This is a genomic window from Candidatus Jettenia sp. AMX1, from assembly GCF_030263775.1.
Taxonomy (GTDB): domain Bacteria; phylum Planctomycetota; class Brocadiia; order Brocadiales; family Brocadiaceae; genus Jettenia; species Jettenia caeni.
Window position 1 is genome coordinate 1 of record NZ_SZPP01000026.1, and the last position, 57,671, is coordinate 57,671.

Below are 57,671 nucleotides of genomic sequence, written 5' to 3' on the forward strand. Positions count from 1 at the left end.
TCATACTGATATACTTATCCTACAAAATAATTTATGGTACTCTTTCCCTTATTCTCTTAGTATATCAGATATTTATCCGGCTTTGTGCAACAAAGCCATCATCAATTACAAAAATTACAAATATTATATTTAGGCTAACTATAAAAAAGCAAATTAATTGTAAGGAAAAGTACTATAGGATACTCTTTATATTCTGCTTAAAGAAAGAAATCGTTATAATTCATCGAATAGGCCCCTTCTTTTAATCTCTGGTTTAAAATGTGTGTAAGTATTTATTCGTTCAATATGAGTAAATACAAACAAGGATTAAATTCCCTTGAAAGCCTTGTGATTACTGATAGAATAAGAGGACTTCAATAAACATCAAAATACTTAAAAAGAGATAAAAGAGGCTATTATGTTACGTGGAATAATATTTGATATGGATGGAACACTTACGAAACCGAATGTAGACTTTGCAGCTATCGAAAGAGAGATTGGCGCAAAAGTCGGGTTTATTATTGATTACGCAGAAAGGTCGAGTCCCGAAGAACGTGCAAGAGCATTAGAAATCCTCGAGCGTTATGAGGCACAATCAGCAAGTGAATCAGAACTGAACGAAGGGGTACTAGAAATGCTTGAGTATATCTCTAAGAAGCGGTTAAAAAAGGCGCTTTTAACCCGTAATTCACGTAAATCGGTAGAAACCGTTCTTCACAAACATAAATTGCATTTTGAATTTATCGTCAGCCGTGAGGATACGAGGCCAAAACCCGCCCCTGATCCCATTTTTTTACTGAGTAAGAGGATGAATATCCATACCGACCATTTGTTAATGGTTGGTGACTATAAATACGATATTATGTGTGGCAAATCTGCAGGAACGAAGACAGTCCTGCTCCGTTATAAAGAGTATGAGTATAGAGAAACAGAGGTAGTCCCTGACTTTGAAATAGGCGCCATTCGTGAAATTATCCATGTTATTGAGCATTTTGAAAAAATGGAGTTAGGCCTCCGTGGAGAGCATCATGTATAAAAACAAATTGATTGTGTTTGTCTTCCTCATGATAAGCCTTTATCTTTTTCATACAGAGGTCTTGTCCAAAGAAATTCCTGCAGGAAAAAATATAACAGAAGTCCTTGACGAGATGGAGAAGGCCAATTCGGCATTTAAGACTCTTAAGGCAGATATAGTATATACCCGTGCCATTGTCCTGCTTGAATCCACAGAAACCTCTCAAGGTAAAATGAGTTACAAGAAACCTAAAAAACTGTATCTGAAATTTTATCCACCCCGTAATGAAGTAAATATTGTAGATGGAAGACATATATGGGTATATCATCCATCAGAAAAACAGGTCGAAAAATATGAGATTGGAAGCAAACAATCTTCACAAGGTATGGGTTTTTTTGAATTTGGTTACGGAGAATCGGTGGAGGCTGCAAAAAAGAATTATAAGATCACCTTATCAGATACAAAAGAAGAGGGTAAAAAACGAATCTACATACTCGACCTGTTGCCAAAAGATCCAAAGTCCCAATACACTACCATTCGATTATGGGTAGAAGAGGGATTCTGGTTGCCAGGCAAGATAGAACTTCGCGAAAGTGAAGGTGAGGTAGTTAATACTATCGAATTTAAAAATATAAGGCTTAATAAGAACCTATCCGATAAGCTCTTCACCTTTAATGTTCCCAGAGGGGTCGAAGTCATTGAACCTTTTAAGTAAGGTCAACAAAAGCAGTGGAAACGGTGAAGAATAACAAACCGCCCGTAATCCCCCTTGATCTCCCTTGATCCCCCTTTAAAAAAGGGGGAAATATATGGGTGTTTTAGAAAAGGGGGAAATCTCTCGTTCCCCCTTTTCTAAACTTATCCTTACCCACGTCTTTCTCTTTCGTACACCCTATATTCCATAAAAAGTAAGTGATAGTGGGCAGATATTCTCGTTCCAACCCTCTGCGTCATATTTCACGAATCGGTCTATTTTCCAGATGGTATAATGGCTGTAATCATGAGAAGTCTTTATAGTTAAACATCCGGGACAAGACGCGGAGCGTCCCTGGCGCGTTCCAACGCAGACAGACTGGGTCAAAAGGTAGTAGAAAAAGTAAAAAAAGATTGATTATTAAAGGCGATTAATGTTTAATATCGAAAATTTTTTTCCGTAAATTGCCTTTAAAATCAAGGAGAGAGAATGAGAAGCAGGATTTTTACTATTTCCTTTTTTATTTTCATGATAATAATGTGGATACATGATCCACTCTTAGCTCAGGTTAAAAACTCACAATTACCACGCATTCCATCGTCACTGAGAATGCTCGATGAAAAAAGATATTTAACGAACTCACAAGCAGTAAGCCCGTTAGCACCTGGCGCCACACAGGCGCTACCCCCTTCTTCCAGTCTTCCTTCTACCGGAAGCCCAAATGCTTATCAAAGTGGTTCGTCTCTTACACAATCATCTATATTATCCCAACAAGGAGTAGTAAACACGCAGGGATCTGATGTTTCCCAACCTACTATAGATTCGGCACAACAACAAGAGTCTCAAAGTACAACTTCTACTCTAAACTCTGAAACCATTCAAATTCCGGATGCTGGTTTACAACCTGAGGTATTATCTTCTATTGAATCTGCGTTTCAGGATATATCGCTCGCACATTCACCAGCAGATGAGGGCGCTCCACTTATGGCTCTCCATCAGTTTGGATACTCTATCTTCAATCGCAATATTTCAACGTTTGCTCCGATAGATAACGTCCCTGTAGGGTCAGATTATGTTTTAGGGCCTGGAGACGAATTACGAATCACCATATGGGGATCTTTGGAAAATACGTATATCCAAACTGTTGATCATTATGGCCGGATATATTTACCTACTATAGGACCCGTGAGGGTATGGGGCCTCAACTTTTCTCAGGCAGAAAAATTGATTCTTGCGCATCTTTCACGGTATTATAAGGATTTTCAATCGAGTGTAACTATGGGACACCTTAGGACCATCAGGATCTATATTGTAGGAGAGGTCGCCCAGCCCGGCGCTTACAACATCAGCGCACTCTCTACAATAACGAATGCGCTCTTTGCTGCAGGAGGTCCGAATAAAACAGGGTCGCTCAGGAATATCCAGCTAAAACGAAACCAGCACATGGTTGAGTATTTTGATTTCTATGATTTTCTTCTTCATGGTGATAAGAGCAGAGACCTGCGTTTAGAAGCAGGAGATGTAATTTTTGTCCCACCCATAGGTTCAATCGCAGGAATAATGGGTAAAATAAAACGGCCCGCTATCTATGAGCTAAAAGAACCAATCCGTATAAACGATCTTATTACTATGGCCGGTGGTTTGACGCCACAAAGTTATCTTAAGCGTGTACAGATTATCCGAACAAAACCAAATGCAGAACGAGAGGTCATTGATCTTGATCTTACTCATGCGGAAAAAGATGGAACTACACCGAAAGGCATTGAACTACAAAACGGTGATCTGGTTATAATTTATCCAACGGATCCACGTATCTATAACACTTTTAGCCTTAATGGAAGTATCAAACACCCTGGCGAATACGAGGTTAAGCCGGGAATAACAATAAGGCAAGTACTTCCACCAGAATCTCTCCTACCTGAGGCTTATCTGGATAACGTGGAAATTATTCGCTTTAAAGATGATTTGACGACCGAAGTTATTCATATAAATCTAAAGAAACTTTGGGAAGATGAACATGCACAAGACATATTCATTCAGCCTCATGATCTCATTACGGTAAGAAGTGAGTTTAAGGCTCCCGAGTCTATAACTCTCACAGGAGAATTTAAACGCCCGGGAACTTATACGATACAGCCTGGGGAACGCCTAAGTTCTGTAATCCGGCGCGCCGGAAATTTTACCAATGTGGCTTATTTAAAGGGGGCTGTATTTACCCGAAAAGCAGTACAGGTAAGAGAAAAAGAAATGCTAGATCAATTTGTAAAGCAATATGAGGAGGGTCTCTTAGCTGAGGGACAAGCGCTTCTCAGCTACAGCGCAGAAAATAGGAGTATCCGAGAACTTGAAATAGCACAGAGACGTCAGCAACTAAAGCTAATAGCTTCAAGAGTTACTTTAGGTAGAATTGTTATCCATCTGGATACTATAGAGAAATTTGAGGGATCACAAAATGACTTGATCCTGCAAGATGGAGACATCTTAACAGTACCCCGGGAACCAGTAGAGGTTATGGTTTTAGGCAGTGTGCGAAACCCAACTTCTTTTGTTTACAAAAACGGCAAGAATATTCAATATTACCTGAATCGTGGAGGTGGTTTTTCAAAGGCTGCCGATAAAAAAGAAATATATCTGCTCAAGGCTGATGGTTCCGCCCTTATAGGGTTTTTAAAGTTAAGGAATATTGACCCTGGCGATGCGATTGTTGTACCTCCAAAGATTGAAATAAAGGATTGGACATGGATAAAGGATGTTGCTACCATAGCTGGTCAAACTGCTCTTACTTTTGCTGCATTGTCAATTTTGCTTTAAGGAGAATTTTTCATGGTAGAGCAACAATACCAGCAACAACAAGCTGAAGATGAAATTAACCTGCTTGAATACTGGTATGTAATTTGGAAACATAAAATATTACTGGGAATCATCTTCTTAACTTCAGTTGCAGGCGCATTGATATTTTGTTTACTCTCTTCAAAGATCTATCAATCTACTGCATCAATCCTTACTCCGGCTGAAACATCGGATGATCTTATGAGCAATCTTGGAGGCGCGGCTAACCTTGCTCAAGCCGCTGGAATTTCAATACCTTCTTTAACGCAAAACCGGGATATCTATTTAAGTATTTTGAAAAGCCGGACCATGAAAGATTATATTATCACTCAGTTTAAACTCAAGGAATATTACGATAAATTATATATTGAAGACGTGCTCGAATGTTTGGATGATGTTACCAACATTTCCGAAACAGAAGAAGAAGGCGCAATCTCCATTACTGTAGAAGATAAGAACCCTCAAATGGCAGCGGATATTGCTAATACATACGTAGATTATCTGGATCGTCTTGTAGCACAGTTTGGAACCGGCGCCGCGAGCCGGCAACGCCATTTTATTGCAGAGCAATTATTAAAAACAGAAAGTAATCTGCAGGCGGCGGAAGAAGCTTTAAAACAATTCAAGGAAAAACATCGTACCATCGCCCTTGAAGAACAGGCAAAGGGAGCTATCGAGGCAGGAGCTACTCTCAAGGGAGAAATAATGGCTGCTGAAGTGCAATTACAAGTAATGCAGGATTTTGCTAAAGCAAACCATCCGGAGGTCATTAAACTGAAGCGCAGAATTGAAGAATTAAAACACCAACTTGCCAAATCGCAATACAGTAGTGGCTTAGACCTGCCTTCAAGCACGAACAATCCTAACCATTACCAAAAAGAAATTTATCTTCCGGTAGCCAATGTCCCTCAGGTAACCTTAGAGCTTGTCAGATTAATGCGTAATGTAAAGATAGAGGAAACGCTCTATACCTTTCTGAAACAGGAATTAGAGGAAGCCAAGATCGCTGAGGTAAAAGATACGCCATCAGTCCAAATCTTAGACCGAGCTGTTCCTGCAGAAAAAAAATCGAAACCCAAGACGAAGATTTTTATCGCTGTTGCAGGATTCATGAGCCTCATATTGGGTATCTTTGGTATCTTCTCAAAAGAATATATTGAAAAGCAGAGGTTAAGGATAGCTGAATCTGCAGAAATTAGTCGAAGAAAATCCACGACCAATGTTTAATAACCAAACCACAATGTTTCTCTGGCAACGATGGAAAGTATGCTACCTGGTAATCTTACCGTACCTTTTATTTGCTGTTTATTCTGTCGTACTCATTCCGCCACTTCAAGCAGGTGATAGAACTAACGTTCCGTTAAAAAACTGGGGTGGATTCTCTTTATTCCGCTCATGGGTTTATGACGCACTGGAAAAGATTGTTCTTGCAGGATTAGCAGACCAGGCGCTCCTCAATACCAAGCCGCTGAGCCGAATGGAAGCAGCCAGGATTGTTGCACAGGCAATACACAAACTGGAACAAGACTATGGTGATTATAATGACCGCAATTATTTAGAAGATTTGCTTTACAAGCTTATAGAAGAATTTGGCAGTGAATTGGCAGAAATGGGGGTAAAGACACCACTCAATTATGAGGCACAACCAAAATTTTTGAATCTCAAACCTGTGGATAATATTCAATTCGGAAATGCTTTAGCCAATAATTCACAGAAGCCCGTTAACAATTTTGGACGAAGCTTTAGTGAAGGAATAAATACAGACTTTACTTTCGACGGAAGGAACCAATTAGGGGACTTCCTGTCACTGTATTATCAGCCAGAGTTTTTTTTGAATAAAGATGGCTCTCAGGGTCGATTACAAATCGGTTATGCAAAACTCACACTCTGGAATACAGAACTTGAAGTGGGACGTGACAGTCTCTGGTGGGGACCTGGATATCATGGCTCAATGCTCTTTTCTAACAACGCTCCCCCGCTTGACCAGATACGGCTTGGCTCAGCAGAGCCTTTCAGACTTCCCTGGATTTTTCGTCATATCGGCCCAATCAAGGCGACAACATTTGTAGGAAAACTCGATGGTAATCAAATACCTTCTCATCCTCTTGTAGGTGGCTATCGCATTAGCTTAGCTCCTTCCCGCTTTGTGGAGATAGGTCATGGTCGTGCTTACCAATTTGCTGGTGACGGACGTGGCTATACGATAAAAGACTTTCCTGGAACCATCTTTCAAACCACTACATCAGAAGATGTTGATGATCCGGATAGTAACAGAAATGTTAACAATCTGTTATCTCTTGATATCACAGTAAGAATACCCAATGTAGATCGCTATATTTTTATTGCCCGGGATGTATCTCTCTATGGTGAGATGGGATGGGATGACACCCGAAAGGGTTGGATTTACCCTAAGCAACCAGGTGGAATTGTGGGTACTTATCTCACGGGCTTTTTAGGAGATCCAAAACTCGATTTTCGGCTCGAATATGCCAAGAGTACTTCTATCATGTTTACCCATAATAATATTTATGAAAACGGATTTATATACAGAGATTCTGTCCTTTCTCATTTTATTGGAACTGATGGAAGTGAGCTTTATGCGCGCCTTAGCCGGTGGATTAATGAGGACATCCTCCTGGGATTTCAGGCAAGCCGGGCTGAGATTGGCACCACACAACATGATCTTGTTGGAAAATTACCGCATGAGAAGCGCTATTCGTTTGGATTAGACGTCTCTTACCAGGTCTCAGACCGTTCCTCTATTTTTCTGCAATACGACTTTTCCCGCATTACCAATCACGACTTTGTCAGTGGGGAAAGACAGAACGATCACCTCTTTAGATTCGAATTTACCTACTCATTATAAAAAACATTCATTTCTCCCACTCCCCTCCTCTATACTTGTGAGTAAAGATGAGTTTTAAAGGGAGAATAAGGGGATTATCAAGAAATTAACAACCCCTGCGTCTCCTTTATAATGAGGATTAAGTGTTCAGTCACTCCTCCTTCGCAATGATATAATATTGCCTTTTTAAACAGCTCTTATCCGTAATACCCTTACGATCCAACAGTATTTTGAGTAACTATAGATAACTTAAGGAGAAATGCTCCGTTGCTATTCTTTTCCTATCTACGTTTCATTAAGCATTCGGCGACTTTTATCTCTTAATAAGAACGTAGGACAAGGCTTCAGCCTTGCCTCCCCGCTAGAATGTATACACCGGGATAGCAACCCGAAAGGGACCCTACGGAATTGAAGTTCCTATACATTTAATGAGGCCTTCGGCGACTTTTAAATCGTAAAGACGTGCAGTGGCAAGGCGCGCCTTGCCACTACGTAGTTTGTTTGAATTTCCTATACATTAAAACAAACCTTCGGCCGCCTTTTTCTTACTAAGGCGTAGGGCAAGGCTTTAGCCTTGCTTCCCCGCCTGAATGTGCACGGGGATAGCAACTCTAAAGGGTTACCCTACAGAATTGAAATTCTTATACATTACACGAGATTGTAAACCAGGATATACCATAATTCTGATGAATATATCTATACCTTTAATTATCCGTAAAAATGCACATTATATATCGTAGTACATTCGATACCACGTTACAAATTCTTCGATTCCCTTCTCAATCGGAGTTGATGGTTTAAAGCCTACATCCGCTACCAAATCGTCAATATCAGCATATGTAGCATGCACATCCCCTTTTTGCATGGGTAAGAAATTTTTTTCTGCCCTTTTACCAAGACATGCCTCCACTACTTCAATAAACCTCATCAGCTCGACAGGATTATTATTGCCGATATTATAAAGCCTATAGGGCGCGTAGCTTGATGCTGAATCGGGATTATCTCCACTCCACTGGGCATTAGATTCAGGGGTCTTGTCTGTTACCCTGACTACGCCCTCTACAATATCATCGATGTAGGTAAAATCCCTTTTCATTTTTCCATGGTTAAATACGTCTATCGGTTTCCCTTCTATGATGGCCTTTGTGAATAAAAAGTATGCCATGTCAGGTCTGCCCCACGGGCCATAGACCGTGAAGAATCTGAGTCCTGTACAGGGGATGTTGTAGAGACTTGCATAGGTATGCGCCATAAGTTCATTTGCTTTTTTGGTCGCTGCATACAGAGAAACAGGATGGTCTACATTATGATGCACGGAAAATGGCATCTTTGTGTTGGCGCCGTACACTGAACTCGATGAGGCGAAAACAAGGTGTTTAATATGGTTATGTCTGCAGCCTTCGAGGATATTCAGGAATCCACAAATATTACTGTCGATATACGCATAAGGATTTTTTAATGAATATCTCACACCAGCCTGTGCCGCGAGGTTTACCACCACATGAAATCCTTTTTCAGAGAAGAGCTTTATAATCCTATCCTTGTCTGAGAGATCCATTCTGATAAACTCGAAGTTCTTTTTTCCTTCGAGTTGTTTTAATCTGTTGAGTTTCAAAGTAACATCGTAGTAATTATTAATATTATCAATACCGATAACATCATCACCACGCTCAATAAGTTTTTTACAGAGATGGAAACCGATAAAACCGGCTGCACCGGTCACTAAAATCCGCGTTGGATGTCGGGTAGTCAATGAATAATTCTCCCTATTTAATCAGTTTTTGTTCTGTCATATACATCATCCATTCTCACAATATCATCTTCTTCGACATATTCTCCATTTTGAACTTCTATTATCTCGAGTTGTATTTTACCGGGGTTTTCAAGCCTATGTGGCATCGATTTTGGTATGTAGATACTCTCATTCTCATGCATGAACGTTTCTTCGCCACCAACAATTACTTTTGCTGCGCCTTTGATAACTACCCAGTGTTCAGACCTGTGATGGTGCATCTGCATGCTCAGTTTTTCATTTGGATTTACCACTATCCGTTTGATTTTATACCTTAGCCCTTCTTCAAGAACCGTATAGCTTCCCCACGGCCTGTAAGTTGTAACATGTTCTTCTCCTTCACTTCTTGCATTTTCTTTTAGTTTATTTACAATATCCTTTACCTTCTGAGCTTCGCCTTTTTTTGCAACGAGTATGGCATCGTCAGTCTCAATAATTAAACAATCTTCCAATCCTATAGTTGATATCAATCTCTTATTGCCAAGAATAAGTGTGCCTCTTGTATTAATAGATATAACATTGCCTATTTTAACATTTCCGCTCTCATCTTTATCCAGGACATCAAATAATGAATCCCATGAGCCTATATCATTCCAGTATAAGTCGAGAGGCAGGGTTATTACCTTATCTGACTTTTCCATTATCGCATAATCGATCGATATATCAGGCATTTGGATAAAGGTTGATAATATTTCATCAAAGCCCTTATCAAGTTCCTTATGTATCCGGGGCGCATATTTTTTGAATTCTTCCATTATAGTCCCTATGGTAAAGGCAAACATACCGGAATTCCAGTAATAATTGCCTTCGTTAAGATAACATTGTGCCGTTTCTCTATCGGGCTTCTCGGTAAATTTCTCCGCGTTACAATATCTTTGTTTATCATGAAGACCCTGTCTGTTGCATTTGATGTATCCGTATCCGGTTTCAGGTTTTGTAGGCTGAATTCCAAAGGTAACGATAAAACCATCCTTTGCAATCTCCTCTGCTTCCTTCAGATATTCCCTGAACTTCTCAACCGGTCTGATTATATGGTCAGAGGGTGATACGAAAATTACTTCATCTTTATCGCACCCCAATTTATCTATACAGTACTTAATTCCAAGAGCTATTGCAGGCGCTGTATTCCTGCTTCCCGGTTCAAGTATTGAATGAGTGACAGATAAAGCACTTAATTCAGATATAACATAAAATTTATAATCGCTTTTTGTCATGATAATAATATCGCCTGGTGGAATACTGGTCATTAGCCTTTCCACAGTTTGCTTCAAAAGGGATTTGTCTTCATTCAATTTGAGAAATTGCTTTGGAAAATTTTGTCTACTTAGTGGCCAAAGCCTTGTACCAGAGCCCCCTGCAAGGATTAACGCCTTCATTGTACCTCCGGAGTTTATCGAGAAAATAGGAATTACTGTTATCAATACCTTTATGAGAATTATGGTAACACTTTCGTTTTTTGAAAAAATACCGTGAGAAGCTCCGATGGAAGCAACGTGAAAAGCTCCATGAGGAGCGAAATGTTTATAGATAAATCTCTGTCACAATCAAGCTCCATCGGAGCGGCATGGTGTCTCTGTGCTAAGGTTACATACCGCTCCGATGGAGCTAAGGTTTTGTATATACATTTTCTATAAATATTTCACCCCTATGGGGTTGTTTTTCAAAAAACTACGGTGTTAAATATCTGACCATAAATTCTTGCACAATTTTCCAGAGTGTTTTACATGAGATTTTGTAACGTACAAAAACTTGTGGTCTGGTACTTAAAATCCTGAATCAGGCGAAGTATATCATAATTGAACGGATACGCAAACAGATTTTTGTTCTTTTGACCTCTAAAGAAAAAACCCTTTTATCATATTTTTTCAAAAATATTAAATTTTGTATTTGTTTCGTTACATTAAAAATTTATCTCAAATAGCGAGCTTAAAATAATTTGAGTATTTTCGGCAAAAATATTTTTTTATTTTACTTGACAGAGAAACCAATCAATGTTATATAGAGTGCCAAATTTTAGCAGCAAGTAGGAATACAATGATGATCTGTCTGAAGAGATTATGCAATTTGAAGTGAAGAGTTTTGAAAGTTCTTTGAAGTGTTGTTAAAAAGTATCATCTTACCATCGAACTGTTTACTGTTTGAGGAATTGTGTCTTGAGAGTGAAGGTTTTTATCTTTCAGTATCTTTGCGAGATGCTTGCGCATAGTTATTTTGCCTCAAAATAATCAAGCAGTCTACTTCTGTAGCTTACTTATGAAACATTTATCATGTATCCGGGAAGAGAGGTTGATCATGGTGTGAATATCTATGAAGAAAGTGTTGATGTGCAGTACATTGAGCTTACCTTTTATTATACCTTAAAACATTTTCTATGATATTTTAACAAACTATGATATTTTTAATTTCTTTGACTTCGCTCGTTATAACTCTCGTTATCCTGCCAGGCCTTTCCAATGTCGCTTCTAAAATAGGGTTAATGGATTTACCTCATAAGAGAAAAATCCACATGAGTCCTAAGCCTCTTGTCGGCGGGCTTGGAATCTTCATAGCCTTTTTTATTTGTTCCCTCTTATTTATCTCTCTTTCAAACCTGAGAGGATTTTATGTAGGCCTTATAGTCCTTGTTATTACCGGATTTATCGATGATTTCAAAGGATTGAATCATCGATGGAAGTTTGCAGCACAAACATTTTCAGCAATTCTTATGATGTATTTTAGTAAAACGGTTCTTGTTTCTTGCGGGAACCTCTTTTCTCTCGGACCAATCCATCTCGGCATTCTCGCAATTCCTATTACCATATTTTGTGTAGTCGGTGTTATAAACGCAATGAACATGATCGATGGTATCGATGGCCTTGCAGGTGGCATTTCCTTTATAACCCTTATATCATTTGCCATTCTCTCTTACATAAACCACCAGAAAGAGTTGATGTTGCTAAGTATAGCCTTGAGTGGCGCTGTTGTTGGTTTCCTGAAATACAATTGGCATCCTTCTAAACTGTTTATGGGAGATATAGGAAGCGGTTCTCTTGGTTTTACTACCGCTTTTCTCGCAATAGCCATAACACAGAAGCACCACACCCATGTTTCACCTATGGTTCCCATACTTATATTGGCCGTACCGATCGTTGATACCTTAACGGTTATGATTAAACGAAAGTTAAAAAACAAAAGTCCATTTCATGCAGGCAAAGACCATATCCATCATATCTTGTTAAGGATGGGTTTTCAGAAAAGGACAACCGTTAAGATAATCCTTTTCGCATCATCTCTCTTTGCTATCCTGGGGATTTTGTGTGCAATCATGAGAGTCCCAGATCATTATTTATTTTTCATATTCTTCACCTACTTCATCCTCTATTTCTCATCTTCGTTCTTTGTAAAAGAACTTTATATATACAAAATGAAATTCACAAAGAGAATTGGCTTAGCTCATGGCTCAAAATAATAACTAAATCAGAGTATACTTTCCTAAAATTTGTTACGTGTTTGGTATCCCGTATGTCTATTGAATTGGAGTGATATGATCAGCAGGGTTGCCTATGCTGTAAGTTTGGTATCCCGTACGTTTATTGAATTGCCGTTGATACTTTGCATTCCAAAAGGCATTGGCTGATGTTTGTATTATTTTTTTTAAAGCATTAATATTTCCCCCTAACGCAGCGAACCATGTAGTGGCAATCATTCCTTCTGCATGTATAGGTATGTTTGCAATATAATGACTAAAATTTTCTATTGTCACTTCACTCTTCCAAGTAGCGCCAAGTACTTTGTGACCAGCTTCTATAAACGATAAAGCCGAAGGGAAATTCGGTTGTTCATCAAAATAATGCCAATCACAAATAACGATCTCCTTAGGAATTTTATTTCTTAAAGAAGCATAATTTAGTTGAGCGCCGTGTAAACAATTGGCTAACATTGTTGGAAATTCATCAGGAGCAATAAGCATATCCCCCCACATCCATGTCCTAATGCCACGCTCTTTTAGATACGTATGTATACGTTCTACATCCTTCAAAAAAAGTTCTGGAGGCAGCATTTCTTTTCCCTCTTGAATCAATTTTTCCCTCGTTTTTTTACTATAGCCTGCCACCTCATCATGTCCTATATGGAATGCTTTTGGGTTAATTAGATCTATAACTTCATCAATCATAGGCAAGATGGTAGTATAAGTAGCCTCATTTTGAGGATCATAAGTAGCTTTATTATACATAAGTTGAGGGTAAAATTCTTTAAGTAATTTTTCCTGATGTGTCAGTAAACTCATATCTGGTATGATATCAAGTCCGTTTTCTTTGGCAAATCTTACTATATTTAAAAACTCTTCCTTTGACCATGTACCCTCACTTGCTAACTGCTCCATTGTATTGAAGGCAACATTGTTTCTTATCATAATTATCAAAGTATTATAATGGCCAAAGCGTGCTAATTTTATCAGTTCTTTCATACCTTCTAGTCCTAACCTTTTTACAATCCCTAAATGAAGAGCACGGATTCTCATATCAGGCCAATTAGCAATCTTCCCTTTTTTAATTTTCCCATTATTTTCCCTTACCAGTGCTTCAAAAAAAGTTAAGCCATACAATGCACCTAAATAGTCCTTTCCTGTGATTAATATCTTATCAGAAGATATCACTATCGTGTAACCCTCATACTGTCTTAACGCCTTTATCATTCGGTTTGGTAATACTTTAACTACTATATCTATGGTACTTTCTTGTGAATCTAAACTTTGTATGTAATTTTCTAACTCAAGTACCATGGATTCAAAACGATTTCTAAAGTAAGGAGGAGTAATTAATTTACTATTTGAACCTACTATAATATATCTGCTCACAAGATTCTTTTGTTTTGGAGATGGAACAATGATTTGCTCAGCTAACACAATACTACTCCACAATAGTAAGAAGAATAGTAAAGAGGAAAAAAAACTTGTTCTTTTATAATTCATATATCACCTCGTAATTATAATCTCAAACTAAGTCAGGGCATTTATATTTGACTCTGAAATAGATTTTATGTTTAGAAATCATCCCAATAAACACTGGATTTTAAATGCTTATAGATGATAAATTAGATTTTTAGGATGACTTCAATCTTTAACTTTATTTTAAAATCAAAAAACATACCATGAGATTAAATTGCACTTTACGTAGGTAGAATATTATTTTATTAAAACCCACATTCCGTATCTATTTATAAGTCTTTATATATAATAAGTTACAAAACTGTAAATTTGGCAGTTAAAAAATTAAGTTTAGTAATTTCAAGAACTTATGACTGTTAGGTGTGGAATATGGGTTAAAAAAATTTAAATTTAATTTAAGTTGTATATTTATAAACACTTAAATCTACACAACTTAATATTTTAATCTTTTCTACGAGAAAATCATGGTATTTGTTGGTTAAGTGTTTATAACTGCTATACTTAAATTAAATTTTTCTATATTTTCAATAAGGCATGAATTACCATAACAAGAAGAGAATAAAAGACTATTAATAAAATGATAAAGTGTGAAATATCACATAAGTGTGCCGTTACAAAAATGTGACATGCCACATTGCATTATGTAAGAAGGAAAATAAGGCATACCCCATTGTTACGTTCAAGTTTTTATTAGGAAGGATAAGAGAAGAATCTTGAATGTCAAATGAATTGATGGAGTCTCTCAAAATACTTCATCTGCCTCTAGCTAGGATTTCTCACCGAAGAGATAGACATACCCCATTGATTATGTTATAAGATACGAAAGGGTAACAGATTATACCAAAAGGAGGAGGGAGAGAAGGTGAAAACAGGGTGTAAAGACGTAATAGAGAGTATCAGGAGTTACATGGAAGAAAGGTCATAAGCCAATGTAATGGTGGGAGAATAACAACGGATGCAAGAGGACTTTTACTGAGAGAAGGAGAACAAGCAAGAGGTTTTATACAAGAGTTTTCAAAGTGTTTTACCGATTATCGGGATCAAGACGCACTAGCTCGACATTCACAATTCGAGGGTTAGGTAAGCCGTTGAGCCAATAAATTCAATGGGTCATGGAAAAAGGTCGGCACTACAGATCGACTTATCCTGATGCATAAACCTTAGGCGGCGGTTGTTCAGGAAGCATCAATCCCAATTGTGCTAAAAGAAGAGAAACATCCTTATCCGGCTGGGTATAGCGGCTCATGACAATGTGACGACCTGTCATATCATGAAGATTTAGAGTTTTGCATAGAGGCACTAACGTGACTTTACTAAAGTAAAGTCACGTTAGACAGTGGGATACACCTTAAACTTAAACGCTCTATAACAAATATTACGATATCTATTAAAAATTTAAAGTAACGTGATTAAACTCCTTTTAGAATATCAATCTCCATTGAGAAAAATCACAATCTCTTGAGTAAAAACTTTCAAATCGCCGTCATTCAACTTTCGGTAGAATTCAGGTCTTCTTTATTAGCCAACTTGGAAAATTCGAATAACCTCTCAACAAAAGTTTATTCAGTAATCTATTATTATGTTCCTCATACAACGAATCAAGATATGAACGCGTGTAATCTGAAATAGTCTCGTCCTTAGAATCATGGTTTACAAAGTAATACATATCCCTAATAATTTTCTTACTATCAGGATATCTTCTAAAGAATTTTTCAAACCTTTTATTAATATTTATAGCTAACTTATGAATCAACTTATTTTTATAAAGAGTACTTTTATTCTCAATAGAAAATTTATAATAAGAATAAATCTCTTTATCGATATCAAGCCAAGAACATAGTTCAGACATAAAAGAGTATGGATTTGCATTCATATTCTCAAAAAAAACAATTTTAATAGAACCATTAAAAATAGCATACCAATCATCCAAATAATCATCATAAAAACCGCTCTGGATTGCTTTAAAAGAATAATATTTTTCTTTAGACAACCCATTACAAAGTCTAACATATTCATCAAAAGATATACTCTTTGGTATCCATGCTGTTCCTTTAAGATGTTTGTAAAATGAAAATAGGCGATTTACAGGATCGCGAAAAACAAGAATAATCTTTATAGGACCTAGCCTTTCATATATTGCACGTGCAACTTTCACCCCTCCATAAAAATATCTTGGTGTGGCTTCTAAAATATACCGATGATCATCACAATGGCAAAAATATTTCTTATAATCATCTATTGGTTGCAGTTCTTTATCATCTATTAATGGTGAAAAGTAGTGTGTTTCCTTTATGTTTGAAGTACAAATATCAGGATGTTTTGACAGATACGAAAAAAGTGATGTAGTACCTGCCTTGCCAACACCGGCAATTATGAGGTTTGGTAAATAATTCTTCATAATATTCCTACACTAAATATTCCCTAAAAGATTTGAATAATGAACTAAAAACGCCGTCGTTTAAATTTCTTCCAATAACATTTGAAAGAAGAGAAAAGGCAATGGGAAATAAAAAAAATATGAGAAGTACTGCAAAGCAACATAATGGTACCTAAATCTTACAATAAGGCTTAGCCTTGGGGTTTATTTTTTAAAGTATATACCACGAGAGCTACCAGATAAACAAATCCCAGAGCAACGTTTTTTTGTATCTTTCAATAATAATATAGGCACCGATTGAATGTCAGTTTGACTATTATCAAGGCAGGCATATTCAGAAAATTGAGCGTTATTGAAATTTGCGTTTTATTGCAAGGACTCCTGTCTGCCTTAATAAAACAAAATACCTATCCCTGCTTTTATGCGGACAAGTATCAATAATGTCCTTGAAACTCCTCCTATTTACCTTTAATGAAGTCAAGCTCGCTATGAATTCCTCGTTTGAATTTTGATTCCACCGAAGAAAAAATTAGTCTCTTAAAATTTAACAAAGTACTGATTGAGTTCACAATGGTATTAGTATAACCACTTAGATGTCAATAATCCGGAATTTAGATATATTATTCATTGATGCGAAAACATTTTTTTTAATGTCTCCCAGCGAACAGATTTTTCTCCTACATAATGGCTTTGCCAGTCTTTGGGTTTATCAATTGAAAAAACAGAATCATAATCTGGATTCCAACCATGATATCCTTTGTAGCTATGATACGCCCATCCCCATCCATAGCGATTAAATATACTTACTAAGTCAAGGAGATACTGTTCTCCTCCAGGCGCCCACCTAATAACACTAAAAATCTGAAAGGCTTTTCTCCAACGTCTTTTTATCCCAGTATTTATTTAATACAAATCCAGGATAAACTAATCCTCTTTTCCTATCTTTTATTCCCTGATGGGTGTAATTATGCGGTGTATACATATGCGCGCCATAAATTATTTTCTTATCATCTAATGGTTTGAACTCCTTATATCCCTTTGCCAATCCGCCGGGACCTGGAGTTACAATTATCCATCGTTTAAAGTCATATTTCCTAACCTCTTTAATGATATCTTGTAAAAGTTTAGGCCATGCAGGAGGAACAATAATTTTATTTCCGTCACGCAAAAGAGGTTCACTTAACACCTCATATGCACCTAATTCAGTTCCTCTCTTCTCAAAATGCTTTACAATATTTCCAACTAAGCTAATTACTTCAGTAAGATACTCAGGATTATTCCAAAAACCAGGGGATTCCTGATTTAATAATAAATTAGGGTTTATAGGGAATTGATGGATACTAATGATTCCAGCAACACCTTCTCTACGACACGCATCCAACATTTTATCAGCATATTCAATACCTTTTGACCATACAACATTGGAACTTAAGTTTTGTCGCTGAGCCATCTGCCGTACATTTAATGTTATTCGCACTGAATTAATATCAAGGCGTTTCTTGAGAATTATAATATCCTCTGGTACAGAATTTGAGATATCTAAAGTAACTCCTCTCCAAGGCCAATTTTTCGGAATTTCAGTTGATAGCGCATCTTGCACACCAAACAACCATGTTGCAATTATTATACTTATTAGATTGTAAATAAAATACACTTATGAATCCTCCTCTTTTTTAGCTAAAAGGATAATTATAAGGATTTGATATTAAAAAGCTTTTTTTAACGATTAATCGCTTATCTGAGAATAACTTTAACTTTTCTCCGGCAAATAATGATTGCAGCCAAGAGAAGAAGTACTTCATAGGTCTCATTAAACTTTTCACAGTATACTACCTGAATTTTGTAATTGAATACAGACAAAAGTTGATAAGCATAAGTAAAGTAACAACTTGATTTATTTGGTTAACTCACCTATTTGGTGTAAGGTATTAAAAGAATTAAGCCATTATTTTACTACAACTTCTTTTGCCAACGATGCCTTTAACCACCATTGCTCTCTATCAATACTTTGTCACTGCTAGGCAATACCTTCCGGTTCATCATATTCTGCCAGACTGGCATGCCATAAGGATAGGTTTTCTTGGTATAAATGGATTCTTTATATTCCCGATATAAGCAATTAAAGAACCTAAAATAATAATTATAGGGAGAAAACTGCCCTTGTTGAAAAATCCAGAGATTACCAATGTAGTTACTAAAATAACTAAACTGATTGCAACAATTAACTTCCCAGCAAGATGAATATATGAATTCATTGATAAGGCATGCATTTTTCCATATCGAATCAATTTATAAAAATAAAAAATATATATACATATCCCAATAATTCCAGTTTTTACTAAAATATACATATATCCATTATGTAAATATGGAATGTATCTCTGGGTTACACCACCCAACTCAATATAAAATCCCAAATCTATCAAAGTACCAAACCCGCTCCCAATGATATATTGTATTACTCCACCGGCAAGATATGTTTGTAGCGCCTTAAAGGCTTCAAATCCTCGCCAATTGCTGTTTATATCTTTTTTCTCTTTATAATTTTTAACAATAGTCTCTTGAAAGGAACGTGCTGTTTTTCCCATGAAGGTTTTCTTAGAACCAACTTGTTCTGATTCTGGCATCATCGTGACCAGAAGAGCAAAAAATATAATTATTCCTATAAGCAACATGATATTCTTTAATTTTTTTAAATTTAGTAAATCATAGATAACCAAACCCATAATTAATAGAGATACCCAAAGAGTTCTCGAAAAAGAGAGTATTAGTGAGAACATACAAAGTACAAAAGTAATCCTCACAAACCACCTGTTTTTTGTGATGTTAATTTTAGAGCGATGGGCTGCTGCAATAATTACAATTGCCAATACTGAAAGAAAATAACCTTTTCCAGCATCACCTCTAATTTCATTAATTGATTGATTCAACAATGATGGGTCAATAATTATCTTTGAAATATGATAAAATGAACAGATAGCCGCTGATATTAAAATGATTCTAAATAGACTCTTTAAATCGCGAATATGTAACATCAGCACATATCCGACTATCAATGCTAATACGGATGTACCAACATACCATATATCTTTAACTACATTAAAAGGGATATTACCATAAGACCCTAAAATTCCTATAATCATAAATACCGCCATTGGTATGAAAAGATAAAACAAACCTCGTTGAATCCTAAAGCCAGATAAAATAAACCAACACATGAAATAAAAAAACATTAATACGGAAACGATTTCAGTAGGTAAGATCATAGATATGCAAGTAAACAAGAACAATATCCAAATAGTTAAGTTTTTTTTTGCAATAGTAAAGATATTTATATTACGGTTATCTATAACATTCACATTATTCATTTTAAATTATTTTCATAAGTAACTTGTATATCGACTCAATAGAAAAAATATAATTACTCAGAGAAAATTTCTCGTTTAATCGGTTAAAACCATTATTTCCCAGCCGATGTCTTTTTTCTTTATTATTAATCAAATCTTCTATAGCATCTGCAAGTGCATAAGAATTTCTGGGCTCGAATAATACACCAGTTTCCTGATCTATTACAATCTCTTTTAATCCACCGCAGTTTGCTGCTATAACTGGCTTTTTTGCAGCCATCGCTTCTAAAGCAACCAACCCGAATGGTTCAGGCTCAGTTGAAGGTACAACCGCAATATCACATGTATCCCATACAACCCAAATATCATTCCTGAAATCCATCACTGTTGTTTGCTCCTGGATCTGTGAAGCCGCAATTTGTAAAAACAAGTTGTCCACAAAGCATTCCTGTTTGTAAGGTGAGCTCCCAACAATAAGATAATGGATATTTCTCAATCCCTTCTTCCACAATAAGTCAGCAGCTTCGACTAATAATCCCTGCCCCTTCCAACGATTAATTCTCCCTACCAATGCCACTAAAACATCGTTATTAACAAGACCCAATTGTTGACGTAATTCAGCTACAGATTGCTTGTCAACTTTCTCTGAACGTTCTAAACCATTCCAGACAACAATAGACTTTACAGCCAAAACTGGTTGTGATTCTATCAACAGTTTCATTGTAGCGTTAGAATTGCAAATTACCTTTGTAGCAAATATTTTCAACAGGTACGGTAAAAAATGACGCACCAACTTCGGATGAACAATCATCTCGTGAACATGCCAAACATGCGGAATCCTTTTCCACCTTGCCCACAATGCACCTGACAGTACTGCGAGGGTATTTGAATGAACAACATCCACGGTAATATCAGCCAAGACTTTATTTATGGCACGCATGGAACAGAACAACTTAAAAGGTAATTTCAATAACCCTATTGGATTAAAGGTCAACCGACCTATTATTGTTAAAGGTACTACATAAGTTTTTATGCCTGACAGCTTTAATTTCTGAGCCAGCGGTCCTTCAAAAGGCAAGAGTACGACCGGACGAAATTTTTTTTTATTCAAACCCAAAACAAGAGAAAGCAATGCTTTGTCTGAACCGTACATATCAGCAGAAGGATGAACATATAGAATTGTTTTCATTTCAATTTACTAATCCGAATTGTTTATAATTCTGATTATGAATTAGGACTTAACCTTACGATTTACAAGCATAGCCATCATCGAACAACCTACAACCTAGATCAGCGAAGTTCAAAATAACATTGTCATTGAGGTAAAAAGTAAATTGATAACGCCATATTTAGCATAAGTAATGCTTGCCTTCAATTTGTATTTTTAAGATAAAAAAATTTAGAAGCTATCCCCAAAACCTTACTTTCGCATTGAAAACTCCTTATAAATACTGAAATTTTGAATACTTATAGATGATAAATTGGGGTTTTGGGATAGCTTCTAGTCTAAGTAAATGAAGAACAAACACTTTTATCTGGTAATAAAATATTTGTTTCGGAAATTTATTTATTTATCAAAAGTTGAAAAGATACCTTCATAAAAGCTTTCGCCTTCTCTTTTGCTACAATTGATTTGGAGAATAACGATAAGAAATAAAATGCAATAGCTCGTAGAAACATAACAATACATAAACCTGTTCGTAAGAAAACAACTGAATATTTACCATAAAATTTTTTTGTATATAAGAGATAAGATCTTTTCGTATTCAGTAATGCATTTTCACCAATCCAGGCACTACCAGCCCCTTGATAATGAATTATTTTTACATACGGAGTATAGCATACCCGATATCCTGTCTCTCTAACTCTTTTACAATAATCCACATCTTCAACATACATAAAATATCTCTCATCCAATCCACCCAACTTTTCCCATAAATCTCTGCGTGTCATCATAAAGGCACCAGATACCCATGCCACATCATATTGATAAAACGAGTAACGCCTTTCATCAACATCTACACGTTTAAAAATATTCGGTAGGAGTAAATAGCTACCAAGCCCCAACCATGATAAGACTTGTCTTAAAGGATCATGTTCAAAGCCAAAAGAAGGTTGAAAGCTACCATCGCCATAATACATTCTGCATCCTAATACCCCTAGTTGTTTATGTGTATCAAATTTATTTATTGCCGGGGACAATGATGATATTAAACGAGTATCATTATTTAAAAGAAGAAGAATTTCACCTTTGGCATGTGCAGCACCCAGATTATTCCCACCAGAAAATCCCAGGTTCCTCTTGCTAGCAATTAAATTTACATCTGGGAAATTTTCACGTACAAATTCACAGCTATCGTCTGAAGATGCATTATCAACAACAATCACCTCATGCTGAATACAGACATGCCGATTAATAGATTCCAGGCATTCAGAAAGATAATCTTTTTTATTATAATTAATAATCAAAATAGAGAGTTTCATATTATTATATTTTTACATCAAATTCATATTGTATACACTTAAACAGATCATCTAAATCAACTACTTTTACTTTATTATAATTCCTTTGATCTAATCCACATCTTTGGATTAAAAATCAATCTATTTTCCTGATCCAGAATGAGCCAGTACCTCTTTTCAACTTTTTAGCATATACAGGGCATTTTAAAGAAAACTCCTCCGAATAATAAGAAGCTAAATAATTAACTGCTAACAGGACTTCAAACTTTGAATTGAATGCAAGAAATGCTTGTAAAAGATATTGTTCTGTCCAGAACCTTCTCTTATTCATAATCCAGAATCTTGGATACTCATTAGGTAAAAAAATATCATGGATATGTACCAGGACCCCTTTACGCAAATTTGGAATAATTTGTAAATACTCAACAAAAACATCTCCGCCTATTCTCAAAACATGCGATGAATCAATAAAAAGAATATCATTTTCTCTTAATTCATTAAACAAAATTGGATCAACGTCTTCTACTTTCGATCTTATAACCTTATCGATTCCTAAAGATTCGAGCCAATGCATTTCGTAGGGTTCAATGCATATATGGGATGACAAGAACCCTTCTTCCCTGTTTTTATCAAGTGCTTTTTTCATCATACGAGTTGAGAAACCAGAACCAATTTCAATTACTTTTTTAGTTTTAAAATGCCTTACCATATTATACAGTATTTCAGCATCACCTACCCCAAACGAATTATTGTGGAAAAACCCTAAGGGTTCTTTGTGAACGATCTAAGCAAAGAGAGTTGACCTTCAATATTAAAATCTATTCCAGGAAGCTGATTTTCTCTATTCCAAATCCTCTCAGGGAGATTTCTAACATTAAACACCGGTTGATAATAATGATGCCGAATAGGCGAAACATGAAAGATATCCCATATCATATAAGTCAAAGGAAATCTTTCAGGACCTACCCTTGTTTGAACTGAAGAAACGAAGGCAATAAAAGGAGTAATCAAACAACTTATTATATCAAATATCTTTATAATAATTTTTACAATATAGCACATGAGTATACTTTGCTTAATTTCACAACTAAAATTAGCTTAACCAGTTTAGTTGCCTGCCAGTTAATTTTTCCAGTTGTATTACATCATTCCTAAAATATTCTACTAGATATTTTTTGGACATAGAATCCATTAAAGGCTTCTTTCCAGTATTTATATTCATCATGGTTAATCGAATAGGGATACGAATCTTCTCAGGAATAATTTTTTTAGCAATTGTTTTTAAAAAATTTGGCTTTGAAAAATAATTTGAAATTAAACTAGATTTAGGTTTGCCTGTTTTATTATATACTTTCGAAGTATCACAACAGAAGTTTGTATCAACTCTCAAAAATTCAAACAGCTCACGCATAACTTTTTCGGGATCGTCAACAAGGTCTTCAAATAGCAAAATCTTAATATTGTCCCTGCCAAAAACAGAAATATATTTTTTGACCCTTTCCGTATAAAGAGAGCTTTCGGCATACCTCCAAATATCAGACCAGCCTAATTCCATCCTCTCACGCTCGGCCATAAGAGCATCATAGAATGACAGTATCTCATGATTATCTCGAACCAAATGCATGTATTGAGAATACGCTTTTTCTACTGGATTTCTAAGGATTGTCACTATCTTTATCTGCCCTAACTCAGAAAAAATCTTCTCACTAATGTTTGAAAAATAAAGATAAGATGGCGATACGTCACCAATCATTCGTTCGTTTTTAACCGCTTCATAATGTGATTTGTATTCCTTCTTTGTTGCGCAGAGTGAAGAAAGAGTGACCTTATCACCGGGACCATTTATGTTTTTCTCTAAACATTCGTATGAGAAGTAATGTAATTCTTTCCGAACCGGAAGATAAATATCGGAATGCTGCTTTAGATAATAAAACAAAGAAGTTGTGCCAGACTTTGGGGCACCAATAATTATAAAGTTTGGTAGTCTCATCGTTTAATACTTACCTTATTATGCATCCAATCATGTAAATTTAATCCCGTTAAAGATTCGACTTTTAAAATCTCATCATTAGCCACGTCCCAGAACTTATCTGGCACAGATTCACGCCAATTTTCAGATTTTATTTTTATCGGAGACTTATTTATCCGATCGAGAAAAATTGCAAATTTTAACTTTAAACTCTCTGAAGGTATTAAAGAACCGATAGCTTTTTTAAATGGAGAATGCCCGTAAATAAAATTTCTCAAAGTAATTGACCTTGGTTTACTTGCCTGATTTTGTCTTTTTTTAAAATTTACCATTCGAGAAAACGAATTAATTCCAATGAATTTACATATCTTATCATAAGTATCTATACATGAATTTTCACCAAAAAGATCATCAAACTTAATAAATAAAAAAGCAGATGTTGGAAAAAACTTGCGATAGCGGTTCACTTGTGTACAATACATACCTCTTGCTATATAACTATGATGAGGCATGTACAATTTATTTGCCTGTTCACATCTGCTCGCCTCGACTATGAGAGCTTCCTTGAAAGAAAGAGTTTCATAGCCACGACTAAAAGACATAAGATAATGTGAGTACGCACGGTCAATTGGATTCCTAAAAATAAAAATAAACTTTGGCGATTCAACAAGCTCACGAATCCGCAATGGTGCCTCTTCATAAAATATATAATCAGGATCAACCTCACCCACAATAACATTGTCTTTGTATTTTGGAAATTGATTCAAATACCAGTTAAGACCACGATTGTATATATCCTTTCTGCTGAAAAAATGTGTTTCCTTCAAGCGAGGTAAACATACTTCGGACTGTTGAATTAGCCAATCATGCAATGTAGTTGTACCTGCTTTTTGCACCCCAACGACAAAAAAAGTAGGAAGCTTAATTTTACTAGTCATTTGATATATCCATCTTACTTGCAATAATTATTATGCGATAATTGCTCTTGCTTTTTATTCTCATAAGAAATGGGTAAAGCAATTGAAGGATAGGTCTTTGAAAGTGCCGTAATCCTAACATCCAACGTTCTACACCAAACCACATTAAATTCCATTCCCATAAGGAGACAGGAGTATTTTCGAATACGGTCATACTCCAGCCTAAATTACTTGCTTCTATTTCGACTAGGTTGATAATTTCTTTGGCACACGGAAGCCCGTATTTAATATGATCACGCAGCATTGGATGTGCTACGCCGTGCTTTCTTTTATAAGCCTTATTTACTCTGCAATCAGCATTCTCTGACTCCTGACCAACCGGAACAGTAATATAAATCACACCACTGACTTTTACTATTCGGAACATCTCTTTTATAACAGAAGGTCTCATCGCAGCATTTACATGTTCTAACATATCGGTTGAAATTACAAAGTCTATACTTCTATTATGAAAAGGTAACTTTGTACCAAGAGCCTTAATCCGCCTCTGTAATGCAGTGCTGATTACTCTATCGAAAGCAATATCAATTCCGAAACTGGGATATTTTAAATAAGCAGATATGCCCCTGCTTCCGCTTCCTATTTCAACAATAGTAATAGGTTTTATTTTCTTGATTATCGAAATAGCTTTTTTATAACGAAGAGCAGAATCGAGATTCCAATTCCAATTCCAATTTACGTATCGATGTATAAGCGATTTCATAAATAATTGCGTATAATTCATATGAGATTCCGATATAATTTAACTATTTATGTTTCCCTTTATATGCATCTGCATAAATATATGCCGTTATGTATAAAATACGGAGTTTAAATTAAATTTTAGGGTCATGCATTAATTAAAGTAACCACAATACTCGTATATGTGAATATGGATGAATAGCATTTACTTCAAGTCCAACTAGTCCTGCTTCTATTTAATTTTTTAACATATGGTATTTGCTTTTAAGCTTTTCACGAACAGTATCTTTCGTAAATTTCCAGTTTACCGTTGTGCATTTTCTATTACGATTTTCAGCCCATGCAAGAACCTCTTTTTCTAAGGCCTCCCTATCGGCAATACGTCGGTCGAGGCATTGCCGGGAAAGAGCAGAAAACTCTATTTCGGCCATATTCAGCCAACTCCCCTTTTTGGGCGTATAGTGTACCTGAAACTTTTCAGCAAGATCAAAAGATTCTTCAGGTGGAAATACTTCATAAAAAGAACCAGGTGTATGGGTATTCAAATTGTCTTGAACAAGACGAATACATTCTACCCCAGGATAATATACCTGAACGAATTGTTTCATAAATTCGGCATAGTCAACCGCAGTACGCCTTTCTCTTACTTGCACATAACGAAAGCCAGTATGGGGTTCAAATGCGAGTAAAACACAACAACTACCATTGCGCTCGTACTCATAATCTTCACGTTTGAGTTGTCCCAGCTTCATGGGTATTGGAACAATACTATCACCAAGAAGCTGACACGGCCGTTCATCAAAACAGATCAGAGGTCGCAAAGGATTATAGGGTTGGGCATACCGATGGAGAACATCTTCCATATGCCAAATATAATCGCCCGTTATTTTCCCTCTACACCATCGCTTCTTCAGCCAGGGCTTTAGTTCGTTTTTTTTAAAGCCTTTCTTACACTTTCTAAACAAAGGGATTCTACTACTTTTAACTCTACCAGTTTCTCCCCTAGTAACTCCAGTGTCCATCGTGCAGCCCCCTGGGGGGCTCTGAACAGGCTATCATGGAAACAGCAGACTCCACCCTCTTATCTACTTTGAGAGGCTGACCGCTTCGAGGCTTCTCTTGCAGCAATTCCACGATAGTATCAAACTTGCTTTGCGTGAACTTCTTCCGCATTTTATATATGGCTGTTCTACAAACCCCTAATGCACTGATTATTTCGTCATCAATCTTACCCTCATTTGACAGCAATAAAATACGTGCTCGATTTATTGCTCGGGCTGATTTTCTCCCTTGTTTTACATACGTCTCTAACTCTTCTCGTTCTCTTTCGCTTAATTGAACAGTATATATTTTTTTTGGCATAATCGCTTCCTTCCTTGGAGGAAGTATACCAAAATATATTTATAGGTACAATTTAAATAGAAGCAGAACTAGGTTTCTTGAGCTTCTTTAACAAAGTAATGCTTTCTATCCAAAATTATAGGAATATAAAATGTATTTATGTTATACTTTAATTTAATATTGATAGCACCTGCAATATTCCAAAAAGACATACTTACCATTGTCGCTATTGCGGCACCGTTTATGCCATATTTTGGAATTAATATATAGTTTAAAACTATATTAATCACAACCGCAATTAACATAATATTTCTAAAAAGATTTTGATCTCCTGTCATATTAAAAAAAATCCCAACGGAACCAGACGTAGCATTTATAAATTGTCCAATAACTAAAAAAATTAAAGCATATTTTCCTATTTTAAATTCTTCTCCAAATAATCCCAAAGAAAACTGCGGTAAAATAAGTAAAATACATAGTACTGGTATCGAAAATAAAAATATCAATTTCGAAGAAAATTGAACAACTTTTCTTAAATCTTCAACCTTGTTTGACCAGTAAAGTTCAGAAAATTTTGGAGCCGATACCGTATTAATGGCCATAAGAATAAAACTTGTTAAACTTGCAAGTTTTAATGCTGCATTATATATTCCGACATTTTCCATCGTTGAAAACATACCTATCATTATAGTATCTGTTTTCCCCATGATAAAAAAAGAGAATGCTGTTACAACCATAGGTAAAGATACTTTTAATATCTCTTTTTTCAGTATGTTATCATGCTGATATTTTTTAAAACCTAAAATAATTTTTATTATATAACAAGTCGATAATAGAAAGGATATCGCTATAGCAATAGTATAACTTATAACTGCTACATAGTAACCTGTCATAAAAAGAGCAAATAAAACCAAAAATACTGTGTTAAATAAAGGAACAGTTAAGTTTCTAAGAAATTCAGAAAATTTTATATTTTTTAAGCCTCTAATAAATTCAATATTAATACTATACAAAACCATAAAAGGAATTATTAATCCTATTATTTTAAAGCCAAGGACAAGAGACTCGTCTTTGAAAACATACATTGACAATTCTTTGGCAAAAATAAACAATAATACTGATAACAAAATAGAGATAGGAATGGTTAACTGCACGATATTTTTATATAAATCAAAAATTTTTCGGTATTTACCTTCTGTATAAAATTGAGATACGAATCTTAAACTATACGTCTTTAAACCTAAAGTTCCAATTAAAACAAAAATCGTTAAAACCGAAGTTAATAGATTATATATCCCTAAACCTTTAGATCCATAATATCTCGAAACAACTAACAAAAGAATATATCCCCCTATCATGCCGAAAATTCTATAAATAAGCGCAAGCGAACTACCTAATAATATTTCTTTTATGTCCTTATCTCTTAATTTATTTTTTAGTTTAGAAATAAATTTATTTATCATAATCGTTTTTAACTCTTCTCGATTTTTTTAAAGGATAAAGATAATGGAATTAAACTATTAAAAGAAATACAAATATTATTATAGATACATTAAGAATTTATCCGTAAATAATATCAATTTTTCTCCAGCAAATGATGGCTGCGGCCAAGTGGAGAAGTGCTTCATAGGTCTCGTGAAACTTTTCATAGCGTACTAGCAGTTTCCTGAATCGGTTAAACCAGGAATGAGCCACTTCCACTATCCAGCGACGGGGCTTGTATCCCGACAGAGTCCTTTTTGCTTCAATTTCTTCTCCTCGTTGCCTTATATTGAGGAATGTAGCCTCAAGTTTCTATCGTTTCTCGTGCCGGATTACCCTGGTATCCCCCTTGTCAGCACACAGATGGTGCTCTCCTTCCTGTGGCCTCTGGATAACCATGGCGTCTAAAACAACTCCCAGTTGGGATACATCATGCCAGTTTGCTCCGGTCACGACTGTCGATAACGGGATGCCACGCTTGTCTACCAACACATGCTTCTTGCTCCCCTTTTTCCCCCTTATCCGTAGGATTTGGTCCCACTGCCTCTTGTGCTAGAGGCGCCTTTACCATTGCTTCATCAATACTCTGCCACTTCCAGGCTATACCTTCGAGTTTATCATATTCCGCTAGACCGGCACACCATAGCCGCAGAAAGAAGCCTTCTCTGAGCTATTGAAGGAAGTACGCATGGATCGAACTTGCACTGCCAAACCGTTCTTTCGGTAATGCCTTCCACTGACAACCGGTTCGTAATACATACACGATTCCTTCAAATACCTTTCGTGCTTCCATTGGCTTCCGCCCACCACCAACCTTTCTTTTATACCCTTTCTCCGGATTTCTCTTCGGCACAACCGGAATAAGTGGTTTCACTCTCTCCCACAATGCATCTGATACCTCCCATGATCTTATCTTTGTCATATTCACCTCCCTATATTCTAAAGTTATATATGGAGTGAAATATACCATGCTTCCTGAAATATAGCTAGTTATTTACGGATATATTCTAAGTTACAAATTATACACAGTACAATTTCTGTGGCAATCTAGCAAAAAGAACGCTCTTATAATTGGCATTTAATTGATATTCGAGAGATTTTTATATATCTTGTAATTTCAAGGACTTAAAAAACTGGATGTATGTTATGGATTGTTGTGAAATAAAGTAAGCCCTTTCATACACTTTTATGCTCCATATTCAACTTGACCCTATCCATATCCCTTTTTCCTTGCTCATATAAACCTTTCCATCTATTCATCAATAATACCCACATTACTTATTATCCATTTAAGTTAATAAGTCTTTGTTCCCTAAAAAGGTAACAAACCATGGATTTACAAGATTCTCTTTATTATATTTTAAAGGGCCGCCTACTCCAAACTCTATAACTTTACCTTTCAACTCTTCTATTATTGCCTGTCCTGCTGCAGTATCCCACTCCATCGTTGGAGCAAATCTCGGATAAATATCTGCTTTTCCCTCAGCAATTAAACAAAACTTTAACGAGCTTCCAACGGAAATAAGCTCAATCTCTCTATACTTCTGTTTTAAACCATATATGTAGTCTTCTGTTTCTTTGGAAAGATGGGAACGACTGGCTACAATAGTAATTGTTGAGGAGGGATTAGATGCAGTGGTTGGTCTTTCATCAAGAGGAAGTCTTTGCGACATTTTTTTTAAAACTTCTACACTCTCTTCGTTTTTAATATCCAACTTAGTCTCGCTCATTACATCATTCTTGTTTAGTAATTTATATGCTCCTATACCTTCTGCAGCAAAATAAAATACCTTTAAAACCGGGGCATAAATAATACCAAGAACTGGTTTCCCATCGTGTATGAGCGCAATATTTACCGTAAATTCACCATTTCTTTTGATAAATTCTTTCGTTCCATCAAGTGGGTCAATGAGCCAGAAATATTCCCAGTTCTTTCTTTCCTCATAAGGGATGTCTTTACCTTCTTCGCTGAGTATACGACCAGTAATATATGCCTTCTGATTGGTAAGTTGTGATACATGCTTCGCAATAATCTCATGAGAGCGCTTATCTGCTATCGTTAAAGGAGAATTGTCCTCTTTTTTCTCAACAGAAAAGTTTGAATTATAGACCTCTAAGATAGCATCGCCTGCTTCTTTTGCAGCTAACAAGGCAGCAATAAGGTTTTGTGCATATTTATCATTATTCATGGTATTTGCGGTTTCTCTTGAAAGTTTATCCTGGATTCAAAAACAAAATTTTTATCAGCATCTTTTAACAGAGGAAGTTTTCGGTCTTTCTCTGAAATGACCGGATTTTCAACAGGCCACTTAATGTTAATATCCGGGTCGTTCCAGATAATTCCTCTCTCATTCTCAGGGGAATACTCTTTTGTACACTTGTAGATAACATCTGCAGTATCACTCAACACTACAAACCCATGAGCAAATGCAGGTGGAATGTAAAGCATACGATTATTTTCTTCAGAAAGCTCCACTCCAATCCATTGTCCAAAAGTAGAAGACCCTTTTCTTATGTCTACTGCTACATCAAAGATATTTCCTCTTAAGCATCGCACTAATTTGCCCTGCGCGCCTGGATTTTTCTGGTAATGAAGTCCCCGGAGGACATTCTTTTTTGATTTTGTATGGTTGTCCTGAACAAAAGATTCTTCTATACCAAACTGAGCAAAATCTGAATACTTGTAAACTTCTATGAAGCATCCCCTTTCATCGTGAAACACTTTTGGCTCAATGAGTATAATCTCAGGTATTGATAATCGCTTAAAATGAAAAGGCATTGATTATTCCTCTATAAAACACCACAAAGCACACGAAGAACACGAAGTAAAAATTTATAAAACAAATCTTTTAATTCCATTTTTTAATATTTTTTCATTAAAGTTCATGAGCAGACCTATCCTTATTTTTGCAAGTTTCATATAAGTTAATAGTTGTGCTTCATGAATGGGGTGTACTTCATCAACACTTTTTAACTCCACTATCAATTTATTCTCTATTAATAAATCTATACGATATCCACAGGAAACGCTTATCTCTTTATACTGTACTGGTAATTCTACCTCTAATAGGAATTTAATTTGTATCTGGCTTAATTCATAAGCAAGGCACTGTTTATAAGTATTTTCTAACAGACCGGGCCCTAATTCTTTATGAACTTCGATTGCTAAACCAATTACCCTGTTAGACAGATTATCAAATTCCATAAATAAGAGTTTTCTTCGTGAACTTCGTGTTCTTCGTGGTTTTAATTAAAATTCAATAGTATGATTTACTTCGCTATATTTAAAAGATACTGTCCATAACTATTTTTCTTTAAAGGTTCAGCAAGTCTCAATAACTGTTCTTTATCTATGTAGTTCAGTCTATATGCAATCTCCTCTATACACGCTATCTTCATTCCCTGCCTCTTTTCTATGGTTGCTATAAACTCTCCGGCCTCCAGAAGACTTTCAGGTGTCCCGGTATCAAGCCATGCATAACCCCTTCCAAGAAGCTCAACCCTGAGACTGCCCCTTCGGAGGTACTCTTTATTTACATCTGTTATTTCGAGCTCCCCTCTCCATGAAGGCGCAATATTCCTGGCTATTTCAATAACTGTATTATCGTAAAAATACAGCCCTGTAATTGCGTATCTTGATTTTGGGGACGTGGGTTTTTCCTCTAAGGATATAGCCACCCCATTTTTATCAAACTCAACTACCCCATACCGTTCCGGATCATTTACATAATATCCGAATATCGTTGCTCCTTCTTTCATAGATACATCCTGAACAGTTTTTTTTAGCAAGTCAGTCAGGCCGTGACCATAAAATATATTATCTCCCAGTATGAGGCACACGTCATCACTGTCAATAAATTCCCTGCCAAGTAAGAAGGCTTCAGCAAGTCCATTCGGGTGAGGTTGTTCTTTGTATGAGAAACGTAAGCCTAAATGAGAGCCATCGTGGAGTATTTCACGAAATTTGTGGAGATCATGAGGTGTGGAGATGATTAAGATTTCCTTTATACCCGCAATCATCAGGACAGATAAAGAATAATATATCATTGGCTTGTCATAAATCGGTAAAAGCTGCTTACACACAGCCAACGTTACCGGATATAACCGTGTACCACTACCACCCGCTAAGATAATGCCCTTCATAAGTATTGTTTATAATCTTTTTCTTTACATGTAATATTTAGGAATTTCTCCAGCACAGGCTCGCGTCTGTATGATACCGACACTAATCACTGACACTGAAAAGTTATCAAAGGCCTGATGTAAAATTTAAAGGTAGTTGATATACCATAAAAATTTTTGAAAATCAAGAATAAACAAAAACGAGGTGATGCATATCTTATCATGGGATATATGATAATTGATTAGTTTTACTGTTGCGAAGCTGATAAAACATCTTATAATCAGGAATACATAACTCTTATTTTATAATGAATGTTCAGGAATTTCAAGCGTGTTGCCTCCCCCCGAATCCTCCTTACTGAGGGGTACAGGCACTGTCTCCCTCTGGCGGGGGCGAAGGGGCGTATGCATCAAGCTAAGAATAGTGTTCCATGAAAAAAGAGGCTATCCTCCTGGAAAAAGAGCAAGGTGTGTCCTTATTCCCCTCTAATCCCCCCTACCCCCCTTTAAAAAAGGGGGAACAAGGGATTTCCCCCTTTTCTAAATGGGGATCAAGGGGGATTATAGGTGGCTTATTATTCTTCACCATTTACCTAATTTTAGCTTGTGCATATGCCTCTAACCTCCCTTTAGAAAAGGGAGGAAAGCAAGGAAGGGTTTTTTCTTGAGAAAAGTTTGTCTGATCAAACATATCAAACTTTTCTCCATTTCTAAAGGGAAACGAAGGGGATTATGCATTTCCCCCTTTTTTAAAGGGGGACTAAGGGGGATTAGGGCGGTTTGTTATTCTCCACCGTTTACCTATTTTTGCTTGATGCATATGGGATTTAGGGTTGGGTAAATCGGGAGAGAACCAACCTCTTCGTCCCATCCAAGGGGAACTGAAGGTTGGGTAAAAAAAAATTCGCTGGGTTTTGCCTTTTAAAACCCGACCTGGTTTAAACGTTTAGGGAATTCCAACGTTCTGTTGTATGTTGTAGGGGCAAGTTTAAAACCTGCCCCTACTTGTGTTCACTCTTGCCTTGTAGATTTAAAACGTTTGTGTTTATTTTCCGTTTGCCCGAACACAAGGTTCGCCCCTACGCCGGTGTTATAAATTTGAAAAAAATTAACTTCTATGAGACAACTTGAACTTACAGAAAAAAATCTCAACAACAATATCCTTACATTAAGTGTTCCTGTAGCCATTGAAAACATTCTCCATATGGGTGTTTTTCTATCAGACACGATCATGGTAAGCCGGTTGGGAACTGACGCTATTGCTGCAGTGGGTTTGGCAGGTACTCTTTTCTTCATTATCTCTATGGTCTTCTCTTCCTTCAATGTTGGCACAACAAGTATCGTAGCAAGACATGTAGGCGCAAAAGAACATGAGCAAGCCCGGATGGTCGGAGGTCAATCCATACTTATGTCACTCATTACCGGTATAATAGTCACGCCATTCCTGCTGCTTTTTGCAAAAAAAATATTAATTCTCATGAGCGCAGAACCAAACATCGCAGCCCTTGGCAGCGACTTTCTTCAAATTATCACGGCATTCCTTGTATTTCGTCTGATTACTCTTACCGGTAGCGGGATTCTGCGGGGAGCGGGTGATACAAAAACTCCCATGAAGATAACCCTTATTGTTAATTGTATAAACATTCTGCTCAATTGGCTATTAATCTTTGGTATAGGACCTTTTCCGGAACTCGGTGTTACCGGAGTCGGATGGGCCACAGCCACCGCTTATACTATAGGCGCCATATTACTCTGTATAAGGCTCTTTGCAGGAAGGTATACTCCGCATATCTCTCTTCGTCATGTAGCACAAATCAATTACCACGCGCTTCAAAGAATTATCCGTATTTCTGTTCCTGCTGCTATTGATGCCGTTCTGACACAGACAGGATTCCTGTTCTTTACAAAGATTGTCGCTCTCCTTGGCACGGCGCCTCTGGCTGCGCATCAAATTGCCGTTCGGATTGAAGCGATGTCCTTTATGCCTGGATTCGCCCTGGCAGTCTCTACAGCCACGCTCGTTGGTCAGAGTCTCGGAAGAAAGAATGTAAATCTTGCACTGCTCAGCATGAGACGCAGTTGCTATTTTGCCCTAATTTTAATGGGGTCATTTGCCTTCATTTTTCTTATATTTCCTCAGCAGATAGCTATGATATTCAAACCTGAAGCCAGGGTGCTCTCATTGTCAGTAGCTTGTATCATGGTAGCCGCCATTGAGCAACCTGCCCTCGCTATCTATATGGTATACGCCGGCGGGCTTCGCGGAGCGGGTGATACGATAAGTCCCATGATCATAACTATCGTAGGCACTTTATGTTTCCTCGCCCCTCTTGCCTATTTTTTTGGCATCACACTTGGCTGGGGATTAGCTGGTATATGGTTTGGTTCTGCCCTGGACTGGATTGGCCGTGCTGTCGCTATTTATATTCTCTATAGAAGGGGCAGATGGAAGAGGATTTATGGGTAAATAAAAGAAAGAACAACAAGCATATGAATCGATAATAAGTTTCTCCGGGACTGTGTGTTTTCGCTTGACTTGTAATGAAAAAGGTATTAGCATAATTTCATAAGTTAATGAGAACTTCGGCAACCAGGTAACATGCAGGGCAAGACTTTAGCCTTTCATCCCCGCCTGAGTGCGCATGGGGATAGCAAACCTAAAGGTTTGCCCTACAGAATTGGAATCCCTATAACAGGAAAATATAACATCTTTCATTTGTGAGCGTTGGATATGCCTTTGAAGTATTTCAGGAAAAATAAAACTTTAGCGAACAACGTGTTTATTTCTGTCCTGCTTCCCTATCTCCTCCTGTGTCTAACGATAGGAGGCTTCCATGATAGCATCTTTACCACCCCACATTGTACCCATACCCAACAATCAGCAACTAACGATACAGATACTACACAAATTGGGATCTGTGAGGATGCGTCAGGACACAACTCCGAGACATGTCAAATTTGTCAGTGGTTAAAGACTCCCTCAACACTTATACGGTTTCTATTACCAGATACTCAATTCCAGTGTATCTGTATCAAATTTGTATGCCGTTCCAATCCATTACTTCCGTCTCTATCCATCCATAAATTTACCATCCGGCCACCTCCGTCTCTCGCCTGATTTTCAGCATAAAAAACGATAAGAGCTTTAAACAGGAATAGTATCTGTTTATTTCAGGGTTTACTAGCTATTTGTACCTATACACTACCTGAGACTGCGGGGAATTCTGCAGATTTATGCTCGTTCATAATGATTTCCTGCATGATTATTTATATAAGAATCGTTTTCACAGGAGAGTTTGTATGAGACGGCCAAGTTATATTTTACTCATATGCATACTTATTATAGAAAGTAATGTGCCGTATGCATATAGCGAGGTGATAAAGAAAGATTCACAATTGATGAGCACAGAAGAAGATACAAATAGTATCTGTATAAAAAAGGACGAATTTAATGAGATCATTGGACAACTGCAGGGTATGAGAGACCTTCTGGAAGAGATGAAACAGGATTATGATTCACGCTTGAAAGAAATGCAAGAAAAGATCGCTACCCTTGAGAAAGAGAAAACGGAACCCGAAAAAGAAAAAATACCATGGGAAGAGAATACATCCATCCCTCCGGAGACAGATTCAAAACTCTTAGAAACTTCTGTAATAAGCGAAGAAGAAGCATCTATGCTATCACGCACAGATACTATTACAAATACCCCTCCGCCTTCTCAAACAGTATCGCCTTCTCCAGAAAGTGAGACAACAGAATCTGCTATGCCATTAATGAATACCACCACACCCGATCAATCGGCAGGCGCAGGAACAGGACACTGGTCTCCTGCACAACCTATCACGTTATGGAGTAGCGGACAGAGTTATATGAATATCTCTTTTAATGGATTGTTTGCGGCAGCAGGTTCTACAGCGAAAGATTTAGAAAAAATTGAAACAGGAGCACATGACCCTGTTCAGCGAGGATTTACTGTGCAAAATTTAGAAACTACCTTTGAGGGCGCAATAGATCCTTATTTCAAGGGACAAGCAAATATCATTTTTCAAATCGATAAAGATGGTGAATCGTCTCTCGAAGTGGAAGAAGCTTATCTGACTTCTTTATCGTTACCTTTGAATTTACAGGTAAAGGCCGGAACATTTTTTACCGAATTTGGCAGACAGAATCAACTTCATCCTCACGCATGGAATTTTGCAGACCAACCGTTAGTTAACGGCCGGTTTTTAGGACCGGACGGGATGAGAAACCCCGGTGCACGCCTTTCATGGTTAGCTCCTACAAACAACTACACGGAGTTATTCTTTACGGTACAAAATAGTCAGGGAGAAACTGTTCACAGCTTCAGATTTGAGGAAGATGGTACAGGGCTGTTTGGACGTGAGGCAGTGGAAACACGCGTACACAGCATGGAAGATCTCCTCTATGTTCCACGGATTGCCACCTCCTTTGATATAACAGATGAGCAAACCGTTTTATTGGGCGCATCAGCAGCCTTTGGGCCAAATTCCACAGGAAGGGATAAAAATACCCTGATCTACGGGATAGATATGTTTTGGAAGTGGAAGTCTAAATACGCCGCCGGTGGATTTCCCTTCGTCTCCTGGCAGACAGAAGTTATGGGCAGACGTTTCGAAGCCGGAGAAGATGTTAATTCCAATTTGCCGGATGAAGTAATGAATAACTGGGGCGCTTACTCTCAGATTATGTGGGGATTTAAAAAGCGCTGGATAGCCGGGCTCCGTGGTGATTATGTTGATGGAGAGAAGGAAGCAACAGATCCTTTAGGATTTGAACGATGGAGGCTTTCCCCCAATATTACCTTTTATCCATCAGAATTTTCAAAAATACGGTTGCAATACAACTACGATACTATCTTAGGCAACGACAGCACGGAACATTCCGTATTTTTACAATTTGAATTTTTGCTGGGCTCACATGGCGCACACAAGTTCTAGCCGTTACATGAGGCCTTCGGCTACTTTTCAGTATCAGTGATTAGTTATCGGTGTCAGATTGACACAAATCACTCACACTGACACTTCATGCCCTTGTTGCATGATTTTTTATAAAGGACGTACGATATGAAGATAAAATACCAAATATGCCTTTGTCTGTTATTTGTTTCCGGCTGGATGTCTGTTGCCTATGCAAAACTAAATATCGTCGCATCAACATCTGATTTGGGCGCCTTAGCTGCTGAAATTGGAAAAGATAAGGTTACTGTTACTAGCATTGCAAAACCCACAGAAGACCCCCACTTTGTGGATGCAAAACCTAGTTTTATTGTTAAACTGAATAAAGCAGATATGCTTATTGAGGGAGGATTGCAGTTAGAAATCGGCTGGTTACCACCCTTGGTTATGGGAGCAAGGAATAAAAAAATACTTCCAGGGCAAGCCGGATATTTGACTGCCTCCACGGGAGTTGAAATAGTAGATGTACCCAAAACCCCTGGCGATCGTTCTATGGGTGATATTCATTCTTTTGGAAATCCACATTTTATATTGGACCCATCCAATGGCAAGATAGTTGCGACACATATTTGTGAACGCCTCTGTCAAATCGATACCGTAAATTGTAACTATTATAAGAATAATCTACAGGATTTTGTGAGAAGGCTAGACCAGAAATTATCTGAATGGCAAAAAATATTACAACCCTTTCAAGGGACAAAAATCGTTACGTATCATAAGACCTTTCCTTATCTTGCACGGCGATTTAATTTGAATGTATTGGGAACGCTTGAGCCAAAACCTGGCGTTCCACCTTCTCCCTCACATCTAAACAGCCTTATTCCCATGATGAAAAATGAAGGAGTAAAATTGATCATTATTGAAGAGTTCCGGGAACGCAAAATACCTGAATTTGCTGCATCCCAGACAGGAGCAAAGATCGTTATTTTGCCCATCATGGTCGGAGGTCAAAAAGAAACCAAAGATTATTTAGCCCTTTTTGATTATATTATTAAGCAAATTGCATCAGCCCTTAAAACGTAAATTATATCCACAGATTTCTCTGAATAATACAGATATGGATACCGACAACTGCATCACACTAAAAGACCTGGCTATTGGGTATAAGGGAAAAATCATCCTCAGTGATATTAATTTCTCATTAAAAAAAGGGGAATTTGCAGTCCTGTTTGGATCAAACGGTTCAGGCAAAACCACATTGTTCAAGACCATTTTACGGATTATTCCCCCTATTCAGGGTACCATTCTTTATGGTAATAGCCAGTATCCGAAATTTGGTTATGTACCGCAACGCAAGTATTTAGATGAAATATATCCATTTACCGCAGAAGAAGTAGTATTAATGGGCACTTTCGGATCGATAAAACCATTTAGTCCAAGTCCTGCATCAAATCACATTTTAGTGAACCAATGTTTAAAGGATGTTGGAATGTTTGAGTTAAGAAAACAGTTGTTCTCTGAGCTGTCCGGAGGACAAAAACAGCGTATACTGATAGCCCGGTCACTCGTGACAAAACCTGATGTTTTACTGCTTGATGAACCCATTACAGGAGTTGATATCCATGCACAAAGGAAGATTACAGAGCTTATTTCTGAATTGCATAAAAAGCGCAAATTAACGATTATGATGGTTACTCACGAGGTTCATCATATTCCAAGATGGGTAAATAAAATAATCCATATTCATCACTATAAAGTGGTACTTGGCTCATTGGAAGAGATAATTTCTTTATCAAGAATTGATGAAATACCAAATTAGGGATATTTATACATGGAACAATTAGGAGAAATATTGAATCCGCATTTTCTTTTGCGAAATGCCCTGTATGCAGGATTATTGGTAGGTCTCGTATGCCCACAAGTGGGTATATTTTTTGTATTACGCCGTATGATTTTACTAGGCATAGCCTTACCTCAGGTATCAAATGCCGGAATTGCCTTTGCATTTTTAATGCATACCTTAGGATGGCATCTTTTCTATCATATGGAATCTGAAAAAGTTATGGCCCTTTCAGGTTCGATTGTTTTTACGTTCATTGCTATATTTACCCTGGCAATTCTCGAACGCAAGCAAAAAGGGTTTGCTGAAAACCGTATAGGTTTTACTTATGCCCTTGCAGGAGCGGCCTCCATACTGTTTGTTGCCTGGAACCCGTATGGACAAACAGAAGTACTTTCTATGCTTAAAGGAGAGATTATATCTATTCCGGATATTTATGTGTTATCAATGCTTATTATTTATGGCACTATTTTCATTTTTTTAATCGGTTTTCATCGCAATTTTATCCTGGTATCATATGATATCGATATGGCTACCACCCTTGGTAAAAATGTTATCCTGTGGGACACCCTCCTCTATCTGATCATCGGTATCATTATATCATTCGGTGTAATGACCGTTGGACCGTTGGTTATATTTGGCTTCCTCCTGATACCACCAATGGCTGCGAAAATGGTCACCCGGGGTATATTCCTTTTCTGTATTGTTTCTTCTGTCATCGGAATTTTCACATCTTTTATTGGTTTTTACATCTCATACCGTTTCGATCTTCCAACAGGCCCCACAGATGTAGCATTGCTTTGCGTCATATTTATGCTGCTCTCTTTAGGAAAAATATTTTTCCGGCTCAAGAGATAAGTTGCATGTCTACCCCTGTATCGATATAATTACTACAATAACTTTTTCTGCAATAAAGCCATAAAGGCGTTAAAATTGAAAATAATTTATTAATAACGGATTCAGCGTGCGCGTAGATTGCCTTTTGGATAAAATAGGCCTTCGGCAACTTTTATCCTTATTAATAATATTATGTAGGGCGAGGCTTTAGCTTCATATGCACCAAGCTAAGAATAGTGTTCCATAAAAAGGGGTATCCCCTTGGAAAAAGAGCAATGGGTGTTCATCTTTCCCTCTAATCCCCCCTAACCCCCCTTTAAAAAGGGGGGAAAGAAGGAAGGAAGGATTTTCTCCTGAGAAAAGTTTATCTGATCAAACATATCAAACTTTTCCCTCTTTTCTAAAACATTCACCATTTCCCCCTTTTCTAAAGGGGGATCAAGGGGGATTATGGGCGGTTTGTTATTCTTCACCGTTTCCACATGTTAGCTTGATGCATATATGGGCTTTAGCCTTGCCCTAAAGAGTTGAAATCCTATACGTTAAACTATGAGGAGAGGTATATTGAATAAGAGAAATATTGTAAGTGTTGCAACTGTTTGCAGTCTTGTGATGGTAACATTATGTAATCCAGCCCGTTGCTTTTCTCAGGAAGGAAAAGAAACCGGCATAAACGATACTGCTCGTAAGGTCAAAAAAGACAGTCCATCCAACCATATTGATATGCCTCATGAACAGTATAAGCAAGGCTTACACTACGCACAGTATGGTCTTTTTGACGAAGCAATAGAGATGTTTAAAAAATCGTTAGCTAAAAATCCCAATAACACCGATGCGTATAACAATATAGGCCTTGCATATGCCCAAAAGGGCATGTTTGATAACGCTATTGAGGCATTTCAGAAGGTTATAGAACAAAAACCGGACAATGTTGATGCTTATTACAATCTGGGTTCTGCATATTTTGATACGGGTCGTTTTGATAAGGCTATTGAAAGCTTTAAAAAAACCGTTCAGATAAAACCCGATCATCGGTCTGCTTATTCCCTCCTGGGAATTGCGTATTCAAAAATCGGCAAATATGATGATGCAATCCAGATATTGAAAAAACGCATAGAGTTAGACCCAAATCTGGCAATAGCCCATTCGAACTTAGGTATTGTTTATTCTATGAAGGGAATGGACAAGGAAGCTATGGAAGAATACACGAAGGCATTAGAAATTGACCCGGGACATGAAAGTGCACTGTACAATACAGCGCTTTTATACGATAAAACAGGAGATACAGATAGGGCTATTCAATATTATATAAAGGCAACCGAGGCAAATGTAAGTAATGCAGATGCCCAGTATCGGTTGGGCAAAAATTATATAAAGAAAAAACAATATGACGATGCAATCAATGCCTTTCAAATAGCAGTAATGACAAATCCAGACAATGCAGAAATCTATCAGGATATCGGCAATGCCTATAAGGCAAAAGGTATGAAAAAGGAAGCGGAGGGGTATTTCTCTTTATACAAAAAGCAGACAAAGGGAAAGAATAAAGCAGCAGCAAAATAATGAAAAACTAAGGGAGAAGTAAGATAAACCACGAAGTACACAAAGGGCACGAAGAAAGAGCAAATGAGGCCTTTCGGAGACTTTTTTACAACACCGGCGTATGGGCAAGGTTTTAAACCTGCCCATACAACAGAACATTGGAATTCCTAAACGTTACATTAGGCCTTCGGCGACTTTTTCCCCTTCCTTGATGGGAGGGGCCAGGGGAGAGTGGTTGTCCTTTTCCTTCACCCCCACCTAACCTCCCCCATCAAGGGGGAGGAACTCTTTGTTTGAATTTCCTAATATGGACGTAGAAATGCAAGGTTTATATTTTGTTTTGAATAAATACTCTATTTATACAATCTATGCATTATGAGTTTAAAAACAAAAAAATCACTGTTATGGGATTAGGTTCCTTTGGCGGCGGTGTGGGCGTAGCTCAATTTCTTGCAAAACAAGGCGCTCTCGTTACGATAACTGATTTAAGGAATATGCCAGAACTTTCTTCATCCATAAAACAGCTTGAAGGGCTCCCTATTTCATATAAACTCGGAGGACATTACGAAGAAGATTTCATCAATACAGATATGGTTATTGTTAACCCCGCGGTGCCAGAGAATTCAAAATTTCTACAAATTGCAAGAAATAACCAAGTGCCGTTAAATACCGAAATAAACATTTTTTTCTCCTTATGCCCTGCCCCTATTATCGGTATTACCGGCAGCAACGGGAAATCAACTACAACCGCTCTTGTTGGTAAAGTACTGCAGCAAACCTCTCGTACAACATGGATTGGAGGAAATATCGGGAGGTCTTTACTGACAAACCTTGAAGAGATAAAATCTCAGGGAATTGTAGTACTTGAACTCTCCAGTTTTCAACTAAAAGAACTATCGAGTATCAAAAAAAGTCCACACATTTCTGTTGTAACCAACGTATCTCCCAATCATCTTGATCGGCACATCGGTATGGATGATTATATTCAAGCGAAAAAAACTATTATCACCTATCAAAGACCGGAGGATTACGCTATTCTTAACTATGATGATACCGAGGTAAGAAGATGGGAGCAAGAGTGCAAAAGCCATGTTTTATGGTACAGTACAAGACAAAGCATAAAAAACGGCGCATGGATAAAAGATGGCAGTATTGTATTATCTGTCCATGGCCAGGAAAGAGTGATAGTATGCACATCCGGAATCAAGATACCAGGGGGTCATAACCTTCAGAATATTTTGGCGGCCTCTTGTGCCGCACATCTGGCTGGCGCCCACGAGCAACACATGGAAAGAATCGTGACAAGCTTTGGCGGATTGGAGCACCGTCTGGAATTTGTGCGGGAAATACATGGTGTACGGTATTACAACGACTCCAAGGCCACTACACCAGAATCGGCCATTGCCGCTATGAGAGCCTTTCAGGAACCGATAATACTTATTGCCGGTGGAATTGATAAGGGTAGTAATTTTGAAAAATTTGCTGAAACCTGCATACAACAGACTAAAGCTATTGTTCTGATCGGAAAAATGGCACAGAAAATACAAGAGCTTATCCTGCAAAAAACAGATGGAGAGAAAAAGCCCTCAATATGCATATCAAACACCTTCAGAGAGGCATTTCAGCAAGCCCATGGTATCGCAAAACCAGGAGAAATTGTACTGCTCTCCCCTGCTTGCGCCAGTTATGATATGTTTCTGAATTATGAAGAACGAGGGAGGCAGTTTAAGAATATGGTGCAGGCTTTATGATTCATGGTGCAGTATCGTACGGCAAAAAGTTTCCAAAATAATCGTAAATCCGACATAATTTATTTTTTATAAATCCTGGTCTACTTTTTACCTCCCGTATAGTCAGGTATGCTAACATTTGGCTCATCAGCAATAAGTCTCATATATTTAGCCGTTATATCATCCCAATGGTATTTTGATTGAACACGTCTTTTTGCTTTATCTGCGATACCTTCCTGTTCATGAGATGAATATAGTTCAATTTTTTTTATAATACCAGGAATATCATGTGAACCAGTAAAGTATAATGCAATGTCACCCGCTACTTCCCGGTTAAATCGATTATCATGCGCAATCACCATATTTCCGCAACCAAGAGCTTCAAGTAAGGATGGATTTGTCCCGCCCGCTGTATGGCCATGAAAATAAGCTAATGAATGGGAGCGGAGCGCCTGCAGTTTTAATGTATCATAGACAGTGCCAATAAAACGAATACGATCATCTTTTAACCTTAACAAACACTCCACATACGGTGTTCTTGTTGTATGGTCTCCAACAATGACAAGGGGATAAGAGCTACCAGAAGCGATAAATCCCTCTATTACTTCTGACACGCTATTTTCTGGCTCTAATCTGCATACCACCAGATAATATGCCTTAGCATACAGTTTCCACTCCCGTAATAAATCAACAGGAGGAGAAACTTCAGATACATAGGCGCCGTAGGGAATAACTGAACATGGTGGCATATGTTTATGCCGTGATTGTAAATGTTCCTTAATACCATCGGCATCAGCGATAAGCTGATTTGGTGTATACATAGCAACAGTCTCCATACATTTGAACCATAGTTTGGCAAACGTGCCCCATTTGGAGCGAGCCCATTCAATACCATCCATGTTTAACCAAACCCGGTTTCCCCATAAACGCGGAATAAAACATACGATACTTGCGCCATAGCCTAACATATAAACTATATCGAATTTATTTCGGGCATGCCAAAGGCAAAGAAGATCAAACCAAATAGTAGTAAGAGGACCTAAATGAAAGGAAGGAATATATACCAAATGAACGCCCTTATAAGTACCTGGCTGTTGGTTATTATCTGCCTTACAATATACCGTTACATCAATACCTTGCCGGGCAAGACGGACAGCCAATTCTTCCGCAAATGTCTCAAAGCCACCGTATTTGGCTGGTATACCGCGCGTTCCAAGAATAGCTACTTTCAAAATATTACCTAACTCATATCCATTGGCATAAAGTAAAAACTATAATCAAAGACTGAGAGAGATGCAACCTTATAAAAGAGATTCTATCACTTGCATACCGCTCTCAAAGGCTTGTTTATTGATAAGAAATAATTCCCCTTTTTTCTGTTTTAACATTATCCGCAATTGGTCTAAAACATGATCGGTAGAAAATAACTTTTTAATCGCTATATAAGCGCCTAACATAACGATATTTGAAACCAGCACACTTCCCAGCTTGCTGGCAATCTCTGTTGCCGGCACATTGTATGTTTTTACATGAGGAAGATTATCTGATTTGCTCATGGAGGAATTTAAGATAAGCAACCCATCATGCTTCAGCATACCCTTAAATTTTTGATATGATGGTTGATTCATAATGATAAGGGTATCAGCAACCTCGATAAGCGGAGAAAAGATTTCTTCGGTTGAAATAATAAGGTGATATACAGCCGTCCCCCCTCTTACCTCAGTACCGTAGGAGGGAAAATAAGTAACATATTTGCCATCGGTCATAGCCGTCTGGGCAAGCAACTTACCTAACAGCATCATTCCCTGTCCGCCAAAACCGGCTAAGATTATCTTTTCCGTCATAGTTATGATTATTTAGCCACGAATGGACACGAATCTACACGAATAATGAAGGTATTATCATAGGTATTATACATTTGCACAGCTAAATTTAATTTTTGCGCTCCCAGTCTTTCACCACTCCCAGGGGAAAGGTAAGAGACATCTCTTCATCAATATATTTCATTGCTTCATTAGCGTCCATTCTCCAGTAAATTGGACAGGGGGAAAGAACCTCTATGAGAGAAAACCCTCGCTTTTCTATCTGAGTTTTAAAACCCTTCTCAAGAGCCTTCTTTGCCTTTCGAATATTTTCCGGAGAAGATACACTGACTCTCTCCAGGTAACTACTACCATCAAGAACCGCCAGTAATTCACATACACGGATGGGATATCCATAATTCATCGCATCACGGCCCGAAGGCGTGGTGATGGTTTTCTGTCCGATTAAGGTTGTTGGAGCCATCTGCCCGCTTGTCATGCCATAAACAGCGTTATTAACAAAGATAAAGGTAATATTCTCTCCTCTGTTGGCAGCATGAATAATTTCTGCTGTCCCGATTGCTGCCAGGTCGCCGTCCCCCTGGTAAGCAAACACAATGTGGTCCGGATGAACTCTTTTGATACCGGTAGCTACAGCAGGCGGGCGGCCATGAGCAGCTTCGCACATGTCGATATCAAGATAATTATAAGCAAGAACGGAACATCCTACCGGAGCTAGCCCAATCGTTTTACTTCGAATATCCCATGCATCAATAATCTCTGCAATCAGCCTCAACACAATTCCATGACCGCAACCCGGACAAAAATGTGTTGGTGTTTCTGTAAGCGCCTTTGGTTTTTCATATATTAGTTGCATAGTACCAATCTCAATTAATGTGATGCCACAGAGACTGAGCGGCTATCCGATATGATGTCTGTTAATTTCTTCATCACTTCCAAAGATGTAGGTACCCCACCGCCGGTTCTTCCATAAAAATGAACCGGGCATCTCCCCTCAACTGCCAGCCTTACATCCTCAACCATCTGCCCCGCACTCATCTCCACCGTCAAAATACACTGCACTTTTTCTGATACCGTTCTGATACACTCCTTGGGAAACGGCCATAAGGTAATGGGACGTATCAAACCTACGTTACATTCAAGCTGACTGCTTTTCCTGATAACCTCTTTACATATACGCGCAGAGGTACCATAAGCGATGAGAACAACATCGGCATCATCAGTATCAATTGACTCATAACGGACTTCATGTTCCTCAATTGTTCTGTATTTCCTCTGCAGGTGAGCATTGAACTCTTCCAATTGACCCTTAATAGGATAGAAGGACTTTACAATATTCCTCTTTCTCCCTTCGGCACCTGTCAATGCCCAATCTTTTGGCGGAAGATCCTTTTTCTGTTTCTTATGAAATTCCACCGGTTCCATGAGTTGTCCTATCTGCGCGTCCCCCAGGATCAAAACAGGATTCCTGTATTTATCAGCTAAATCAAAAGCATCATAAACAAGATCTGCCATTTCCTGAACAGAGGCTGGCGCAAGCACTATAACATGATAGTCGCCATGCCCTCCGCCTTTTACCGCCTGGAAATAGTCAGCCTGAGATGCTGAAATATCACCTAATCCTGGTCCACCCCTTTGTATATTAACAATTACACAGGGAAGTTCACTTCCTGCCAAATAGGAAATTGCTTCTTGTTTCAAACTTATTCCGGGACTCGAAGAAGAGGTCATTGTCCGGGCGCCTGCCGCTGCACTCCCGTAAACCATATTAATTGCTGCAATCTCACTTTCAGCCTGAATAAAGGTGCCGCCAACCTGAGGCATTCTTACTGCCATATAGTTAATAAGCTCATTCTGGGGAGTAATAGGATATCCGTAATAGTATCTGCAACCAGCTTGTATGGCAATCTCGGCAGCAACTTCATTTCCTGTTAATAACCGCTTCATAATCGTATGTCCTTCGAAAATTATCTTTCTCTACAATCCGTGTTCTTCTGTGCCCCATTGCCATGCTCAGGTATAAATCTCTATCGCTACATCAGGACACATGATTGCGCATTTCTTACAACCGTCACACACACTACCTTCTTTAAATACTATGGGATGCAATCCTTGTTCATTTATCGTAGTTGATACCACTAATGAATTATTATGGCATACCGGCAGACAGAGAAGACACCCTTTACAGTAATTTTCTTTTATCTTAATTACGGCCATAATTCGGATGTCCTCCCCAGTTTAATTTTTCGCGCAATACGCCATAAAATGTCCTTGTCCCTGTATCGATCATTTGGACTTCAATAGCAGATCGCTCGATCTTTATTTTATCACCTACCTCTAACTCGGTAAAAACCTGTCCATCTACGGTAAAACCGGTACCGCCCAATTGTGATAAAAGCTCCATTTCTATCTTCACATTGCCTGAAACAACTAACGGCCGGTTTGTAAGGGTATGAGGACATATAGGCACAATAATAAATGCGTTTAAATCAGGGGTAAGAAGCGGTCCTCCTGCAGACAAAGAATGCGCTGTTGAACCTAAAGGGGTTGATACAATTAAACCATCAGCACGGTACGTTGCTACACATTCTCCGTTAATATTCAACTTAATAGAAATCAACCTTGATAAGGATGAGCGGGAAATTACCGCATCATTAATACCCGTGGATTCATTCAGTATTTTACCTGAACGTTCAACATGGCATAAGAGCAGCATTCTCTTTCGTATCAGATAATCTCCCATAAATATCTTTTCTAAGGACACGAACACATCCTTTTCCATAAGTTCTGCCAGAAAGCCAAATCTTCCCATATGCACACCAATAATTGGTATTTGATTCCTTCCGAGAGCTCTACAGGTAGAAAGGATTGCACCATCGCCGCCAAATACTATGGCAATTTCTGCTCCAACTCTCTCAAATTTTTTTTCTTTAGACAGATCAATAATTTCAATGCCTACATACTTCTCAAGCCACGGCTTTAATCCGTAAATAGAATCATAAATCTTTTTTCTGCTTAAATCGCCTAAAACTAAAATCTTTTTCATTCGCTTAAACGGCAAAGCTCCGGCTTCCCACCCTGGTAAATAGATTAATATTTGTCATTTCAAGCGCTTCGGTAAACCTGTTAGCAATTCCATCCTCATCTAAATTCAGGTTTTTTAGTATGAGATTCCGGGGTCCATGCTCAATAAAGTGATCGGGAATACCCATCCTCACAATTTTATTTGCATCTTCGTTTTCACTCGTAATAAGCTCAAGCACTGCAGACCCAAAACCACCCATGAGGGCATGATCTTCGACTGTCAGGATTAATTTATGATTCTTCACCAGGCTTAAAAGAAGTCCTTTATCAAGGGGTTTGGCAAATCTTGCATTAACCACCGTAACTTCTATACCTTTTTTACTCAACTTCTCCGCCGCCCCTAAACAACGATACACCATCGCACCATACGCAAAAAGCACTCCATCAACTCCTTCCCGTAATACCTCAGCCTTCCCGATCTCAAATGTTTTATCGTGTAAATCCTGTTTTTCTTCAGGAATATCTTCCTTAGGATATCTGATCGCTACAGCTTTACCTGAATCCAGGGCTATTTTCAGCATAGACCTCAGTTCACTTCCGTCTTTTGGCGCCATCAGGATAATCTCCGGCAAATGGCGGAGATAGCCAATATCAAATATACCATTATGCGTAGGCCCGTCATTACCGACAATCCCTGCCCGGTCTAACATAAATACGACTCCGTTTCGCTGCAGGCAAATATCATGGAATACCTGATCATAGGCTCTTTGTAAAAACGTTGAGTAAATAGCCACAACAGGTTTCAGGCCTCCGGCAGCTAACCCATTTGCCAAACCAATTGCATGTTGTTCACAAATCCCGACATCATAAAACCGGTCAGGAAATTTTTTACCAAAAGAAATAATTCCGGTCCCGTCAGGCATGGCAGCAGTAATTCCAACAATCTTATGATCCGTTCTGGCAAGTTCTACAAGGGCGTCTCCGAAAACATTCGTATAAGAAATTGTCTTTTGATCTTTTATACTTTGTGTAACCTTTCCACCGCACATTTCAAATTTACCAGCGCTGTGGTACTGGGTCGGATTCTGACATGCCGGCTCAAAACCTCTTCCTTTTTCTGTAATCACATGCAAAAGTACCGGACCTTCAAGATGCTTCATATTATTCAACGTCTCAAGTAATATTTTAAAATCATGTCCATCAATCGGACCAAAATAATTAAACCCAAGATCCACAAATATCTGGCCTGGAGCAGCCCCTTTTCTTATTGACTCAACGATATGTTCCAGCGTCTTCCCTACTGGCTTGCCAAATACTGGTAAGATACTCAGTAAATTGTGAAAATCCTTCTTGAGATCGGTATAGAGTGGCGCTGATCTGATCTTATTTAAATATTTTGAAAAAGCTCCAACCGTATTGGAAATTGACATCTCATTATCATTTAACACTACCAATAAATTTTTCTTAAGATCACCCGCATGATTAAGCGCCTCCAAAGACATTCCAGCCCCTATAGCGCCGTCTCCAACAACAGCAACAACAGACCTCCTGTATCCAAGAATCTCATCAGCGCAAGAAATTCCGAGAGCTGCCGATATAGCATTACCACTATGGCCGCAAGTAAAGGGATCATAGGGACTCTCGTTCTTGTCTGGAAAACCACTCAGGCCCTTGTATTGTCTTAAGGTTGAAAATTTCGATTTTCTTCCGGTAAGGATCTTATGAACATAGGCCTGGTGGCCTACATCCCATACTATTTTATCCCTTTTAAAATCGAAGCAGTAATGCAGTGCAATGGTTAATTCAACAACACCCAGGTTTGAAGAAAGATGGCCTGGATTTTTTGAAACAACATCTACGATGAGTTCTCGAATCTCTGTTGCCAGTTGAGGCAAATCCTCTACTTTTACTTTTTTTAAATCCTCTGGATATTCAATACAATCTAATAATTTACTCATATTGCATCCATTATGTTAAAGGTAAAAATGTATGTAATCTATTCATCTTCCAGGCAGTTCCGGAATATATTTTTTCCCCAAAATCTTCATATCTCTTTATCATGATACTACATAATCCTGACAAAAACAGATACAAAAATTTCTTCAGGTAGTCTCAATCTCGAAATCTTTTGTACGAAAGCCGCCGTTCCCGTCCTTCATCAGGATTTGAATCTTTTTTTCTGCATCTTCTAACATAGAGACACATTGTTTATACAATTTAATACCGTTCTCATATTCAGATAATGCCTCATCCAGAGACAGATCTCCTCTCTCGATCCGCTCTACAATATCTTCTAATCCTTTTAGCGCATCCGCAAATTTTATCTTGGCCATACAATCGTAACCATATATTCCTGATTTCTAAAACATTCACCATTTCCCCCTTTTTAAAGGGGGATCAGGGGGGATTACGGGTGGTTTGTTATTCTTCACCGTTTCCACCTGTTAGCTTGATGCATATGAGGCTAAAGCCTCGCCCTGCATCGATTCTCCCTTTTACCAAAGGCAGTCTCATGTAAAATATTTACTTTACTATCTCAACTATTGAAGATACAACATTACCATGAGAAAATCGTATTTTCAATTTTTTTCCAACAACGAGTCCCTCGGTTGATTTGATCGGCTTATCATCTTCTCCGTTTGTCGTAATGGAGTAGCCTCTTTCTAATACTTTTAATGGACTCACATTATCCAATCTATTTGCAAGACCCGTTAACCGTTCCCATTCCAACTCCATGGTGTGTTTACTTACCGTAATTAATCTTTGCGCAACTTCATCTAATTCCTGTTGTAACCTAAGAATTTTATCATGGAGTTTCTTAAAGGAAAGACTATTTCTGATTCCCATAAGCTGACTCTTGATAAGCAATATTTTATTATATAGTGACTGGGCAAGTCTAGTTTTAATTTTCTCCAATGCATCGCTTACCTGATCATAGCATGGAACGACGAGCTCCCCCGCCTCTGTAGGTGTAAGAGCCCTTTTATCAGCAACCAAATCGGAAATAGTTATATCAATCTCGTGACCAACTGCGGAGATAACGGGGATTTTTGAGGCATAAATACTCCGTGCAACTACCTCCTCATTAAAGGCCCACAAATCTTCCAGACTACCGCCGCCCCTTCCAACAATCATCACATCAATATCCGGAATAGTATTCAAATCAGAAATTGCCTGAGCAATCTCCTGCGCTGCCCCTTCCCCCTGTACTTTTACCGGATAAATGAGAATCTTTACCTTAGCAAATCTTCTGTGAATCACCTGGATAATATCCCTGATTGCGGCGCCGGTCAGAGACGTTACAATAGCGATCTTTCCCGGAAACGACGGAAGGGCTTTTTTATGTGCTAAATCAAATAATCCTTCTTTCCCGAGTCGTTCTTTTAGCTGCAAAAAGGCCAACTGCAATGATCCCATACCTTTTGGCTCAATCGCTTCAATAATTAATTGATATTGACCGCGGGATTCGTATACGGTAACAGAGCCAAAGACCAGCACCTCCATCCCATCCTTTAACTCAAATTTTACAGAGCTTGCAACAGACCTGAACATAACAGTCTGAAGCTGGGCACCGGCATCTTTTAATGTCAGATATACATGCCCGGATATCGGTCTTTTCATGTTGGATATTTCTCCCACAACCCATACATGAAAAAATTCCTGCTCAAGCGAACCACGTATCCTTCGTGTAATTTCAGAAACCGTTTGTATACTTTTTCGATTCTTTGTGATATCCGTCTGGAAAGGTAATGGTTCAGTAAAATCCATTTAATCGCCCTCTCTGACTTCAACTCTCTTTATACTATCAGCTTTTCCCGTTTGGCTATCAACAACTACCTTCACTCCGTTTATACGGATATCTCCTTCTGCCACCTCAAACCGGGTTGGCATTTGTGTCGTAATTGCCTTCAAGACACAATCAATTTTCCTTCCCAGGATAGACTCATGAGGGCCTGTCATTCCCAAATCGCTGATGCATGCCGTTCCTTTTGGCAATATCTTCTCATCTGCAGTAGGCACATGAGTATGGGTGCCGACAACGGCGCTTACCCTGCCATCCAAATACCATCCCATTGCAATCTTTTCAGAGGTTGCTTCTGCATGCATATCCACAAAAATTACCTTTGTCTCTTTTGATACAATCTTCAGAATATCATCAACCACCCTGAAAGGGCAATCTACCGGTTTCATAAATACCCGGCCCAATACGTTAATAACCCCAACCGGAGTACCTGCATGAGAGGTTTTTACAACATAACCTCTTCCAATTGCCAGCGGCGAGTAATTACCAGGTCTCAGGATACTCCTGTTCGTTTCTAAAAAATGCATTATATCTTTTTTATCCCAGACATGATCGCCCATAGTTATAACATCAACACCATAAGAAAATAACTCATTAGCTATTTCCTCAGTAATACCGGCGCCACCAGCAGCATTTTCACCATTTGCTATACAAAAATGTATCTGTTCCCTATCGATATATGCCTTTAATTTATTCTTTAATATGATACGTCCAGGTTTCCCCACAATATCACCAATAACCAGAACGTTAATTTTCATTCAACTTTCTTTCCATAAAAATCCTTAAATTTCTGTTTTAAACGCCTTTCGACATCAGCCGGAACAAACAGACTCACACTACCTCCCAAACTGACAGCCTCCTTAATTAAGGTAGAGTTTAAGAATGAATACTGCTCGCTTGTCATTACAAATACCGTCTCAACTTCTTTATTGAGAACCCGGTTAGTAAGCGCCCTTTGAAATTCATACTCAAAATCAGACACGGTACGTATACCGCGGAGTATGATATTCGTCTGTTGTTTTTTTAGATAATCAACGAGCATGCCGGTAAAAGAGTCAACTTCCACATTCTTCAAATCTCCAATATTATCACGAATCATCTCCATACGTTCATGAACGGAAAACAAGGCGTCTTTCAAAGGATTGCATCCTACAGCAACAATTAAGGTATCAAAAATAATGCAACCCCTTCTTATTACATCCAGGTGCCCATTCGTAACCGGATCAAATGTTCCCGGATAAATTGCTTTTTTCATAGTAATATGGTATCGCTTAAAACCAAAAACGGTTTCGGGTTCTCTGCAATCCTTTCGGTGATATATCAAACCTGTAGGAACTATCATTTCTCACAGGATCGAGTTCCAGAGTAAGACTTGCTACCCAATCATGAAAATAACGGGACAGGATAAAATTCGTTCTAAGGTTTTTAGGGTCACTTTCGCCGTCATCATCGGTATCGTCCGTATCGAGAGATTTAAAATCATACATTTCCCTGGCTGCCACACTCCATTTCTCACTAATCTGGTAATCTGCCGCCAGGATGAGAGTAGAACTGATGTCCCGGATAAATCTATGGCCAACAAAATATTGCCACTTCGGTGGATTGTAAATTTCAAAACCTGAACTAAGGACGTCAAATCGGAACTCTTCGGTATTAAACTCATTTCTTTCAGAAACAAACGTAACTATATCGGTGAGTTTACACCGGAAATCGAGATTCACAAAATTGTCTTCCCTTATAACAATTCCATTAATACCATCATTAAAAATACCGGCATCCGTTGGAAAGATGTAGTACTCTAAATTAAAATAAACAAAATCCACATTTTTTTCAAAACCCGGCTCTCCCCGTTTTGTCTGCAACATATTCTTTACCCCTATTACAACAATCTGCGATGAGTCCTGCGCATCAATTTCATCATACTGATAGAACGTATTCGGATCTTCCGTAACAACCGGGTTATACACATAACGCAGCTCGGGAACAAAGATATGCCTTAAACGGTTTATCCTTAAGAAATCGTTATAGACACTGTAGGTTCTCCAATGTGTCGAACTCCAATCAAATCCCAGGGAACCAATAAAACGACCTGTGGCAGGACCGTTTGGCTCATCATTCGGACCAGAGGTATCTATACTTTCGGAATATCCTGTCACTCTGCCTTCTACAAAAGGATTTATATTAAAAAACCCCGGTTTCCAGGGCATAGTTATACGATTCACATTATCAAGTCTTATAACAGATTGAGGTTGCACCGGTTCATCTATCCGGTCAAGAGAACTATCAAAGTGAGTCGCTGATGATTCTGAGGTAAATATAAGGCGGTTATCCCATATAGGTTCTCCAATAATTTGATACGTTAATTCCGGTAAACGCTCCGCATATCTCTTTTCTCTTAACGAATCCACCGTTGTATCGAATCCATTCAACTGCTCGTTAATCAAAAATGTCTGCGCCGTAGTATCGTGAATTCTTCGTAAATATAATACCGTCTCACGGTCTTTTTCTTCTTTAAATTCATGGCGGAAAAATTCTCTCAGGAACCTTGGATCACTCAAATATGAATACTCCATATCCAAACGGAAATCATAAGGCAATTCCTGACGATGTCTCCAAAGAATTGAGCCACGGTCTTCGTCTTCGACAGGGATATCATTAATATCGAATTCACCCTTATCTTTTATATAGTAGGTGTCGAGAAAACCATAAGCATCCTGCCCTCTGTACTCAAAGTTAATTCCTGCGCCCAAACCTCTCTCCTGTAAATAATCGAGGCTGAAGATAAGGTCGCTCCAGTCTTTTTGACTTCCACCTGTTATCGCAAATAAATCCCAGTCCGTACTAAGAAAAGAACCAAAGCGCGAAGAACTTCCAAATTCCCAGTTTCTTAAGATTTTTTCTTTTTTCCGGACATCAAGGGATAAATAGGGTAAATAGCCCATAGGATAGCTGCCTACATGAAAAGTATTGTTTGTAGAAGATATAATATTGTGTTTACCTCTCTGAATCAACCGGATCTTTTTACCTTTAAAATGATAGTGGGGATGCCCATATCCACACGTAGTTATCACACCGTTTTTAATCTCATATTGTCCTTTATCAACGTGTTTTATCTGTTCTCCACTAACATAAACAGGCAACCCTTCGAGATATTCGCTTTTACCTTTTTGAGATTCGTCGCGTATGGCGCCTTGTTTTTGTGGCTGAAGAATCGTTTTTATCTGGCTATTAATAAGAATCCCTTTATCTTCCTCTATATTCTCAAATATTTTATCGGCAATGAGCATATCATCTTTGCGGCGCATCATCACATTTCCTTCCGCATATATCGCACTCAGCGGTAGCTCCGAATATTCTGAATCCTCCGATTTTTTTTGATCAAACCATAAAATTACGTTATCGGCATCTATCGCCGCATCTTTTTTGTTAATTTTAACATTTCCAAGCGCTACAACGATACGCTTATCTTCTTCCTGCCATGAGTCGATATTGTCTGCTATAATATCAACTATTTCCTGTTTCTCAGGAGTATCTGAGGTTAAGACTTTTTTGGGTATCTCATGAGATAAATATTCCTCTTCTTTCCTGGATCGTATTTCTTCACCACGTAAAACAACTTCTGTCTTTTGTGCCTCTTCAAAAGTCTTTATCGGTTGTGTATACGGATTAACTACGACACCGGTCATCGTCTCAAATCTTAAGTATACCTGTTCGTACTTCTCGTAGTTCTCATCCTGCAGAATAGTCACGTTACCTTCACAATACACTTCTACCGTTGCCTCCTTGCTTTGTATGGCTTCTTCTTCATGAAACCAGCATACAATAGTATCTGCGGTAATTTGGAATGGTGCCTGTAATACTTTCGCTTCCTTATGGGCAACAAACACTCTAATCCCTTCTTTTTTCCAGGTACTAACGGTTTCCGCCGACAGAGAAAAAGGCTTTTGTTCTATATATTTTACCGACAATAGTCCATCAGCATAACTATCTCTATTGACAACAAACAGAATGGCTAAAATTATGAGAATATGTATTTTCTGCATGAAAAGAATGTAACGTTATATCTTTGAAAAGAAATTTTTTATGTGACCGATTACACAATCCTGTTCCTTGTATGTAATTTCAGAAAAGACAGGCAGGGCTAATGTCTCACGCGATGCTCGTTCGGATTCGGGTAAATCACCTTCTTTATATCCCAGATATTCAAAACACTCTTGTAAATGAAGAGGCATTGGATAATAAACAGCAGTTTCTACTCCTTGCTGCCCAAGATACTTCATCAATGCATCTCTTTGAGATGTCGCTATCACGTATTGATGAAATATGTGAGTATTATAAGATTCTATTTCAGGCAGACGGATGGGTAACGACTTCAAATGCTCAGAATAATATGAAGCAGCCAACCTGCGCTTCTCAGACCACTCATTCAGATATTTTAATTTAACCGATAGAACAGCAGCCTGTATGGCATCTAATCTTCCATTCATACCAACATATGAATGATAATACCTGGATTTCGACCCATGCACTCTCAAAACCTTAATAAGCTCTGCCAGTTTATCATCATACGTTGTCACCAGTCCACCATCACCATAGCCGCCCAGATTCTTTGTAGGATAGAAAGAAAAACAACCTATGTTTCCGATAGAGCCGGCTTTTTTACCTTTATACACCGCCCCTATTGCCTGTGCAGCATCTTCAATAACCACGAATCCATGTACACCTGCAATTTCAAGGATACTATCCATATCGGCACACTGCCCGTACAGGTGAACGGGAAGGATAGCTTTTGTCCTTTTACTTATTGCAGATGCAATCTTGCTTACCTCAATATTATAGGTAACAGGATTTATATCCACAAATACCGGAATCGCTCCCAAACGAGCAATCGACCCTGCCGTTGCAAAGAAGGTAAAAGGTGTAGTGATAACCTCATCACCCTTACCAATACCGGATGCCATTAAGGCTAATAAGATTGCATCTGTACCTGAGGATACTCCAATGGCGTGCTTAATGCAGCAGAATTCTGCTATGCTGTGCTCGAATGATTCGACAAAAGGACCAAGGATAAAAGATTGGCTAGCTATTACTTCTAAAACAGCGTTATTTATTTCATCTCGAATATTTTCGTATTGCCGTTTTAAATCCAGAGCTGTTACTTTCATCTACGAGTAATAATTATCCCCTCTATAAATTTAATTCATAAATTTGCTAATCTATTGTATTTGCATAATAAGAGTTTGGAATTATATTTACAGAATGAGGCTTTGTCAATTAAAAAGAGATTTTACCTATCCTAACTTATGTCGAACATTA

General features: G+C 37.9%; 43 protein-coding genes and 2 pseudogenes. 13 read left to right on the forward strand and 32 right to left on the reverse strand.

Going from position 1 to position 57,671, the window contains the following annotated elements:
* The first annotated feature begins 397 nt into the window (after positions 1-397).
* From FBQ94_RS09130 to FBQ94_RS09150, 5 genes are all read left to right on the forward strand, one after another.
* Positions 398-1,015, forward strand: coding sequence for an HAD family hydrolase (locus FBQ94_RS09130; RefSeq protein WP_007223146.1), 618 nt, complete (start codon positions 398-400; stop codon positions 1,013-1,015).
* The gene (locus tag FBQ94_RS09135) at positions 1,008-1,709 is read left to right on the forward strand and encodes a LolA family protein (RefSeq protein WP_007223147.1); all 702 of its coding nucleotides are present in this window, start codon (positions 1,008-1,010) and stop codon (positions 1,707-1,709) included. Before FBQ94_RS09130 ends, FBQ94_RS09135 begins: the two co-directional genes overlap by 8 nt.
* Before the next feature lie 468 nt (positions 1,710-2,177).
* The gene (locus FBQ94_RS09140; protein ID WP_007223148.1) at positions 2,178-4,499 is read left to right on the forward strand and encodes an SLBB domain-containing protein; all 2,322 of its coding nucleotides are present in this window, start codon (positions 2,178-2,180) and stop codon (positions 4,497-4,499) included.
* Between the two features lie 12 nt (positions 4,500-4,511).
* Positions 4,512-5,744, forward strand: coding sequence for a GumC family protein (locus FBQ94_RS09145; protein WP_007223149.1), 1,233 nt, complete (start codon positions 4,512-4,514; stop codon positions 5,742-5,744).
* Positions 5,737-7,383, forward strand: a complete 1,647-nt coding sequence (locus FBQ94_RS09150; RefSeq protein WP_007223150.1) for a capsule assembly Wzi family protein — start codon at positions 5,737-5,739, stop codon at positions 7,381-7,383. Before FBQ94_RS09145 ends, FBQ94_RS09150 begins: the two co-directional genes overlap by 8 nt.
* A 706-nt stretch (positions 7,384-8,089) precedes the next feature.
* Here the strand turns inward: FBQ94_RS09150 and FBQ94_RS09155 are convergent.
* The gene (locus FBQ94_RS09155; protein ID WP_040544574.1) at positions 8,090-9,115 is read right to left on the reverse strand and encodes an NAD-dependent epimerase; all 1,026 of its coding nucleotides are present in this window, start codon (positions 9,113-9,115) and stop codon (positions 8,090-8,092) included.
* A 17-nt stretch (positions 9,116-9,132) separates the two neighbouring features.
* Positions 9,133-10,530, reverse strand: a complete 1,398-nt coding sequence (locus FBQ94_RS09160) for a mannose-1-phosphate guanylyltransferase/mannose-6-phosphate isomerase (RefSeq protein ID WP_040544576.1) — start codon at positions 10,528-10,530, stop codon at positions 9,133-9,135.
* 1,013 nt (positions 10,531-11,543) lie between these two features.
* Between FBQ94_RS09160 and FBQ94_RS09165 the strand changes: the two genes are divergently transcribed.
* Positions 11,544-12,602 (forward strand): MraY family glycosyltransferase, encoded by a 1,059-nt coding sequence (locus FBQ94_RS09165; RefSeq protein WP_083849332.1) that lies wholly within the window; start codon positions 11,544-11,546, stop codon positions 12,600-12,602.
* Positions 12,603-12,659: 57 nt separating this feature from the next.
* Here the strand turns inward: FBQ94_RS09165 and FBQ94_RS09170 are convergent, their stop codons facing one another.
* The 17 genes and pseudogenes from FBQ94_RS09170 to rfbA all read right to left on the reverse strand — a co-directional run bounded on the left by FBQ94_RS09170 (position 12,660) and on the right by rfbA (position 32,861).
* Positions 12,660-14,105, reverse strand: a complete 1,446-nt coding sequence (locus tag FBQ94_RS09170; RefSeq protein WP_007223154.1) for a family 20 glycosylhydrolase — start codon at positions 14,103-14,105, stop codon at positions 12,660-12,662.
* A 1,480-nt stretch (positions 14,106-15,585) separates the two neighbouring features.
* The gene (locus FBQ94_RS09175) at positions 15,586-16,479 is read right to left on the reverse strand and encodes a sulfotransferase family protein (RefSeq protein ID WP_007223155.1); all 894 of its coding nucleotides are present in this window, start codon (positions 16,477-16,479) and stop codon (positions 15,586-15,588) included.
* A gap of 832 nt (positions 16,480-17,311) precedes the next feature.
* Complete coding sequence (locus tag FBQ94_RS09180; RefSeq protein WP_285442099.1) at positions 17,312-18,112, reverse strand: glycoside hydrolase family 5 protein; 801 nt, start codon at positions 18,110-18,112, stop codon at positions 17,312-17,314.
* 385 nt (positions 18,113-18,497) lie between these two features.
* The gene (locus tag FBQ94_RS09185; protein ID WP_007223157.1) at positions 18,498-19,826 is read right to left on the reverse strand and encodes an O-antigen ligase family protein; all 1,329 of its coding nucleotides are present in this window, start codon (positions 19,824-19,826) and stop codon (positions 18,498-18,500) included.
* Between the two features lies 1 nt (position 19,827).
* The gene (locus FBQ94_RS09190; RefSeq protein ID WP_007223158.1) at positions 19,828-20,994 is read right to left on the reverse strand and encodes a glycosyltransferase family 4 protein; all 1,167 of its coding nucleotides are present in this window, start codon (positions 20,992-20,994) and stop codon (positions 19,828-19,830) included.
* Between the two features lie 374 nt (positions 20,995-21,368).
* The gene (locus tag FBQ94_RS09195) at positions 21,369-22,289 is read right to left on the reverse strand and encodes a glycosyltransferase family 2 protein (RefSeq protein ID WP_007223159.1); all 921 of its coding nucleotides are present in this window, start codon (positions 22,287-22,289) and stop codon (positions 21,369-21,371) included.
* Positions 22,290-22,404: 115 nt separating this feature from the next.
* Complete coding sequence (locus tag FBQ94_RS09200) at positions 22,405-22,977, reverse strand: class I SAM-dependent methyltransferase (protein ID WP_285442100.1); 573 nt, start codon at positions 22,975-22,977, stop codon at positions 22,405-22,407.
* A gap of 384 nt (positions 22,978-23,361) precedes the next feature.
* Positions 23,362-24,258: a sulfotransferase family protein gene (locus FBQ94_RS09205; RefSeq protein ID WP_007223161.1), complete on the reverse strand. Its 897-nt coding sequence runs from the start codon at positions 24,256-24,258 to the stop codon at positions 23,362-23,364.
* Positions 24,255-25,175 carry a sulfotransferase family protein gene (locus FBQ94_RS09210; protein WP_007223162.1) on the reverse strand — a complete coding sequence of 307 codons (921 nt, stop codon included), beginning with the start codon at positions 25,173-25,175 and terminating at the stop codon, positions 24,255-24,257. Before FBQ94_RS09210 ends, FBQ94_RS09205 begins: the two co-directional genes overlap by 4 nt.
* The gene (locus FBQ94_RS09215; protein WP_040544580.1) at positions 25,168-25,938 is read right to left on the reverse strand and encodes a methyltransferase domain-containing protein; all 771 of its coding nucleotides are present in this window, start codon (positions 25,936-25,938) and stop codon (positions 25,168-25,170) included. The genes FBQ94_RS09210 and FBQ94_RS09215 overlap by 8 nt, the downstream gene beginning before the upstream one ends.
* 193 nt (positions 25,939-26,131) lie before the next feature.
* Positions 26,132-27,257 (reverse strand): annotated as a pseudogene (locus tag FBQ94_RS09220) (IS630 family transposase).
* 68 nt (positions 27,258-27,325) lie between these two features.
* Complete coding sequence (locus FBQ94_RS09225; protein ID WP_007223165.1) at positions 27,326-28,699, reverse strand: flippase; 1,374 nt, start codon at positions 28,697-28,699, stop codon at positions 27,326-27,328.
* Between the two features lie 97 nt (positions 28,700-28,796).
* Positions 28,797-29,640, reverse strand: a pseudogene (locus tag FBQ94_RS09230) (IS5 family transposase).
* Positions 29,641-30,007: 367 nt separating this feature from the next.
* On the reverse strand, positions 30,008-30,907 hold the full coding sequence (locus FBQ94_RS09235) for a 3'(2'),5'-bisphosphate nucleotidase CysQ family protein (RefSeq protein WP_007223167.1): 900 nt from the start codon (positions 30,905-30,907) through the stop codon (positions 30,008-30,010).
* The gene (gene rfbC / locus FBQ94_RS09240) at positions 30,904-31,497 is read right to left on the reverse strand and encodes a dTDP-4-dehydrorhamnose 3,5-epimerase (protein ID WP_007223168.1); all 594 of its coding nucleotides are present in this window, start codon (positions 31,495-31,497) and stop codon (positions 30,904-30,906) included. The genes FBQ94_RS09235 and rfbC overlap by 4 nt, the downstream gene beginning before the upstream one ends.
* Before the next feature lie 54 nt (positions 31,498-31,551).
* Positions 31,552-31,923 carry a GxxExxY protein gene (locus tag FBQ94_RS09245; RefSeq protein ID WP_007223169.1) on the reverse strand — a complete coding sequence of 124 codons (372 nt, stop codon included), beginning with the start codon at positions 31,921-31,923 and terminating at the stop codon, positions 31,552-31,554.
* A 65-nt stretch (positions 31,924-31,988) separates the two neighbouring features.
* The gene (gene rfbA, locus FBQ94_RS09250; RefSeq protein WP_007223170.1) at positions 31,989-32,861 is read right to left on the reverse strand and encodes a glucose-1-phosphate thymidylyltransferase RfbA; all 873 of its coding nucleotides are present in this window, start codon (positions 32,859-32,861) and stop codon (positions 31,989-31,991) included.
* 1,096 nt (positions 32,862-33,957) lie between these two features.
* On the opposite strand from rfbA, the gene FBQ94_RS09255 reads away from it, so the two are divergent.
* The 7 genes from FBQ94_RS09255 (at position 33,958) to murD (ending at position 43,727) form a co-directional block, all read left to right on the forward strand.
* Positions 33,958-35,307 carry an MATE family efflux transporter gene (locus FBQ94_RS09255; protein ID WP_007223172.1) on the forward strand — a complete coding sequence of 450 codons (1,350 nt, stop codon included), beginning with the start codon at positions 33,958-33,960 and terminating at the stop codon, positions 35,305-35,307.
* An 833-nt stretch (positions 35,308-36,140) separates the two neighbouring features.
* On the forward strand, positions 36,141-37,799 hold the full coding sequence (locus tag FBQ94_RS09260; RefSeq protein WP_040544586.1) for a hypothetical protein: 1,659 nt from the start codon (positions 36,141-36,143) through the stop codon (positions 37,797-37,799).
* A 126-nt stretch (positions 37,800-37,925) separates the two neighbouring features.
* Positions 37,926-38,840: a metal ABC transporter substrate-binding protein gene (locus tag FBQ94_RS09265; RefSeq protein ID WP_007223174.1), complete on the forward strand. Its 915-nt coding sequence runs from the start codon at positions 37,926-37,928 to the stop codon at positions 38,838-38,840.
* Positions 38,841-38,874: 34 nt separating this feature from the next.
* Positions 38,875-39,576 carry a metal ABC transporter ATP-binding protein gene (locus tag FBQ94_RS09270; RefSeq protein WP_007223175.1) on the forward strand — a complete coding sequence of 234 codons (702 nt, stop codon included), beginning with the start codon at positions 38,875-38,877 and terminating at the stop codon, positions 39,574-39,576.
* A 12-nt stretch (positions 39,577-39,588) separates the two neighbouring features.
* Positions 39,589-40,455, forward strand: a complete 867-nt coding sequence (locus FBQ94_RS09275; protein ID WP_007223176.1) for a metal ABC transporter permease — start codon at positions 39,589-39,591, stop codon at positions 40,453-40,455.
* A 543-nt stretch (positions 40,456-40,998) separates the two neighbouring features.
* Positions 40,999-41,997, forward strand: a complete 999-nt coding sequence (locus FBQ94_RS09280) for a tetratricopeptide repeat protein (protein ID WP_007223179.1) — start codon at positions 40,999-41,001, stop codon at positions 41,995-41,997.
* Between the two features lie 347 nt (positions 41,998-42,344).
* Positions 42,345-43,727: a UDP-N-acetylmuramoyl-L-alanine--D-glutamate ligase gene (gene murD, locus FBQ94_RS09285; protein WP_007223180.1), complete on the forward strand. Its 1,383-nt coding sequence runs from the start codon at positions 42,345-42,347 to the stop codon at positions 43,725-43,727.
* A gap of 80 nt (positions 43,728-43,807) precedes the next feature.
* On the opposite strand, the gene FBQ94_RS09290 is transcribed toward murD, so the two are convergent.
* The 13 genes from FBQ94_RS09290 to FBQ94_RS09350 all read right to left on the reverse strand — a co-directional run bounded on the left by FBQ94_RS09290 (position 43,808) and on the right by FBQ94_RS09350 (position 57,520).
* Complete coding sequence (locus tag FBQ94_RS09290; protein WP_007223181.1) at positions 43,808-44,938, reverse strand: DUF1972 domain-containing protein; 1,131 nt, start codon at positions 44,936-44,938, stop codon at positions 43,808-43,810.
* A gap of 69 nt (positions 44,939-45,007) precedes the next feature.
* On the reverse strand, positions 45,008-45,550 hold the full coding sequence (locus FBQ94_RS09295; protein ID WP_007223182.1) for a 2-oxoacid:ferredoxin oxidoreductase subunit gamma family protein: 543 nt from the start codon (positions 45,548-45,550) through the stop codon (positions 45,008-45,010).
* Positions 45,551-45,638: 88 nt separating this feature from the next.
* A complete protein-coding gene (locus tag FBQ94_RS09300) occupies positions 45,639-46,385 on the reverse strand; it encodes a thiamine pyrophosphate-dependent enzyme (RefSeq protein WP_007223183.1) in 747 nt (248 codons plus the stop codon).
* Between the two features lie 14 nt (positions 46,386-46,399).
* Complete coding sequence (locus FBQ94_RS09305; RefSeq protein ID WP_040544592.1) at positions 46,400-47,479, reverse strand: 3-methyl-2-oxobutanoate dehydrogenase subunit VorB; 1,080 nt, start codon at positions 47,477-47,479, stop codon at positions 46,400-46,402.
* 63 nt (positions 47,480-47,542) lie between these two features.
* On the reverse strand, positions 47,543-47,746 hold the full coding sequence (locus FBQ94_RS09310; RefSeq protein ID WP_007223185.1) for a 4Fe-4S dicluster domain-containing protein: 204 nt from the start codon (positions 47,744-47,746) through the stop codon (positions 47,543-47,545).
* Positions 47,733-48,590 carry an NAD(+)/NADH kinase gene (locus FBQ94_RS09315; RefSeq protein ID WP_285442101.1) on the reverse strand — a complete coding sequence of 286 codons (858 nt, stop codon included), beginning with the start codon at positions 48,588-48,590 and terminating at the stop codon, positions 47,733-47,735. The genes FBQ94_RS09310 and FBQ94_RS09315 overlap by 14 nt, the downstream gene beginning before the upstream one ends.
* Positions 48,580-50,511, reverse strand: a complete 1,932-nt coding sequence (gene dxs / locus FBQ94_RS09320; RefSeq protein WP_007223187.1) for a 1-deoxy-D-xylulose-5-phosphate synthase — start codon at positions 50,509-50,511, stop codon at positions 48,580-48,582. Before dxs ends, FBQ94_RS09315 begins: the two co-directional genes overlap by 11 nt.
* Before the next feature lie 144 nt (positions 50,512-50,655).
* Positions 50,656-50,886, reverse strand: a complete 231-nt coding sequence (locus tag FBQ94_RS09325) for an exodeoxyribonuclease VII small subunit (RefSeq protein ID WP_007223188.1) — start codon at positions 50,884-50,886, stop codon at positions 50,656-50,658.
* Positions 50,887-51,076: 190 nt separating this feature from the next.
* On the reverse strand, positions 51,077-52,321 hold the full coding sequence (gene xseA / locus FBQ94_RS09330; protein WP_007223189.1) for an exodeoxyribonuclease VII large subunit: 1,245 nt from the start codon (positions 52,319-52,321) through the stop codon (positions 51,077-51,079).
* Complete coding sequence (locus FBQ94_RS09335; RefSeq protein ID WP_007223190.1) at positions 52,322-53,113, reverse strand: TIGR00282 family metallophosphoesterase; 792 nt, start codon at positions 53,111-53,113, stop codon at positions 52,322-52,324.
* Complete coding sequence (gene coaD / locus FBQ94_RS09340; RefSeq protein WP_007223191.1) at positions 53,110-53,610, reverse strand: pantetheine-phosphate adenylyltransferase; 501 nt, start codon at positions 53,608-53,610, stop codon at positions 53,110-53,112. Before coaD ends, FBQ94_RS09335 begins: the two co-directional genes overlap by 4 nt.
* A gap of 16 nt (positions 53,611-53,626) precedes the next feature.
* Positions 53,627-56,398: an LPS-assembly protein LptD gene (locus FBQ94_RS09345; RefSeq protein ID WP_007223192.1), complete on the reverse strand. Its 2,772-nt coding sequence runs from the start codon at positions 56,396-56,398 to the stop codon at positions 53,627-53,629.
* Positions 56,399-56,413: 15 nt separating this feature from the next.
* Complete coding sequence (locus tag FBQ94_RS09350; protein ID WP_007223193.1) at positions 56,414-57,520, reverse strand: DegT/DnrJ/EryC1/StrS family aminotransferase; 1,107 nt, start codon at positions 57,518-57,520, stop codon at positions 56,414-56,416.
* Positions 57,521-57,671: the final 151 nt, after the last annotated feature.

What these genes read in the sequence shown, in the direction of transcription:
- FBQ94_RS09130 (WP_007223146.1), top strand. Translation starts at nt 398, where the DNA reads ATGTTACGTGGAATAATATTTGATATGGATGGAACACTTACGAAACCG.
- FBQ94_RS09135 (WP_007223147.1), top strand. Translation starts at nt 1,008, where the DNA reads ATGTATAAAAACAAATTGATTGTGTTTGTCTTCCTCATGATAAGCCTT.
- FBQ94_RS09140 (WP_007223148.1), top strand. Translation starts at nt 2,178, where the DNA reads ATGAGAAGCAGGATTTTTACTATTTCCTTTTTTATTTTCATGATAATA.
- FBQ94_RS09145 (WP_007223149.1), top strand. Translation starts at nt 4,512, where the DNA reads ATGGTAGAGCAACAATACCAGCAACAACAAGCTGAAGATGAAATTAAC.
- FBQ94_RS09150 (WP_007223150.1), top strand. Translation starts at nt 5,737, where the DNA reads ATGTTTAATAACCAAACCACAATGTTTCTCTGGCAACGATGGAAAGTA.
- FBQ94_RS09160 (WP_040544576.1), bottom strand. Translation starts at nt 10,530, where the DNA reads ATGAAGGCGTTAATCCTTGCAGGGGGCTCTGGTACAAGGCTTTGGCCA.
- FBQ94_RS09165 (WP_083849332.1), top strand. Translation starts at nt 11,544, where the DNA reads ATGATATTTTTAATTTCTTTGACTTCGCTCGTTATAACTCTCGTTATC.
- FBQ94_RS09170 (WP_007223154.1), bottom strand. Translation starts at nt 14,105, where the DNA reads ATGAATTATAAAAGAACAAGTTTTTTTTCCTCTTTACTATTCTTCTTA.
- FBQ94_RS09175 (WP_007223155.1), bottom strand. Translation starts at nt 16,479, where the DNA reads ATGAAGAATTATTTACCAAACCTCATAATTGCCGGTGTTGGCAAGGCA.
- FBQ94_RS09185 (WP_007223157.1), bottom strand. Translation starts at nt 19,826, where the DNA reads ATGAATAATGTGAATGTTATAGATAACCGTAATATAAATATCTTTACT.
- FBQ94_RS09190 (WP_007223158.1), bottom strand. Translation starts at nt 20,994, where the DNA reads ATGAAAACAATTCTATATGTTCATCCTTCTGCTGATATGTACGGTTCA.
- FBQ94_RS09195 (WP_007223159.1), bottom strand. Translation starts at nt 22,289, where the DNA reads ATGAAACTCTCTATTTTGATTATTAATTATAATAAAAAAGATTATCTT.
- FBQ94_RS09200 (WP_285442100.1), bottom strand. Translation starts at nt 22,977, where the DNA reads ATGGTAAGGCATTTTAAAACTAAAAAAGTAATTGAAATTGGTTCTGGT.
- FBQ94_RS09205 (WP_007223161.1), bottom strand. Translation starts at nt 24,258, where the DNA reads ATGAGACTACCAAACTTTATAATTATTGGTGCCCCAAAGTCTGGCACA.
- FBQ94_RS09210 (WP_007223162.1), bottom strand. Translation starts at nt 25,175, where the DNA reads ATGACTAGTAAAATTAAGCTTCCTACTTTTTTTGTCGTTGGGGTGCAA.
- FBQ94_RS09215 (WP_040544580.1), bottom strand. Translation starts at nt 25,938, where the DNA reads ATGAATTATACGCAATTATTTATGAAATCGCTTATACATCGATACGTA.
- FBQ94_RS09225 (WP_007223165.1), bottom strand. Translation starts at nt 28,699, where the DNA reads ATGATAAATAAATTTATTTCTAAACTAAAAAATAAATTAAGAGATAAG.
- FBQ94_RS09235 (WP_007223167.1), bottom strand. Translation starts at nt 30,907, where the DNA reads ATGAATAATGATAAATATGCACAAAACCTTATTGCTGCCTTGTTAGCT.
- rfbC (WP_007223168.1), bottom strand. Translation starts at nt 31,497, where the DNA reads ATGCCTTTTCATTTTAAGCGATTATCAATACCTGAGATTATACTCATT.
- FBQ94_RS09245 (WP_007223169.1), bottom strand. Translation starts at nt 31,923, where the DNA reads ATGGAATTTGATAATCTGTCTAACAGGGTAATTGGTTTAGCAATCGAA.
- rfbA (WP_007223170.1), bottom strand. Translation starts at nt 32,861, where the DNA reads ATGAAGGGCATTATCTTAGCGGGTGGTAGTGGTACACGGTTATATCCG.
- FBQ94_RS09255 (WP_007223172.1), top strand. Translation starts at nt 33,958, where the DNA reads ATGAGACAACTTGAACTTACAGAAAAAAATCTCAACAACAATATCCTT.
- FBQ94_RS09260 (WP_040544586.1), top strand. Translation starts at nt 36,141, where the DNA reads ATGAGACGGCCAAGTTATATTTTACTCATATGCATACTTATTATAGAA.
- FBQ94_RS09265 (WP_007223174.1), top strand. Translation starts at nt 37,926, where the DNA reads ATGAAGATAAAATACCAAATATGCCTTTGTCTGTTATTTGTTTCCGGC.
- FBQ94_RS09270 (WP_007223175.1), top strand. Translation starts at nt 38,875, where the DNA reads ATGGATACCGACAACTGCATCACACTAAAAGACCTGGCTATTGGGTAT.
- FBQ94_RS09275 (WP_007223176.1), top strand. Translation starts at nt 39,589, where the DNA reads ATGGAACAATTAGGAGAAATATTGAATCCGCATTTTCTTTTGCGAAAT.
- murD (WP_007223180.1), top strand. Translation starts at nt 42,345, where the DNA reads ATGCATTATGAGTTTAAAAACAAAAAAATCACTGTTATGGGATTAGGT.
- FBQ94_RS09295 (WP_007223182.1), bottom strand. Translation starts at nt 45,550, where the DNA reads ATGACGGAAAAGATAATCTTAGCCGGTTTTGGCGGACAGGGAATGATG.
- FBQ94_RS09300 (WP_007223183.1), bottom strand. Translation starts at nt 46,385, where the DNA reads ATGCAACTAATATATGAAAAACCAAAGGCGCTTACAGAAACACCAACA.
- FBQ94_RS09310 (WP_007223185.1), bottom strand. Translation starts at nt 47,746, where the DNA reads ATGGCCGTAATTAAGATAAAAGAAAATTACTGTAAAGGGTGTCTTCTC.
- dxs (WP_007223187.1), bottom strand. Translation starts at nt 50,511, where the DNA reads ATGAGTAAATTATTAGATTGTATTGAATATCCAGAGGATTTAAAAAAA.
- FBQ94_RS09325 (WP_007223188.1), bottom strand. Translation starts at nt 50,886, where the DNA reads ATGGCCAAGATAAAATTTGCGGATGCGCTAAAAGGATTAGAAGATATT.
- xseA (WP_007223189.1), bottom strand. Translation starts at nt 52,321, where the DNA reads ATGGATTTTACTGAACCATTACCTTTCCAGACGGATATCACAAAGAAT.
- FBQ94_RS09335 (WP_007223190.1), bottom strand. Translation starts at nt 53,113, where the DNA reads ATGAAAATTAACGTTCTGGTTATTGGTGATATTGTGGGGAAACCTGGA.
- coaD (WP_007223191.1), bottom strand. Translation starts at nt 53,610, where the DNA reads ATGAAAAAAGCAATTTATCCGGGAACATTTGATCCGGTTACGAATGGG.
- FBQ94_RS09345 (WP_007223192.1), bottom strand. Translation starts at nt 56,398, where the DNA reads ATGCAGAAAATACATATTCTCATAATTTTAGCCATTCTGTTTGTTGTC.
- FBQ94_RS09350 (WP_007223193.1), bottom strand. Translation starts at nt 57,520, where the DNA reads ATGAAAGTAACAGCTCTGGATTTAAAACGGCAATACGAAAATATTCGA.